Below are 56,291 nucleotides of genomic sequence, written 5' to 3' on the forward strand. Positions count from 1 at the left end.
TCATGGGCGAGCAGGACCCGGCGTTCCGCCGGTTCGAGGGCGCTCAGCATGCCGGCGGTGACCAGGATCCGGCCAGGTGTGCCGGGGATCGCGAAGGCCTGCGGCTCGGGGGAGGCGGCGACGATCAGCTCGGTGTCCGCCGGGTGGCCCTCGCACAGCCGCCGCAGCGCGCGTCGCGTGCGGCGGTCGGCGCTCAGGGCACTGTGGACGGAGACGAGGAGCACGGCGACGGCGACACCGGCCGCGATCCCGATCACCTCGGGCACCGGTTCGGGCAGCCGGTGCCCGTCCTGCCGGGCCTCGGCGACGACCGGCGGAGCGTCACCGACGAGCGTCGCCGTCAGCAGGAACAGGGACCAGCAGGTGGCCGCCGCGGTGACCACGGTGGCGGCCGTCAGCACCCGTGCGGCCAGCGCCGGAGCCACCCGGCTGCCGATCGCCGGGCTGATCACGGCGAGCAGCACCGACAGCGGCAACGGCGTGTACACGTCGAACCTCATCCCGCGCCCCCGGCCAGCAGGTTGCGCAGCGCCTTCTCCTCCTCCGGCCGCAGACCGCTCACGAACTGCTGGAGCGCGGCGATCGGATCCGGGCCCCGGTCCAGCGCCTCGTGCATCGCCTCGGCGGTCAACTCGGCCGCGTTCTTCGCCGGCCGGTACGCCCCGCGCTGCCCGTCCGCGTCGCGCAGGACCAGCCCCTTGTCGTAGAGCCGCTTCAGGATGGTGTGCACGGTGTTGTAGGCGAGCGGGCCGTCGATCTCGGCCTGGATCTCGGCCGGTGTCAGGGGGCGGTCGGTCGCCCAGAGCGCGGCGAGGACCTCGCTCTCCAGTTCACCGGCGCTGCGCCGTTCCGCCCGGGCCCGCGGGTCTGTGCCAGCCATGGGCGTCACCTTACAGCGTGTAGGGCGCGACGCGCCTACCGTTGGCGCTCTGACCAGGCCCTCTGGCCTGGTCGGGCGAACTGGCATCCGGTTCGGGGATCCGCATCGACTCCGTCTTCCACGCCGACCCCCCAAGAAACGTCGGCTCGCTGTACTCTCCGACTGCCGCCTCCATCCGCTAACATAGAATAATTAGATAGATGATTAGCCTAGTGTGGGCGAGGAGTGGCCGTGGATTTCGGGCTGACCGACGAGCAGGACCTGTTGCGCGCGACGGCACGGCAGTTCGTCGCCGACGTGTGCCCGGCCGAGAAGGCCAAACAGTGGGACGAGGAGGGCATCGTGCCGCCCGAGTTGTTCCGCGGCATGGCCGATCTGGGGTGGTTCTCCCTCCCGTTCAGTGAGGAGGAGGGCGGCGACGGCGGTAGCCCGCTCGAACTCATCCTGATCGCCGAGGAGTTGGGGCGGGCCAGTTTCGACGTCGCCATGTGCTACATCGGCGTGCTCATCCCGGGGATCACCGTGTTCCGGTGGGGCGACGAGGCGCAGCGCGATTTCATCCGCGAGCAGGTGATGACGGGGCGCCACCGGCTCGCCGTCGGCCTCAGTGAACCGGACAGCGGGTCCGACGCCGCCGCCCTGCGCACCACTGCCGAGGACCATGGCGACCAGTTCCTCGTCCGCGGCCAGAAGGCGTGGTGCACCGGCGGCGGTCTGCCCGACACGACCATCGCTACCTATGTGCGGACCGGGCCCCGCGAGCCCAAGCACGGCGGCATCAGCCTGCTGCTCGTGGACCCCGCGACGGACGGCGTCGAGGTGCGCCGGACACCGACGCTGGCCCGGCACATCCTCGGCACCAACGAGGTCTTCTTCAACGACGCCCTGGTCCCGAAGGAGAACCTCGTCGGACCGCGCGACGAGGGCTGGAAGGTCATGCTCTCCAACATCGAACTGGAGAAGGTGATCATCACCGGGGGATACCTGGGCGCCGCGCAGGCCACGCTGGACGAAATGCTGGAGTACGCCCGCACCCGGCACGCCTTCGGCCGTCCGATCGGGAACTTCCAGGCCCTCGCCCACGCCATGGCCGACCTGCAGACCGAGATCGACTCCGCCCGGCTGCTCGCGTACCGCGCTGCCTGGCTGCTCGCCCAGGGCAAGCCGTGCACCCGGGAGGGCTCGATGGCCAAGCTGAAGGGGTCGGAGACGTACGTGGCGGCCGCCCGGCTGGGGATGCAGGTGTGTGCCGGGCACGGTTTCTCGACCGAGAGCGTGATGAGCTTCCGCTACCGGGAGTCCATCGTGGCGACGATCTCCGGGGGCACCAGCCAGATCCAACGCAACGGGATCGCCCGGAGCATGGGGCTGCGGTCCTACTGACCCGCGCTTTCGCCCCTGGCCTCCTGGGTGGCCAGCCACTCCTCGTGCCGCGCGAAGTGGCCCTGGTCGCGGGTCACCCAGATCCCGGAGACCCGGGCCAGCACGGCGCGGGTCGGCAGCAGCACCATCTCACCCGCGATGTACCAGCGCCGGCCCTCGCGCCGCTCGACCCACGCCCGGACTTCCAGTGGCCGTTCCACCGGCACCGGCTTCACGAAGCTCACGCTCAACTCCGCCGTCACGCTCAACACCCGGTGCAGCAGAGGGAGATGACCGAGACAGTCGTCCAGTACGGCCGCCGTCCAACCGCCGTGCGCGACATTCGGGCCGCCCTCCTGGTCGCGGGGGCAGGTGAGCTCGAAGACAGCCACGCCGTCCTCGTCGAGCCGCTCGCCCCCGACGCCCAGGCGGCAGGAACCGGCGACGCGGCACGCGCCGCACAGCGCCACGCCGCCGGGGGTACGGGGCGGCTCCTGGAAGTCCGCGCCCGCCCAGGGCCCCGCCGAACTCGTCGCCCCACCAGTCGTACTCGTCACGCCGCTTCTCCTCGGACCAGGCACATGGATCGGACACATGGGTCAGACATTCGGGTCAGATCTTCGGGTCAGACATCGGCGAGCAGCGGGCGCAACTTCCCAGCGATCAACTGGACTTGGCGTGCCACCATCTCCTCGGGCATCCCCGCCAGCGAGGCCCACAGGAACACCCCTTCCACGGGCAACCCCGCCACGTACGCCTTGACGGCGTCGGCGATGTCCTGCGGGGTGCCGTACAGGAACTGGCCTACACCGGTCGCTTGCAGCCCCGTCTCCCGCCACTTCTCAGGGTCGATGGGGCGAGGCGCGGGCTGGTCGGTTCCCTCGACCATGTACCGGCGATAGCTGTCCCACTGGTACGCCAGGTGCTTGCGCACCACCGGCCAGTCGCCGTCGGGGTCCTCGGTGACGAACGTGGTGAACGAACCCTGCATCCGGGCCGCCGACACGTCGTAGCCGCTCTCGGCGAGCCCGTCCCGGTAGGGCGCCAGCAGCGCCGGGTTGAGGGACAGCAGTCCGGTGCCCAGCCGTCCGGCGCGGCGTGCGCCCTGCGGGCCCTGGTAGCCGAGCCAGATCGGCAGCGGGTCCTGGACCGGTCCGGGGGTGACCAGGGACTCGGACCACAGGCCGCGGATCTCCCGCACCCGCTGGTCCGTCGTGGAGTAGCGCCGGGCGAGATCGGCGCCGTAGAGCCGGTACTCGGGTACGCGGTAGCCGGTGCCGAGTCCGAGGTCCAGGCGGCCGTCGCTGATGATGTCGACGATCGCGGCCTGTTCGGCGAGTTCGGGGGCCGCGTGCAGGGGCGCGGGGATGACCGCGGTGCCCAGCCGGATCCTGCTCGTGCGGGCGGCGACCGCGGCGGCCATGGTGAGCGGCTGCGGAAGGTATCCGTCCTCGAAACCGTGGTGTTCGGAGAACCAGACCGAGTCGAGGCCGAGCCGGTCCGCCTCCTCGCACATCTCCAGGGCGAATCCGTAGACGCGTGACCAACTCTGTTGCCAGGGCGGGGGGTTGCGCATGTCGAAGTAGATGCCGACCTTCATGAGGGGCCGCCTTTCCTTGTGTTGTCGGCGAGTTGGATGGTCGCTCGGGCGACCGCGACGCCGTCCCCGGGCGGCAGCAGCCGTACCGGACGCAGTTCCATCGACTCGATCTCGGGCAGGTCCTCGACCATCGCGGAGATTCGCAGGACGGTCTCCTCAAGAGCCGTCAGATCCACCCCCGGGCCGCCCACCCGGCCGTCCAGCAGCGGAGCGGCCCGCAGCGAGCGGATCATCTCGCGGGCGTCGCGGTCGCTGAGCGGGGTGATCCGGTGGGCGACGTCGGCCATGAGGTCGGCGTAGTCCCCGGTGAGACCGAACGCGATCACCGGGCCGAAGACCGGGTCCGCGCGGACGGAGAGGAACGCGTCCGGGCCCGGCGAGTGCGTGTCCCGTACGGAGATGCCGTACGAGTCCAGCAACTCGGCGGCGACCTGCGGCGGTACGGCTCCGGGAGCGCACCCGGCGAGCAGCGAGCGGGCCCGGTCCGTGTCGACTCCCGGGAGGTCCGGTATGACGCCCGCAGGGGTGCTGCGCCAGGCCTGGTACGCCGCCGCGTGGCCGAGCGAGGTCGCCGCGGACTCGGGGAACGCGTAGGTCGGTACGACGAGTTCGCCCCGGTGCAGGAGATCGGCGACGCCCGCGCCGCCCAGGAAACTCGCCACCACAGGCTTCTCGGGCGCGGCCTCGGCCGCGTCCAGGATCGCCGCCGCCACCTCGTCCGGCTTGTCCGCCAGCGGGGGCATGAAGAGGACCACGGCGGCGTCGAAGCCGTCGTCGGCCAGTACGGCGTCCAGTGCGTGCCGGTAGTGCGCGGCGGTGGCCATGGGTGTGAGGTCGATCGGATTGGTGACGTCCGCGCGGGGCGAGAGCGCCGTACGGAGTGTGTGCCGTAGGCGCTCGGCCAGTGCGGGCACGCGCAGGCCGCTCGCCTCGCACGCGCCGACGGTCAGCGCGGCGGGGCCGCCCGCGTTGGTGATCACGGCGACCCGGTTGCCCGGCGGGGGTGGCTGGTGCGCCAACAGCAGTGCCACGTCGAAGAGTTCCTGGAGGCTGCGGGTGCGGATGACGCCGGACTGGGCGAAGAGCGAGTCGACCGCCGCGTCCGCGTGTCCCGGGTGCACCGCGACGATCGGCTTGCGCGGCGCGACCCGGCGCGCGATCCGGGTGAACCGGCGCGGATTGCCGAAGGTCTCGACGTGCAGCAGGACCACCGAGGTCTCGGGGTCCTCCTCCCACCACTGGAGCAGGTCGTTGGTGGAGACGTCCACGGCGTGGCCCACCGACACGAACCCGGAGAAGCCGAGCCGCAGCCGCCGGGCGAAGTCGAGCACCGCGAGCCCGAGCGGCCCGGACTGGCTGGACATCGCCACCCGGCCCGGTGTCGGCAGCGCGGGCGAGAAGGTCGCGGCGAGCCGGGCGGCGGGCGTCGTGTTGACCACGCCCATGCAGTTCGGGCCCACCAGCCGCATCCCGGAGGCGCGGGCGAAGCGGGCCAGCTCCAGTTCGGTCGCCCGGCCTTCGATTCCCGTCTCCCCCAAGCCTGTTGAGACGACGACCACCGCTTTGACGCCGGCCTCCGCGCACTCCCGTACGACATCGGGGACCGCCTCGGCCCGTACGGCGAGCAGCGCCAGGTCCGGCACCTCGGGCAGCTCCCGGACGTTCGGATACGCCCGTGCCCCGGCGATCTGCTCGGCGCGCGGATTGACCGGGAACACGGAGCCGCGGAAACCGCCCCGCAGCAGGTTGGCCACGATTTCGTGGCCGATCGTCAAGGGGCTGCGGTTCGCGCCGATCACCGCGACCGAGCGGGGTTCGAGGAGGGGGCGCAGGGAGCGCCGTACGGCCGTGTGCTCGCGGCGTTCGGCCCGGGCGACAGCCTGGGCCTGCGGGTCGACGGCGATCTCGAAGTGGACGATCTGGCCCGGCGGCCCGGACTCGACCCGGAAGCCGGAGCCGAGGAACACGTTGATCATGCGGGTGTTGTCGGCGAGGACGTCGGCCTCCAGGACCCGGATGCCCCGGGTGCGCGCGGCGGCGGCGATGTGCTCCAGGAGCAGCCTGCCGAACCCCTCGCTCTGGTGGTCGTCGCGGATGGTGAAGGTGACCTCCGCGTGTTCCGGTTCCTCGGGGTCGCGGACATAGCGCACCAGGCCCGCGATCTCGTCGCCGGCCAGCGCGACCAACGCCAGCTCGTTGAGGTAGTCCACGTGGGCGCCGCGTCGTATGACGTCGTCGCGGGCGCGGACCACCGGGCCGAGCGAGCGATAGGCCAGGGTCGCCCGGGACAGCCCGCCGACGAACGCGACCAGGCGGTCGGCGTCCTCCGGCCGCACGGGCCGGACGAAGGTCGACCGGCCGGTGCGCACGAGGCCCGGTCGTTCCAGATCCTCGGGATACGGCGGACTGCTCATCGGGGTGTCGCCGCTCAGACCGCGGCCTCCTGGGGAGTCTGCTCGGGCAGCCGGAACAGCTCGTTGAAGGTGCCGCGGGTGACACGCTCGCGGATGTCCGCGGGCACGCCGTCGAACAGCTCGTGCAGCGTGGACTGGGTGTGGCCGTAAGTGCCTTCCAGGTGGGGGTAGTCGTCGCCCCACATCACGTTGCGGTAGCCCGTCGACTCGACGATCTCCACCGAGCTCTTGTCGTGCTGGAAGGAGGCGTACACCTGCTGCCTGATGATCTCGCTGGGCAGCCGGCTGAGCTTCGGCCGGACGAACATGCCGTGCTGACGGTAGGCCTCGTCCATCCGGTCGCCGATGGCCGGCACCCAGCCGGCGCCGCCCTCCGCGATCAGGATCTTCAGGTCGGGGTGCCGGTCCAGGGCGCCGCCCGCGACCATGTGGGACACCACGCGCATGCCCGGATAGGTCGTCTCCATGTAGTTGACGACCGCGCCGCCGGGCCCGCGGAAGACGACGTTCTCGCCTCCCGTGCCGATGTGGAAGCCCAGCACCAGTCCGGCCCGCTCGGCCGCCGTCCACAGCGGTTCCCAGCGGTCGAGGGCGTACTCCTCGCCGGGCCGTGTCTGGCACGGCAGGAACACCGACTGGAAGCCCATCTCCGCCACCCGCTCGACCTCGGCGACCGCGTCCTCGACGTCGGCGGTCGACACACAGGCGGGGGTGATGATGCGCTTCTGCTTCCCGAGGACCTCGGAGTGCGCCCAGTCGTTCCAGGCCCGCACGGTCTCCCTGGCCAGCTCCCGCTCGGTGATCGACACCAGCCAGAACCCCATGGAGGGGAAGGCCAGTTGACCCCAGACGCCCTCCTGGTCCAGGTCCTTCAGACGTACGTCGAGATCCCGGGCGCCCGGCGGACGCATGGCGTCCATGAAGTCGTTGAGCTGGCGGTCGATGCGCTCGCCGTCGATGTACAGCACCTCGTACTTGTCACCGCGCTCACTGCGCGGCGCCCGGTCGGCGAGGCGCGGCGGCAGCGCCTGGATCCACAGGTCGTCGGGTTCCATCACATGGGAGTCCCCGGAGTTGACCCAGATCTTCGTCATGGCGCTCCTTCGGGTCAATAGATGCAATCAGTTAGCGATTTTAATCGTATCGGCCGCCGAGCGGAAGGCCGGGAGGTGGAGGAGATCAGCTCCGCCGCCGCTCGATCTCCTCCACCAGCTGCGGGAGTACCTGGAAGAGATCCCCTACGACGCCGTAGTCCGCGAGTTCGAAGATCGGGGCGTCCGCGTCCTTGTTCACGGCGACGATGGTCTTGGACGTCTGCATGCCCGCGCGGTGCTGGATCGCCCCGGAGATGCCGGCGGCGACATAGAGCTGTGGGGAGACCTGCGTGCCGGTCTGGCCGACCTGGTGGCTGTGCGGGTACCAGCCCGCGTCGACGGCAGCCCGGGACGCCCCGACGGCCGCGCCCAGGGCGTCGGCGACGCGCTCGATCACGGCGAAGTTCTCGGCGCCGTTCACGCCCCGGCCGCCGGAGACGACGATCTCGGCCTCGCTCAGTTCGGGGCGGTCGCCGCGTTCGCGGGGTGTGCAGGACAGGATCTGCACGGCGGCGGAGGCCGGGCCGAAGACGACGTCCCACTTCTCCAACTCGGGTGTGACAGGGGCCGGTTCGGGTGCGGTCGCGTTCGGCTTCACCGTGATCACCGGAATGCCGTGGCTGACGTGTGCCGTCACCTGGTACGTCGCCGCGAACGCGGACTGCTCGGTGACCGGGCGGCCGTCCGCGCCCGCCGCGATGTCGACGGCGTCCGTGATCAGCCCCGACCCCAGCCGGAACGCGACCCGGGCGGCGGTCTCCTTGCCGTCCGGGCCCGACGGCAGCAGGATCGCCGCCGGGTTGGTGCTCTCGGCGATCTGTGCGAGGGCGTCGACGGCCGGAGTGACGAGGAGTTCCTCGACCTCGGGTGCGTCCACGACGTACACCTTGTGCGCGCCGTACCGGCCGAGGGCCTCGGCCGCGGTGTCCGCGCCCGGGCCGAGGAAGACCGCCGACGGTTCGCCCAACCGGCGTGCCAGGGTGAGGAGTTCGAGGGTCGGCTTGCGGACGACGCCGTCCAGGTGATCGACGAGTACGAGGATCTCGGCCACGGTGCTGGGCTCCTTGGGTCGGTCGGGCGAACGTGTCGGTCAGACGAACTTCTTGGCGGTGAGGAACGCGGCCAGCCCGATGCCGCCCGTCCCGTCGTCGGAGACGAGTTCCCCCTTGGTGCGCGGCGGACGCCGAGTCGCGGTGTCCACCGCCGTCCTCGCGGCCGTACGGCCGACCTGCCCGGCGTCGATCCCGAGATCGGCGAGACCGAGGGTCTCCACGGGCTTCTTCTTCGCGGCCATGATCCCCTTGAAGGAGGGGTAACGGGCGTCGCCGGAACGGTCGGTCACCGACACGACGGCCGGCAGGCCGCCCCGAACCCGCACGGTCGCGGTGTCGCCCTCGCGCCGGCCGGTCAACGCCCCCTCCTCGACGGTCAGTTCCTCGATGTGGGTGACGGCCGGGACGCCGAGCCGCTCCGCGAGCAGCGCCGGTACGACGCCCGCGCCGCCGTCCGTCGAGGCCATCCCGCACAGCACGAGATCGAAGCCGTGCCGTTGGATCGCCCCGGCCAGCACGAGCGAGGTGGCGAACACGTCGCTGCCCTCGATGTCCTCGTCGCTCACGTGGATCGCCGAGTCGCCGCCCATGGCGAGCGCCTTGCGCAGGGCGTCCTTCGCGTCGTCCGGACCGACGGTGAGGTAGCAGACCTCGACGTCCGGGCCCGACTCCGCGATCCGCAGGGCCTGTTCGACGGCGTACTCGTCGAGTTCGGACAGCAGCGAGTCGACCGACGCGCGGTCGGTGGTGCCGTCCTCGGTGAAGGTGCGGTCCGCCGTGGCGTCGGGCACGTGCTTCACGCAGACAACGATCTTCACATCGCCCTCCCGGGGCTCTAATGAGTGCTAATAGTTAACTATATAGATCGAGCGAGCGCGAGAGTTCCCCGAGATTCAGTCGAATTAGTTGACTGATTGCGCTGATAGCTGGAAGATCTGGGCAGCTGAGCCGCGAGGAGGCGTCATGGCCGGGGACAGGGACACCGCTGACAGGTACTTCGAGCCACAGGTGGAGACCATGGCCCGGGACCAGCTGCGGGCACGGCAGGAAGAGCGGGTGGTGGAACTCGTCGAGTACGCCTACGCCAACTCCGCCTTCTACCAGGCACTGTGGGACGAGCACGGAGTGCACCCGCGTGACGTCCGCACCCTGGACGACTTCCGGGCCCGCATCCCGTTCATCACCAAGGACATGGTGCGCGCCTACCGTGCCCGCACCGGTGACCCCTTCGGCGGGCTGCTCTGCGTCCCGACCGAGGAACTGACCTCCGTCTCCTCCAGTTCGGGCACCACCGGCGACCCGGAGTTCTTCGCCGAGATCTGGGAGGGCGCGCCGCCCCTGGTCACCGCGCAGGTGCGTGACCTGTGGGAACTCGGCCTCCGGCCCGGGGACCGGGTGCTGAGCCCGCCCGGCACCTTCCGCAACCTCATGGACGCCGGCTTCCAGGCGCTGGGCGCGGTGGTCATCGAGGTGGACACCTGGATGGGGAACATGCCCGAGGTCGTCGAGGCCCTGCGCACCTACCGCCCGGCCTACCTGCAGATGATGTATCCGCAGATGGTGGAGCTGGAGCACCTGGCCGGCACGACGGATCTCAAGGAGGCGTTCTCCTCCCTCAAGGGCGCCTCCTGCGCCGGACAGCCCCTCAGCCGGAAGATGCGCGAGCGGATCCGCGAGGACTGGGGCATCGACGTCTACGAGTACACCAGCGCCGCCGACACCGGCACCGCCTGGGAGTGCCGCGAGCACGACGGCTTCCACCTCTGGGAGGACACCGTCTTCGCGGAGTGCGTCGAGGTCGACGAGCAGGGCTGGCGCGACGCGGCGGAGGGTGACCTCGGCGAGCTGGTCGCCACCGACCTCGACAACCGGGCCGCGCCACTGATCCGTTACCGCAGCGAGGACCTGGTCCGCCTGTCGAGGGACCGCTGCGGCTGCGGGCGCACCCACGCCCGGATGTGGGTGGCCGGCAGGCGCGGCGACGAGACCCTGGTCCAGGGGCGTTCCGTGGTCCTGCGGGACATCTGGCAGGCGGTCGAGGACCAGCCCGAGACCGTGGCGGGCGTCTTCCAGATCGTCCGCGCCGGACGCGAGGTCGACGAACTGCGCCTGCGCGTGGGCTACGACCCCCGTCTCACCGGCGACGTCGACGCCCTCGCCGGACGCCTGAGCGAAGCCGTGCGGGAGCGGACCGGCGTCAAGCCGGTGCTCGACATGCGCACCGAGGAGGACCTGTTGAAGACCATGACCAGCGTCGCCAAGTTCCCCCGGGTGGTGAAGAGTTGATGGCGCGCGCCGACACCCTGGCCCGGGCCCGCACTCTCGACCGGCCCGAACTCGCCTACCTCGTACGCTTCCCCACCTCCGACGGCATCCGGGACATGGAACTGACCTGGGCGGAACTCGCCCGCGACACCGACTGGGTGACCGCACGGTTCCGGGACCACGGACTCGCCGCCGGACAGCGGGCGTTGCTGACCACCTCCGGCTTCGAGGGCTTCTGGGGCCACGCCGTGATCGGCGCCCTGCGCACCCTGAAGGTGACGTACGGCATCGCCGAGGCGATGGGCTGGGACCACCGCAGGACCGCGGTCTTCCACCGCGAACTCGACCCGCACGCGGTCATCGGCCTGTCGGCCGAGACCCTGGAGGGGCTGGCCGGTGCGGCCGACGTCGGTGAGATGTTCCGGACGACGCCGGTCGTACTGGCCCGGCCCGCCGCCGTACCGCTGCTGCGCGGGGTGGGCGTGTCCGCCGCCCTGATCGCGACCGTGGGACCGGCCCTCGCGCTGGAGTGCCCCGAGCACGGGGGTGCGCACGTCAACGCGGCCGAATGGCGGGTCGGGGCGCGGGACGGACAGCTGTCCGTAGCGGCGGGGGAGGAGCGCACCTCGGAACTTCCCGAGACCCCGCTCGGCATCGCCGGACGCGTACTCACCGGCCGCTGCGCCTGTGGCAGCGAAGACCCACGGGTCCTCTTCGCCGAGGCCAACCAGCCCACATCATCGAGGAGTTGAGGATGTCCGAAGGAGTGGTCGCCGGCCGGGTCGTGATTGTCACGGGCGCCGGCAACGGGATCGGCCGGGCACACGCCCTGGCGTTCGCCGCGCACGGCGCGAAGGTCGTGGTCAACGACCTGGGCGGCGCGCGCGATGGCGGAGGCGCCTCGGCCGGGCCCGCCCAGACCGTGGTCGACGAGATCATCGAGGCCGGCGGCGAGGCGGTGGCCAACACGGACGACATCTCCGCCTGGGCCGGTGCAGGCCGACTCGTCCGACAGGCCGTCGACACCTACGGCGGCCTGGACGTCCTGGTCAACAACGCCGGCATCCTGCGGGACCGGATGATCGTGTCGATGACCGAGCGGGACTGGGACAGCGTGATCGCCGTCCACCTCAAGGGCAGCTTCGCCACCCTGCACCACGCCGCCGCGTACTGGCGCGAGCGCGCCAAGTCCGGTCACGACAACGACGCCCGGGTGATCAACACGACCTCCCCGTCCGGCATCTTCGGGAACCCCGGCCAGTCGAACTACGGCTCGGCCAAGGCCGGCATCGCGAGCCTCACCGTCATCGCCGCGGCCGAACTCGCCCGCTACGGAGTGACGGTGAACGCCATCGCGCCCACTGCGCTCACCCGGCTCACCGAGGACATCGAGATGATGAGACAGGCCGCCGAGGCCCAGGACCTCACCCCCGAAGCCATCTCCCCGCTCGTGGTGTGGCTCGGCTCGGCCGCCTCGCGCGAGGTCACCGGCCGGGTCTTCGGTGTCGTGGGCAACCGCATCACCGTCCTCGAAGGCTGGGTCAACGGCCCCGGCGCGAGCGCGGAATCACGCTGGACGCCGGAGGAACTGACCTCGGTCGTCCCGAACCTGGTGGCCAAGGCGGCTCCGAACGCCGACGCCCTGGGCAACCGGAACGGAGCCTGAAGACATGACGACCACTCAAATACCCGTCGCTGAAGGCCTGTTCACCTGGCCGCCCGACGAGAGCACGCCCCTTCGGCTCATCGGCTCCGAGTGCACGGTCTGCGGACTGATGAGTTTCCCCGCCGCCTCGGACTGCGTCCGGTGCGCGAGCACGGAGTCCAAGGAACGGCTCCTGGCGGAGCGCGGGACGCTCTGGACGTACACCACCCAGGACTTCCGGCCGCCGTCCCCGCCGTACGACGGCCCCGAGGCCTTCGAGCCGTACGCGGTCGGCTACATCGAGCTCCCCGGCGAACTCCTGGTCGAGGCCCGCCTGACCGAACCGGACCCGGACAAGCTGCGGATCGGGCAGGACATGCGGCTGACGCTCGTGCCGTACCGCGTGCAGGACGACGGCACCGAGGTCATGACGTTCGCGTTCGCCCCGGCCGAGGAGGAGACACCGTGACCGAGGCCGTCATCATCGGCGTGGGGCTCCATCCCTTCGGCCGGTTCCCCGGAAAGCCCGCAGTGGACATGGGCGCGGACGCGGTACGACTCGCGCTCGCCGACGCGGGCGTCAACTGGCCGCAGATCCAGGGCGGTTACATCGGCAGCTACGAGGTCGCCAACCCGGACGCGATCGTCGCCCGGCTCGGTCTGACCGGCGTACCCCTGCGTGGGGTGTTCAACGGCTGTGCCACGGCCGGTACTTCGGTGGCGCTGGCCGCCCGCGCGATCGAGACCGGCGAGCACGACCTGACCATCGCGATCGGCCTGGACAAGCACCCGCGCGGGGCGTTCGCCGCCGACCCGTCCGTGGCCGGCATCCCCTCCTGGTACGGACAGACCGGCCTCTTCCTCACCACGCACTTCTTCGGCATGAAGATCAACCGCTATATGCACGACCACGGCATCTCCCACGAGACACTCGCGCGCGTGGCGGCCAAGAACTTCGGCAACGCGGCCCGGAACGAGAAGGCCTGGCGCCGAACTCCCCTGTCGGTGGAGGAGATTCTGGCCTCGCCCGTGCTCAACCACCCCCTCCGCCAGTACATGTACTGCGGCCCGGACGAAGGAGCGGCGGCCCTCGTGCTGTGCCGGGCCGACCAGGCCCACAAGTACACCGGGAAACCCGTACGGATCCGGTCCACCGCCCTGCGCAGCCGTCGGCTCGGCGCCTTCGAGGTGCAGAGCCCGTCGTTCCCGGTCGGGGAGGTCGTCGCGAGCCCGACCGTGGACGCCTCGCGGGAGGCGTACGAACGCGCGGGCATCGGCCCCGAGGACGTCGATGTCGCCCAACTCCAGGACACCGACGCCGGATCGGAGGTCATCCACATGGCCGAGAACGGCCTCTGCAAGGACGGCGAGCAGGAACGCCTCATCGCCGAGGGCGCCACCGAGATCGGCGGCAGACTCCCGGTCAACACCGACGGCGGACTCCTCGGCAACGGCGAACCGATCGGCGCGTCCGGACTGCGCCAGATCCACGAGATCGTCCTCCAACTGCGCGGCACGGCCGGAGACCGACAGATCCCCGGCACACCACACGTCGGCTACACCCACCTGTACGGCGCGCCGGGCGTGTCGGCGGTCACCATCCTGAGCACCTGAGGACAGAGCGGACATGGCAGACGACATGCAGGACTTCGCGGCCGAGGCACGCGCCTTCCTCGACGCCCACGCGCCGAAGGCCCCCGACCGCACCGCCCCCACCTGGGGCGAGGGCGACGACTCGATGGCGTACTTCAGCAGCCTCCCGCCCGAGGCGGAACGGGAGCACGTACAACGGGCGCGCGACTGGCAGCGCGTCCGCCACGAGAACGGCTTCGGCTGGATCACCGGCCCGGTGGAGTACGGCGGCCGGGGCCTGACCCCCGTCCACGACCTGCTCTACGACGCAATCGAGTCCGAGTACGACGTCGCGGACACCGGAGTGCTCAGCGTGATCGGCCTCGGCATGATCGGACCGACGATCCTCTCCCACGCCCAACCCCACATCAAGGAGCGGTGGTTGCCCGCGATGTACCGCGGGGACGCCATCGCCTGCCAGTTGTTCAGCGAACCCGGCGCGGGCTCCGACCTCGCGAGCGTGGCCACCAAGGCGGTACGCGAGGGCGACCACTGGGTGCTGAACGGACAGAAGGTGTGGACCTCGGTCGCACAGCACAGCCAGATCGGCCTCGCCCTCACCCGCACCGACCCGGACGCGCCCAAGCACCGAGGGATCACGGCTTTTCTCGTCCCCATGGACGCCCCCGGCGTCGAGGTCAGGCCGCTGCGTCAGATGACCGGCGGCGCGGACTTCAACGAGGTCTTCCTCACCGACGTCCGCATCCCCGACGACCACCGGCTCGGCGAGGTCGACGGCGGCTGGACGGTCGCCCTGACCACCCTCATGAACGAGCGCGCGACCGTCGGCAGTGAAGGCGTGGGACCGGTGGCCGCCGCGCTCTCCCCGGACCACCTCTCGGCCCTGATGCGCGCCACCTGGACCTGGGACGACCGCGCCCTGCGTGCCCGGCTCGCGGAACTCCTCGTGGACGCCCTCGCCACCCGGTACCTCAACAACCGCGCCCTGCGCACCCTGCGCGCCGGCGGCACACCGGGCCCCGAGATGTCCGTCTCGAAGCTCATGTACGGCCAGAACCTCACCCGCGCCGCACACTTCGTGTCCGACGCGCTCGGACCCCGGATCATCGCCGACACCGGACAGTGGGGCACCTATGCCTGGTCCGAACTCCTCCTCGCCACACCGGCGTTGCGCATTCTCGGCGGCACCGAGGAGATCATGAAGAACATCCTCGCCGAACGCGTACTCGGACTGCCCAAGGAGGTGCGGTCATGACCGCCGACGAGACCGGACTGCGCGAACTGCGGTCCTCCGTACGGGAGTTCCTGGAGGCCAAGTCTCCCGAGGAAGCCGTCCGCAAGCTCATGGAGAGCGAGCCGCGCTTCGACCCTGCGGTGTGGGCACAGGCCGCCGACCAACTGCGGCTGCCGGGCCTGGTGATCCCGGAGGAGTACGGCGGCGACGGCTTCGGCCTGGTCGAACTCGGTGTCGTACTGGAGGAGACTGGCCGCGCCCTGCTGTGCGCCCCCTTCTTCGCGACGGTCGTGCTCGCGACCCAGGCCCTGCTCGCCTCCGGTGACCAGGAGGCCTGCGCACGTCACCTCCCCGGCATCGCGGCCGGCGGGACGACGGCCGCCCTCGCGGTGGCCGAGGACAGCGGATCCTGGGACCCCGCCCTGATCTCCGCGCGTGCGGTGCCGGACGGGGACGGCGGTTGGAAACTGACCGGCCGCAAGGCTTTCGTCATCGACGGTACGACCGCCGATCTGCTCCTTGTCGTCGCCCGCACCGTCGCCGGCCCCTCGCTCTTCGCCGTGGACCGGGACGCCACGGGACTGTCGGCCGTATCGATGGAGACCCTGGACGCGACCCGGGCGATGGCCCGGCTGACGTTCGACGCGGTACCCGCGACGCTCATCGGCGCGGACGGGGCGGCCGGGCGCACCATGGCGAAGGTGCTGGACGTCGCGTCGGTCGGGCTCGCCGCCGAGCAGTCGGGCGGGGCACGGAGGTGTCTGGAGGCGAGCGCTGAATACGCCCGCACCCGGCACCAGTTCGGGCGGCCGATCGGCTCCTTCCAGGCGGTCAAGCACAAGTGCGCGGACATGCTCGTCCAGGTGGAACTGGCCGAGGCCGCCTCCCGGGAGGCGGCGCGACTGGCCGACGAGGGCTCCGAGGAGTTCCCCGTCGCGGCGGCCGTGGCGCACGCGTGCTGCTCACGGGCGTACATGTTCGCGGCCATGGAGAACATCCAGGTCCACGGCGGCATCGGCTTCACCTGGGAGCACCCGGCGCATCTGTACTTCCGGCGGGCGAAGTCCTCGCAACTGCTCTTCGGCGGGCCTGCGGTGTACCACGAGCGGCTGTTGGACCGGCTCGGGATCTGAGGAGACCACGAAGACGAGGGCCCCGGGGCAGCCCCGGGGCCCTCGTCTTCGTGCATAGGTCAGCCGCGGGCCGCCTCGCCCAGCAGGGCCTTGGCGATGATGACCTGCTGGATCTGGCTCGTGCCCTCGTAGATGCGGAAGAGGCGTGCGTCGCGGTAGAAGCGTTCGACGGCGACTCCGCGCATATAGCCCGCCCCGCCGTGCACCTGGACCGCGCGGTCGGCGACCCGCCACACCATCTCGCTGGCGAAGTACTTGGTGCAGGACGGGCCGATCTTGGTGTCCGTACCGGCGTCGAACGCGCGGGCGGCCTCCAGGACCGTGGCGCGGCCGGCGTAGTAGTCGGTCATGGAGTCGGCGATCAGACCCTGTACGAGCTGGAAGGAGCCGATGAGCTTCCCGGACTGGCGGCGGGTGCGGGCGTACTCGACGGACTCGTCGACCAGCCGCTCGGCCATGCCCACGCACAGGGACGAGATGTGCACCCGCCCGTGCGCGATGCAGCCCATCGCCGTGCCGAAGCCCCGGTTCAGCCCGGCCTCGCCGCCGACGAGGGCGGACGCCGGTACGCGGACGTCGTCGAAGTACACGTCCGCGGTCCAGGCGCCGAACTGGCCCATCTTGTGGTCCTTGGGAGCCACGGTGAGGCCCGGAGTGCCCGCAGGGACCAGGAACGTGGAGATGCCGCGGGTGCGCGGGGCATCGGGGTCGGTGCGGGCGAAGACCATGAAGACGTCGGCGAGCGGGGCGTTGGTGATGTACCGCTTGGCACCGTTGATCACCCAGTCCTCGCCGTCCAGGTGCGCCCTCGTGGTGAGGGTCGAGGGATCGGAACCCGCCTCCGCCTCGGTGAGCGCGAACGACGCCAGGACCTCGCCCGAGGCGATCCTCGGCAGCCAGTCCGCCTTCTGCTCCTCGGTGCCCCCGACCATCAGGACGTGCCCGGCGATGCCGTTGTTCGTCCCGAACATCGAGCGCAGGGACGGGGTGGTATACCCCAGCTCGAACATCAACTGGGCCTCCTCGTACATCGACAGCCCCAGCCCGCCGTACTCCTCGGGCAGCGCGAAGCCGAACAGGCCCATCTTCTTGGCCGCCTCGCGGATCTCCGCGGGCATCTCGTCCTTCTCGTCGATCTCCGCCTCAAGCGGTACGACGCGCTCGCGCACGAAGCGCCGGACCTCGGACAGCACCGCGCTGAAGTCAGCCGCGTCCATGTCGACTCCCTTATTGCCCTAAGTGGCTTCAGTTATCTGCTTCTGCTTCGTCCGGCTTCCGCGTCGGCCGGTAGCACACGGCCAGCAGTGCGGCGGCGCTGGCCGTACCGACTCCCAGGGCCAGCAACGCGGGCCCCGCGCCCGCGCGTTGGCGGCGCAGCACCCCGTCCAGCGAGTACCTGCCGGAGCCCAGTGCCGCCAGGGCGACGGCCGCTCCGCCCACGACACCGACGTACTCCCAGCCGCCCTTGAAGACGAAGAAACCCTTGCCCCGATGGTCGGTCCGGGCCGCCACGGTCATCAGACCGACGGCTGCCGCCGCCGGGAGCGGGTTGGCCGCGCCGAGCGCGATCCCCACGCCGGCCGCCATCTCCGTTCCGGCGGCCATACGGGCGTGCATCTCGGCGGGCCGCAGTCCGAGCGACTCGAACCAGCCCGTCGTGCCCTTGAGCCCGCCCGGCCCGGCGACCTTGTTCCAGCCGTGCGCGAAGAGCATCGGGCCGATCGTCGCGCGCAGGACGAGCGCGGCGACGTCATGGCCCGGCGCCCTCACTGGCCGACTCCGGTGGCCCGTCCCGCGGGGGCGACACCGTACAACTGCGGTACGGCGTCCACGAGTTCGTCGTAGGTGAGCGCCTGTCCCGAGGCGCTGGGGTGGACGCCGGCGACGGTCCAGCCCTGGAGCCGGTTCAGCCGGTTGCCCTCTATGCGGAGGACCTGGCCGGTCAGCCAGGCCGCGCTGTCGGAGGCCAGGTAGACGACGACGCCCGAGGCGTTGGCGGGATCGCGCGGATCGAAGCCGTCGACGGCTTCCAGCGATGCGCCGACGGCCAGGCCGTCCGTCATCCGTGTGGCCGCGATCGGTGAGATGGCGTTGGCGGTGACGCCGTACTTGCGCATCTCCAGGGCGGTGAGGACGGTGAGCCCGGCGATGCCGGCCTTCGCGGCACCGTAGTTGGACTGCCCCTGGTTGCCGAACAGACCTGTCCCCGACGTCGTGTTGATGACGCGGCCGGTGACGTGCTCACCCCGCTTCGACGCCTCGCGCCAGTACGCGCACGCGTGCCGGGTGAGCGCGAAGGTGCCCTTGAGATGGACCGCGATCACGGCGTCGAACTCGGCCTCGGTCATCGAGAACAGCATGCGGTCGCGCACGATCCCCGCGTTGTTCACGACGATGTCCAGGCGCCCGAACTCCGCGACCGTGTCCGCGACCATGGTCTCGGTCGCCGCCCAGTCCGTCACCGACGCGTGGTTGGCGACCGCCTGCCCACCGAGCTTGGTGATCTCGGCGACGACCTCGTCGGCGGGGGAGTCGCCGGTGCTCTCTCCGTGCACGCCGGAGCCGAGGTCGTTCACCACCACGGTCGCGCCGGCCTCGGCCAGCGCCAGGCAGTGCGCCCGGCCAAGCCCCCGTCCACCGCCGGTCACGACGGCGACCTTGTCGTCAAGGATGCCCACCTGCTACCTCCCGGGTATGTCGAGTTCGCGGAGCACTTCGTCGGTGTGCTCGCCGAGTGTCGGCGCGCCGCCGCGCGGTTTGTCGTCAACGCCCCAGAAACTGACGGGTGTTGCCACGGTCCGCAGCGGTGGCGCGTCACCCATTCCGGGCTGCTCGACGAACGCCCCCACGGCTTCGGCCTGCGGATCGGCCGCGACCTCCGCGAGTGTCTGCACCGGCGCCCACCACACGCCCTCGGCGTCGAACCGCTGCGCCCACTCGTCGAGTGGTCGCCTCGCGAACTCCGTGTCGAACTCGGCGATCAGTTCGCGTACATGGCCACGCCGTGCCTTGCCGGTCGCGAACCGCTCGTCCGTCTCCAGGTCCGGGCGGTCTAGCGCCTTGACGACACCGGGCCAGTGCCGGTTGCCCTCCAGGCCGACCAGCCAGAACCAGCGGTCGTCGGCGGCCCGGTAGGAGTTGTAGAGCGGGGACTCGTGCTCGGTGCGGTGCCGGGTACGGCCGCGCCGTCCGAAGAAGTTCTGCAGGGCCAGGTCATTGCCGTTGGCGTACGTGCCGGACCGCAGCAGCGATACGTCCACCACGCCGCCCTCGCCGGTGCGTTCGCGGCGCAGCAGCGCGGCCAGCACACCGGCGACCAGGTTGGCCGCGGCCGTACGGTCACCAAGTCCCGGGCGGATGCCGGGCGGAGGCTCACCGGCCGGGTTGAGCATGGCGGCGATGCCGGGCCGCGCCCAGAAGGCGGAGACGTCGTAACCGGCGCGGTCGCGCTCCGCGCCCGTCCAGCCGTAGCCCGTCAACGTGCCGACGACCAGGCGGGGATGGCGCGCGCGCAACTCGTCCGGAGCGAGGCCCAGGCGTTCAAGCGCGCCGGGGCGGAGGTTGGTGACGAAGACGTCGGCGCGCTCCAACAGCCGCTCCAGTACTCCCTTGCCGTCGTCGGAGCGCAGGTCGAGGACGATCCCGCGCTTGCCGCGGTTGTCGGTCTCGAACGGGGGCGCGCTGTCGATGTCCTGGCCGACGTGCCGGAGCGTGTAGCGGTTGGGATCGCCGGTCGGCGCCTCCACCTTCACCACGTCCGCGCCCCAGTCCGCGAGCATGGTGGCCGCGGCCGGAGCCGCCACCCACATGCCCAGCTCGACGACCGAAATGCCCTCCAGTGGCCGCACAACCCACCTCCCTGTCTGTCGGTACGCCTGCTAGATGCCGCGGAAGTCGCCGGGGCGGCGGTCCCGGAAGGCCTTCAGTCCCTCGACCCGGTCCTCGGTGGTGAAGAGCACCGAGACGGTCTCGCGCTCGTACGAGATCGCCGCCTCCAGGTCCATCCCGAGGCCGTAGTCGATCAGCCGCTTTCCTGCCGCCAGAGCCAGCGGGGCCCCGGCCGTCAGCCCGGCGGCGAGTGCCTCGGCGACGCCCAACGCCTCACCGGGCTCGGCGAGTTCGTTGACCAGCCCGAGCGCGTGGGCCCGCTGTGCGTCGATCGGTTCGCCGGTGAGGATCATCTGTTTGGCGATAGCGGGCGGGATCAGACGCGGCAGGCGCTGTGTGCCGCCCGCGCCCGGCAGTACGCCGAGCTTCATCTCGGGCAGGCCGAGCCGCGCGCCCCGCTCCGCGACCCGCAGGTCGCAGGCGAGCGCGAGTTCGAGACCGCCGCCGAAGGCGAACCCGTGGACGGCCGCGACCGAGGGCTTGGGGAAGTCCTCCAACAGCGCGTACGCGTCGGTGAGTCGCTGGACGAAGGAATGGAACTGCCGGGGTGCCGTGAACGACTCGATCTCACCGATGTCGGCCCCGGCCGAGAAGGCCCGGCCCGCTCCGGCCACGACGAGGGCGCGTACGTCGTCGTTGTCGCGCAGCTCGTTCAGCGCCCGGGTGAGCCGGTCCACGGTCCCGGAGCCGATCGCGTTGAGCTGCCCCGGCCGGTCGAGGGTCAACACGGCGATTCTGTCCCGGAGTTCGACACGCAGCACGGTGTCCACCTCAGACCATCGTGAGTCCGCCGCTGACCGAGAGCGTCTGCCCGGTCATGTAGGCGGCGTCGTCGGACGCGAGGAAGGCCACCACACCGGCGATGTCGGCGGGCTGGGCGACGCGGCGCAGCGGGATCGCCCGCACGGTCGCGTCGTACATCTTCTGGCTGTACTCGGCGACCTGCCCCAGCAGCGCGGTGTCGGTGGGCCCCGGGCAGACGCTGTTCACGGTGATGCCGTGCCGGGCCACCTCGCGGGCGAGGGCCTTGCCGAAGGCGATGACGCCGCCCTTCGTCGCGGAGTACACGACCTCGCCGGAGGAGCCGACCCGGCCGGCGTCCGAGGCGATGTGGACGATCCGGCCGCCGCCCCGCTCGATCATCGGGTCGAGGACGGCCCGGGTCATCGTGATCGTCCCGCGCAGATTGACGGCGATGATCCGGTCCCAGACCTCCTCGGCGCTGTCCACGAACCGGCCGATCACATCGACGGCCGCGTTGTTCACCAGGACGTCCACCGGGCCGAGTTCGACCGTCACGCGGTCCAGGGCCGTACGTACGGCCGAGCTGTCGGAGATGTCCGCGCCGACTCCCGTCGCGCGCACGCCGTACCGCTCCGCGAGCAGGCCCGCGACCTTGCCGGCCGCCTCCGCGTCGAGATCGCAGACGGCGACCGCGGCTCCCTGAGCGGCGAGCCGGTCGGCGATCGCTTCGCCGATACCGCGGCCCGCTCCGGTGACGAGTGCCACCTTGTCCCGTACGCTCACGCGCCCTCCCTCGCCCGGCTGCCGATACAGCGCTATCGTATAACTACTTCAGCTAAATAAGCGAGATGCCTGAGCGGAGTAGAGCATGCGCCGAACGATCTTCACCGAGGAGCACGAGCTGTTCCGGGAGACCGCCCGCTCCTACTACCTGCGGGAATGCGCTCCGTACGCCGAGCAGTGGGAGCGGGACGGCCAGGTGAGCCGGGCCGCGTGGGTGGCGGCGGGCAAGGCCGGACTCATCGGCTGGCAGTTCCCGGAGGAGTACGGCGGCCAGGGGATCCGGGACTTCCGGTACAACGCCATCATGGCCGAGGAGATGGCGGCCACCAGCTCGGTCGGCATCGGGCTCGGGCTGCAGAACGACGTCATCCCGCCCTATCTGGCACATCTCACCACCCCTGAGCAGAGGGCCCGTTGGCTGCCCGGAGTGATCAGTGGCGAGACGATCTGCGCGCTCGCGCTGTCCGAGCCGGCCGCCGGCTCCGACCTCAAGGCCATCCGTACCACCGCCCGCCGCGACGGCGACGAGTGGGTGATCGACGGCTCCAAGACCTTCATCACCAACGGCATCCTGGCCGACCTGGTAGTCGTCGCCTGCAAGACCGATCCCGGCGCCGGGCACAGGGGCATCAGCCTGATCGTCGTCGAGCGGGATGCGGAGGGCTTCGAGCGCGGGCGCAAGCTCGACAAGGTCGGGATGAAGGCGCAGGACACCGCCGAACTCTTCTTCCGCGAGGTCCGCGTCCCCGCCGAGAACCTCATCGGGCAGGAGAACCGCGGTTTCTACCACATGATGGGCAACCTCCCCACCGAGCGCCTCGCCATCGCCGTCTCCTCACTGGCGGCGGCCGAGCGGGCGTACGAACTGGCGCTGGACTACGCCAAGACCCGTACGGCATTCGGGCAGCCGATCGGGGAGTTCCAGGCGAACCGGTTCGCCCTCGCCGACATCAAGGCCAAGCTGGGCGCCGCCCGCGTCTATGTCGACGGCTGCATCATGGCGCTGTTCCAGGGCGAGTTGACGGCCGAGGAGGCCGCGGCGGCCAAGTACTGGACCTCGGAGACCGGCTGGCAGGTCATCGACCGCTGTATGCAGCTGTTCGGCGGCTACGGCTACGTCAACGAGTACGAGATCGCCCGGATCTGGCGCGACAGCCGCGTGCAGCGGGTGTTCGGCGGGACCTCGGAGATCATGCTGGAGATCATCGGGCGCTCGCTGGGGCTGTGACATCGGGTGCACTCATTGACTACCTTGGATAAATAGGTTAGCTATTTAACCTGGATGAGTGCACCGCCGCTTCCGACTTCCGACCCCTTCCGAATGCCCTTGGAGTCAAGAGCATGCATTCCGCCCGCCGCCTGACGTTCGGCGACATCATCCGTGAGCACCGCAGGTCCTTCCCCGACGGCATCGCCCTTGTCGACGGCGAAGTCCGGCTGACCTGGCCGGAGTTGGACGAGCGCACCAACCGCCTCGCCAACGCACTCACCGTCGCCGGTGTCGGCTCCGGCGACCGTGTCCTCTGGCTGGGACAGAACTCCTTCCGCATCTGGGAACTGCTCGGCGCCGCCGCGAAGATCGGCGCCATGGTCTGTCCCGGCTACTGGCGCTGGGCCGCCCCCGAAATGGCCTTCGCCGTCGAGGACTTCGACCCCCGGGTGGTGATCTGGCAGGACGAGGAGATCGGCGACACGGTCGGCAAGGCGCGGGCCGAACTGGGCAGCGGCCACCGGGCGTTGTGGCTGCGCCACGACACCGACGGTCCAGGCTCCTACGAGTCGTTCCTGGCCTCCGGTTCGGCAGAGGACCCGGCCGTCGACGTCGACCCGGACTCCGCGCTCCTGGTCATCTACACCGCGGCGATCTCCGGACGCCAGTCCGGCTCGATGCTCTCGCACCGCAACCTCCTCGCCATGGGCGCGAGCGCCGCCTGGATGGGGGACATCGGCACGGAGACCGCCTTCCTCGGCGCAGGACCGATGTTCCACATCGGCAACTACCAGTTCTGGGGCGTTCCGGCCTTCGTGCACGGTGGCAAGAACGTCGTCGTCCGCCGGGTCGTCGCCGAGGAACTGCTCCCGCTGCTGGCGGCGGAGCGGTGCACGCACGCGTACCTCATGCCCCCGACGATCGCCCAACTCGTCGCCCTCAACCGGGAAGCGGGCCACGACCTCTCGCACCTCCGGGCCAGCGTCGCCGCCCCCCTCTGGCAGGGCACGGTCCCCACCGACACCAGCCGCTTCACGCGCAACGGCGGCGGCGAGGGCCGCGGCTACGGCCAGACCGAGGTGACCGGCTTCGCCGTGACCGGCGCCTACGGCGGCACCGGGACCGGCAACGCGGGACGCCCCGGCCCCTTCACCGCCGTACGCGTCCTGGACGGCACCGGCAAGGAGTGCGAGGTCGGCCGGGCCGGCGAGATCTGCGTCCGCGGCGACCTCGTGCACCTCGGGTACTGGAACCGGCCCGAGATCAACGAGGAGCGTTTCCGCTTCGGTTGGTGGCACACCACCGACCTCGGCCGGCGCGAGGCCGACGGCACGATCAGCTTCCTCGGCACCACGACCCGCATGCTGAAGTCGGCGGCCGAGAACATCTTCCCGGCCGAGGTCGAGAACTGCATCGAATCCCACCCGGCGGTGAAGGAGGCGGCCGTGATCGGCGTCCCGAACGAGCGGTGGGCGCAGGACGTCAAAGCCGTCGTCGTCCTCCACCCGGACGCCGAACCGGTCACGGCGGCGGACGTCATCGAGCACTGCCGGGCGCGGATCGCCTCGTACAAGAAGCCGAAGACGGTGGAGTTCGTCGAGGCGCTGCCGCGGACCAAGGACTTCGCCAAGGACTACGAGGCGCTCGACGAGCGCTTCGGCGGGGGCGGCTATCCCGGCGGCGACACGCTCGGCGCGGGGAGGTGACCCGGTGAACGACCGCCAACCCGTAGTCGTCGGCGTGCACGCCACCGAGCAGGCCCTGTCCCTCCCGCACCGCGACGCGATGGGCCTCGCCCTCGAAGCGGTGCGCGGCGCGATCGAGGACGCCGGGCTGACCCCGGCGGACGTCGACGGCGCCCAGGTCGACTGGCCCGGCCCGGGCGGTGTACCCGGCGAGGGCAGCTCCTGGGCGCGGATGCTCGGCCGGGACCTGCGCTGGACCAGCGACTCGATGCTCGACAACGCGGGCTCGCGGGGCCTGCTGAAAGCGGCGGCGGCCGTACGGGCGGGGTTCGCCGACACCGTCGTGGTCGGCGGCTGCAAGCTGGTCTCGCGCGGCGCGGGGCCTGTCGGCGCCGGAGTCCCGCTGGAGTTCGCCGACGTCTGGGGCAGCTATGTCGTCGCCCAGTTCGCGCTGGTGGCGGCCCGGCACATGCACCAGTACGGGACGACCGCCCGCCAGCTCGCGGAGGTCGCCGCCACCGTCCGCAACAACGGCTCCACCAACCCGGAGGCGATGATGTACAGCCGTGGCCCGTACACCGCCGACGACGTGCTCGCCTCCCGCATGGTGGCCACCCCCTTCCACCTGCTGGACTGCTGCATCGTCGGCGAGGGCGGCGCCGCCCTCGTGGTGACCACCGCCGAGCGGGCCCGGGACCTGCCCCACCCGCCCGTCGCCGTGCTCGGCGGCGGCATGGAGTACCACCAGGCCGCGTACGCCAACCCCGCCCTGTACCGCGAGGTCGGACAGCTCGGCAAGGACGCGGCCGACCGCGCCTACGCCATGGCCGGCGTGAGCCCGCACGACGTGGACGTCTTCTCCCTCTACGACCCCAACTCCTTCGAGATCATCCGGCAGTTGGAGATCCTCGGACTGTGCGGCGAGGGCGAGGGAGGCCCCCTGGCCGCCAGCGGCGCCATCGCCGTCGGCGGCAAGCACCCCGTCAATCCCGACGGCGGCTGCCTGGCGTACGCGTGGAACGGAACCCAGCAGATGACCCTCAAAGTCGTCGAGGCCGTACGGCAGTTGCGCGGCACCGCCGTCCACCAGGTCGAGGGCGCGGAGCTGGCGGTCGTCGGCAACGCCGGCTCCGGCGCGCAGCACTACGAGATGAGCGTGCTGGGGAGGACACGATGAGCCGCCCCGTGCCCGTCCCCACGCCGCTGTCCCAGCCGTTCTGGGACGCGGCCCGGCGCGGTGACCTGGTCGTCCCGCACTGTCCGGCCTGCGGGCTGCGCTTCTTCGTGCCCGAACCCGCCTGTCCCGGCTGCATGTCGGCCGACTGGCGGTACGTGCCCAGCGCCGGCCGGGGCACCGTCTACTCCGTGACCGTGGTCCACCGCGCACCCGGCCCCGGCTTCGGGACACCGTTCGCGCTGGCCGTGATCGACCTGGACGAGGGCGGCACCCTGCTGTCCCACGTCGACGCGGGCGACCCGGACGACGTGACCATCGGCATGCGGGTGCGCGTGGACTTCCGGCCTCTCACCGACGAGATCACCCTGCCGTACTTCGTGCCGGTCCCAGGCGACTGAAGGAGATGGATGCCGTGGCGAACACGCCGGTGAGGGTCCCCAAGATGGCTGAGCTGGTGGCGGCACAGCTGCGCCGCAAGATCGTGCGCGGGGAACTGGCCGAGGGGGAGGCGCTGCCCGCGGAGACGGCCCTGATGGCGGAGTTCGCCGTCTCCCGGCCGACCCTGCGCGAGGCGTTCCGGGTACTGGAGTCGGAGTCGCTGATCAGCGTGCGCCGAGGCGCCCGGGGCGGGGCACGGGTGCAGGTCCCGGAGGGCACCGTCGCGGCTCGCTATGCGGGGGTGGTTCTCGAGTACCGCGGCACGACCCTCAAGGACGTCTACGACGCCCGTACGGTCATCGAGGCGCCCTGCGCCGGACTGCTGGCCCAGCGCCGCACCGACCGGGACCTGGAGCGGCTGCGGGCCTCCGTCGCCGAGGCCGAGGGACTCATGGACGACCCCTCGGCCTTCATCCGCGCCCACATGGAGTTCCACGCCCTCGTCGTCGAACTCGCCGGCAACGAGACGCTGAGCGTCCTCAACGGCATGGTCCGGCACATCATCGACCAGGCGAACTGGTCCCACGTCGACCTCGACGCCGGCAGCCCCGAGAACATCCGGGCCAACCGCCGGGGCTTCCGTGCCCACGGCGCCCTCGTCGAACTGGTCGCCGGACGCCGGACCGAGACCGCGGAGGAGCTGTGGCGCCTCCATCTCCAGGAGGCCGAGGACTATCTGCTGCAGAGCAGGTCCATGACGACGGTCCTGGACCTGCTCGGCTGACGTACCGTCAACTCCCGTGCAGCTCCTGCACGATTGGCTCCCACACCTCCGCGTCGATCTCGTACGCGGTGTAGAAGGACACCCGGTCGACCAGACTCCCGTACCGGCGCCCGATCTCGCCCGCCACCCGCTCCGGCTCCGCGACGACCGCGAAGGTGTTCAGCACCTCGTCGTCGACGAGCCCGCCCATCGCCTCCCACTTGTCCTCGCGGGACGACTTCGACAACGTGTTCAGCTCGTCGCCGAGTTCGCCCCAGCCGTGCAGTTCCAGGACTCCGCGATAGGCGGGTGTGCTGCCGTAGAAGGCGATCTGGCGGCGGGTGCCGTCGATCGCGCGGGCCAGTTCCTCCTCGGTGCGGCCGGTGGCGGTGAGTAGGAGATGGGAGACGGAGAAGTCGTCGCGTGAGCGGCCGGACCGTTCGAGGCCCGACTCGACGGTCGGGAGGGTGACTTCCCGCAGGTACCGCTCGGTGGTGAAGCCGTGCGCCAGGAGCCCGTCGGCGACCTCGCCCGCCACCCGGGTCATCGCCTCCCCGACCGCCGCTACGAAGACCTTGGGGGCGCCGCCGGGAGCGGGCGGGGGAGAGAAGAAGGGGGACATGAGCGTGTGGGTGTAGAAGTCGCCGTGGAAGTCGAGTTTCTCGCCCTCGTTCCAGGCGGCCCAGATGGCGCGCAGCGCGCTCACGTACTCCCGCATACGGGCGGCGGGACGGCTCCACGGCATCGCGAAGCGCCGTTCGATGTGAGGTTTGATCTGGCTGCCGAGTCCGAGGGAGAAGCGCCCGCCGGAGTAGGCCTGCAAGTCGTGTGCGGTGTAGGCGAGTTGCATGGGGGAGCGGGCGAACGCCACCGCGATCGCCGTGCCCACCTCCAATCGGTCGGTGTGCTCGGCCGCGAGCAGCAGCGGCAGGAACGGGTCGTGTTTCGACTCCGAGGCCCACAGGCCGTCGTAGCCCGCCTTCTCGTGGTGCAGGGCCTCCGCCACGACCTCCGCGGTACCCCACACGCTGAGCTTTCCGTCGACCTTCATGCCGTTCCCTCCGCTGTGACCGCGTCCAGCCCGATGCGCCGCGCGAGCAGTTCGCGGTGGAACGCCGGGTCCCCGAACAGGAGTTGTGATGTCTTGGCCCGCTTCAGATACAGGTGGGCCGGGTGCTCCCACGTGAAGCCGATGCCGCCGTGGACCTGGATGTTCTGCTCCGTCGCCTGCAGACAGGCGTCGGAGCAGAACGCCTTGGCCAGGCTCGCCACCGCGGGCAGGTCCGGGTCCTCGTCCGCTGCCGCGAGCAGCGCGAAGTGCGCGGCGGCACGCGCCGATTCCACTTCGAGCAGCACGTCGGCGAGCAGGTGCTTCACGGCCTGGAAGGAGCCGATGGGCCGTCCGAACTGGTGCCGTACCTTGGCGTACTCCACCGCCATGTCCAGCGCGCGGGAGGCCACCCCGACCTGCTCGGCGGCGAGCGCCACCGCGGCCCGGTCGAGCACCTGTGAGACGAGGTCCCAGCCGTCGCCTAGCGCACGCAGCCTGGTCGCCGGTACGTCGTCGTAGTCGAGGCGGGCCTGCCGACGGGTGGGGTCCATCGTGGGGAGGGGAGTGCGGGTCAGTCCGGTCGCGTCGCCTTCCACCCAGAAGACGTCGATGCCGTCGTCGGTCCGGGCGACGGTGAGGACGACGTCGGCGGTGGCACCGTCCAGGACGAACATCTTGTGTCCGGTCAGCAGCCAACGCCCGTCCGATTCGCGGGCGTTGAGCTGAATCCCCGTTGCGTCCCAGCGGGCCGAGTCCTCGGTCAGGGCCAGTGTCCCGACCAGTTCACCGGAGGCGAGCCCCGGCAGCAGACGCTTGCGGGCGTCCTCGTCGTCGCAACGCGTCAGGGTGGTCGTCGCCAGCACGGCCGAGGAGAGGAAGGGCGTGCACACCAGCGCCCGGCCCAACTCCTCCATCACCACGCCCACTTCGACCGGTCCGCACCCGGCACCGCCGTACTCCTCGGGGACGGCCAGCCCCTGCAGGCCGAGTTCCGTCCCCATCCGGCGCCACAGCGCACGGTCGAAGCCCTCCGGCGTCTCCATCAGCCGCCGCGTCTCGGTCTCGGGCGAGGTGTCCGCGAGGAACGCCCGTACGGTGCGCCGCAGTTCGTCCTGCTCGTCACTGAAGGCGAAGTCCATGCCGCTCAGCGCTCCGCACCGGCTCGGCGTCGCCCGCGTGAGGCGATGATCTGCTCCACCGCGGCAATGTGGTCCGGGTCGTGCATGCTGTCCCGTTCGGCGAGCAGTGCCGGCTCCAGTACGGCGGCCATGGCCTGTTCCAGATGCAGGTTCACCGCCCGCTTGGTACCGCGCAGCGCCTGAGCGGGCAGGGCGGCCAGCCGCCCCGCCAGGTCCATGGCCTCGTCCAGGAGCTTGTCCTTCGGTACGACGCGGTTGGCGACGCCGAGCCGGACCGCCTCCTCGGCGCTCATCCGCTCGCCCAGGAACAGGAGTTCCTTCGCGCGGGTCAGACCGACGAGCAGGGGCAGGACGAGCGCACCGCCGTCGCCCGCGACGAGACCGACCTGGACGTGCGGGTCGGCCACATAGGCGTCGTCCGCGATCAGAACGAGATCGCTCAGCAGGGCCAGGCTGCAACCGAGGCCCACGGCAGGGCCGTTGACCGCCGCGATGACCGGCAGTGGGCAGCGGACCAGGCCGGTGATGATCCGCCGGGCCTCGTCGACGTTCTGCTGCCGGAAGGCGGGGTCGCGCTGGACCCGGGTCATGATGTCGAAGTTGCCGCCCGCGCTGAACGCCCTTCCCCGGCCGGTGAGCACGACCACCCGCGCCTCGGGGTCGTCGGCGACGGTGTCCCAGACCGACGCGAGGCCGGAGTGCAACTCCTCGCTCATCGCGTTGAGTTGGTCCGGCCGGTTCAGCTCGATCAGCCGGACCGGCCCGAGGGCCGTCACCACCAGATCCGTCATCTCCACCGCCACCATCCAGGAACAGTTCAGTAGAGTTGAATGCTATAACTAATTGAGCTTAATGAGAACCAGGTCGCGGAGTGACGAGCCCGACGGAGGAGACGCATGCCGGAGCAGGAGTACGAGACCGTGCGGACCGAGGTGGCGGACCGGATCCTCACCGTCACGCTCAACCGGCCCGAGAGGTTGAACGCCTTCAACCCGCAGATGATGGGCGACCTCCTCGACGTCCTCGACGCGGCCGACGCCGACGACGACGTACGAGTGATCGTGGTGACCGGGGCCGGGCGCGGCTTCTGCGCGGGCGCGGACGTCAGCTCCGGCGGCTCGTCCTTCGACCATCGCCGGGCGGGTGCCTGGCACCGGGACACCGGTGGCCGGGTCGCGCTGCGGATCTTCTCCAGCACCAAGCCGGTCATCGCGGCGGTCAACGGTCCCGCGGCCGGCGTCGGGGCCAGTATGACCCTGCCCATGGACATCCGGCTGGCCTCGACCTCGGCGAAGTTCGGCTTCGTGTTCGCGCGCCGGGGCATCGTGCCGGAGTCCGCGGCGAGCTGGTTCCTGCCCCGGGCCGTGGGGATGCAACGGGCCATGGAATGGGTGGCCACCGGCCGTGTCTTCGGCCCCGACGAGGCCCTGTCGGCCGGGCTGGTCCGCTCCGTCCACCCGCCGGAGGAGCTGCTGCCCGCGGCATACGAACTCGCCCGTGAGATCGCCGAGAACACCTCGGCGATCTCGGTCGCCCTCTCCCGCCAGATGATGTGGCGGATGCTCGGCGAGCCCCACCCGATGACCGCGCACCGCCTCGACTCGCGGATCATGAGCCAGATCGGCGGCGGCCCCGACCCGGTGGAGGGCGTCGAGTCGTTCCTCGCCAAGCGACCGCCCGAGTTCCCGGGCCGGGTAAGCAAGGACATGCCGGCGGTCTACCCCTGGTGGCTGGAGGAGGAGTTCCGGCCCATGGTGGAGTAGGAGTCCGGCATGCCCTGCCGGGAGCCGAGTGGCCGGTGCCCGCTGCGGACCGCTTGTCACCCGGGCCCTCGATGTACGACCGCGGACCGGATCATGGCCGAAACGCCACTCGGCCCCGCCCTCCACGACGACCAGGAGACCATCGGCGCGGGCCTCGCACACGGTCACCGTAATGGTCACGCCCTCGGCGGCCTGCGGATCGTCGACTGTTGACGGACCGATGAGATCTGTCCGAAACATTGTCGTCGTATCCCTGAAGTGTTAGCGTCCGGACGGCGGGCATTCAGTTGAATGCGTTAGCTATTCCGCCCCGGGACGGTGACCATGAGCGATGGTTTCCTGCACAAGTCTTTCCACGGTGTCGACTGGGGAGTCGCCACCGCGGACGCCATCGCGGCCCCGCCGCCGCCCGTGCCGGAGCGCACAGGGCACTTCCGGCAGTGGACCGACGACATCCGGCAGCTGGTCGGCGTCACGCCCGACACGCATCGGATGGTCGCCGGATGGCCGCTCCTCCAGCCCGACGGCCCCGGCAGCTGGGACCACGCGGCCCTGGACCGCTGCGACCGCGAACTCGACTCCCTGCTCGCCCTCGGCCTGCGCCCCTGTCTCACCCTGTTCGACCGGTCGCTGCCGCCCTGGCTGGAGGACTCCGGGGGCTGGCTGGAGCGCGACACCGCCGAGCACTTCGCCGCCTACGCCGCCGAGCTGGGCCGCCGCTACGGCGACCGTGTCACCCGCTGGATCACCTCGACCGACCTGGCCGGCCCCACTCTCGCCGACCACGTGGCCGGGATGTACACACCGGGCCGGGGCATCGGCCGCGCGGGCCTGCCCGCCGTCCACCACATCCTGCTCGCCAACGGACTCGCCACCCGCGCGCTCCGTGCCGCCGGTGTGAGCGGCCGGATCGGGACCACGGTCACCCTCGTCGGTGGTTACCCGGCCACCGAGGACCCCTTCGACAGGCTCGCCCTGGACCGCCTGCTGAGCTGGACCAACCGCCTCTTCCTCGACCCCGTGCTGCTCGGCGAGCACATGGTGACCGAGGACGACGTCTCACCGATCGAGGACACCGACTGCGTACGCCTCGGGGACCTGGACGTCATCGCCACCCCGCAGGACCTGCTCGGACTGTCCTGGCACACCCCGTTCCGCGTCACCGCACCCGAGAACCTCGCCCGCGCGCTGCCGGCCGACAAGTGCCAGAGCAGGCTCAACGAGGTCAACCGCCTCCTCGTCGGCCTGGGCTTCGCGGTCGTCCCCTTCGACGACGTGGAGACGACGGCGTACGGCTGGCCCGTCCTCCCCGAGGGCCTGGCCGACGCCGTCGCGGACCTTCACGACCTCTACGGCGACCTGCTGCCGCCGCTGTCCGTCGTCGACAACGGCATGGGCGACCTGGACCTCGTCGACGAGACCGGCCACAGCGACGAAGCCCGCCGCCGGTCCCTGCTGCGCGCCAGGCTGTCCTGGCTGGGCCGGGTCATCGAGCGCGGCGTGGACGTGTGCGGCTACGAGTACTGGTCGGTGCTCGACAACCTGGAGGCGAAGTTCCGCTACACCCGCCTCTATGCCATGGCCGTCCCCGACCACGAGCCGCCGCCGCGCCCGCCGATGCCGTCGGACTGGCTGCGGGCCGGAGCCTTCGCCGGCCCTGAGACACCAGGTCCGGCGGCCGGGCTGACCCTGGTTCCGCCCGGCCCCCGGGATCAGCGCGTCGGAGCCCCGTAGTCCCTGCCACGGATCAGCCGCACCGGCGTGTAGACGAGCACGTCCTCGTCCCGCTGGTTGCGTACGGTGATCCGGCTCGTCACCACGCCCCGGCCGGGCTTGCTCGACGGCCGGCAGCCGGTGGTCTCCACGACGGCGTACAGCGTGTCGCCGACGTACACCGGGCCCTGCACGGTCAGTTCCATGTGCAGAAAGGCAAGGCCCGTGCCGTGCAGCACGTTCGTCTGCAGGACGAGTCCCTCGGCGATGCAGTACGTCAGCGCGCCCGGGACCAGCCGCCCGGTGTAGCCGCCGTCGGCCGCGTGCGAGGCGTCCCAGAAGAGCGGCTCGTTGAAGCCGCCCCAGGTGACGAAGTTGATGAGATCGGTCTCGGTGACCGTGCGGCGGGCGGTACGGAACACCTGCCCGACCGGCATCTCCTCGTAGGTCAACCCCCTTACCAGCGGGGGGATTTCGGTGGCGGTGGTGGGCTCTGCCGTCATCGCGTGCTCCTCGTGCGTCCGTGGGTCACAGGTCGATCGGGTGCTTGCCGCCCACGCCCTCGAAGTCCGGGGCGCGCTTCTCGCGGTGCGCGGCGAGTCCCTCGACGACCTCGTGCCCGCCGAACCCGAAGAACTCCAGCCCCAGCGAGGCCTCGAAGAGCGGCTGGGCCGTGCGGTACCAGTGGTTGAGGGACCGCTTGGTCCAGCTCAGCGCGCTGGCGGGCCCGGCGGCCAGCAGGGTCGCGACCCGCAGCCCCTCGGCGTGCACGTCCTCGTCGTCCACGCACTTCGACACCAGGCCGATCCGCTCGGCCTCCTCGCCGGTCAGCGCCTCGCAGGTCAGCAGGTAGTACTTGGCCTTGGCCATCCCGCACAGCAGCGGCCAGCAGATCGCCGCGTGATCACCGGCCGCCACCCCGAGCCGGGTGTGCCCGTCGACGATCTTCGCCCGGCGTCCGGCGATCGAGATGTCCGCCAGCATGCCGACGACCAGCCCCGCGCCGACCGCCGGGCCGTGGATCGCGGAGACCACGGGCTTCGAGCAGTTGATCACCCCGTAGACCATGTCGCGCGCCTCCCGCATCGTCCGGGCGCGCACGGCGTAGTCCTCGGTCATGGCCTCGATGGAGTCGAAGGTCCCACCGGCCGAGAACGCCTTGCCGGCCCCCTGGACCAGCACCGCGCGGGTCTCCTCGTCCCGGTCGATGACGGGCCAGACGTCGGCCAGTTCCCCGTGCATGCGCGGATCCACGGCGTTGAGGTTCGGCGCGTCGAGCACGATGCGCAGCACACCGGGCGCGGGCCGCTCGAAGGTCAGGCTCGTGAACGGGGCGTAGGGATCGGTCACGTCGCGCTCCTGGTGCAATCGGTGCGGATACTATAATTATCTAACTGTATCGAGAGGCAGGCGGCAAGCGTCCGGTACACGGCCGCACCGAGGACGGGAAGCTCGGCATGGATCTCACCTTCAGCGAGGAACAGGACGAACTGCGCACGGTCGTACGATCGTTCCTCACCCGGCACGCCACGGAGGCCGACGTGCGCCGCCTGGCCGCCGACCCGCACGGACACGACCCGTGGATCTGGCGGCGGATGGCCACGGAGATCGGACTGCAGGGACTCGCCGTACCGGAGGCGTACGGCGGCTCCGGCTTCGGCTACGTCGATCTCGGCGTCGTCTTCGAGGAGGCGGGCCGCGCCCTGCTGTGCGCCCCGTACTTCGCCACCGTGGCCCTGGCCGCCGAGGCGCTGCTGCGCTGCGACGACGAGGCCGCCCGCGCCGAACTCCTCCCGGGCATCGCCTCCGGCGAGACGGTGGCCACGCTCGCCCTCACGGAGGACGACGGACGCTGGGACGAGCCGGGCATCCACCTCAACGCCCGCGCCGGAGCGAGCGGTTGGCGGCTCACGGGCGTGAAGACCTACGTCCCCGACGGACACCTCGCCGACCTGCTCCTGGTCGCCGCGCGCACCCCCGCCGGCGTCAGCCTCTTCGCGGTCACGACCGCCGACGCCCCGGGCCTCACCCGCACCCCCCTCCCCACCCTCGACCAGACCCGCAAACAGGCCCGCATCGCCTTCACGGACACCCCCGCCCGTCTGCTGGGCACCGACGGCACGGCCTGGCCAGTGATCGAACGCACCCTCGCCACGGCCGCCGTCCTCCTGGCCGCCGAACAGGTCGGGGGAGCCGCCGCCGCCCTGGACGCGGCGGTTGGCTACGCCAAGATCCGCGAGCAGTACGGCCGTCCCATCGGCTCGTTTCAGGGCATCAAGCACAAGTGCGCCGACATGCTCGTGGAGATCGAGTCCGCCCGCTCGGCCGCGTACGCCGGACTGTGGGCCCTGGACGCCGGTGACGAGACGGAGATCGCCGTCGCGGCGGCCCTCGCCCAGGCCTTCTGCTCCGAGGCGTTCACCAAGGTGGCCGGAGACACCGTCCAGGTCCACGGCGGCATCGGCTTCACCTGGGAACACCCCGCGCACCTCTACCTCAAGCGGGCCAAGAGCTCCGAGGTGCTGCTCGGCACACCCGCGTACCACCGGGAGCTGCTCGCCGCCCGGCTCGGCATCTGACACCCCAGGAGAAACTGACATGGAAGTGGATTTCGGGCCCGCCGTACGCGACTTCCGCGACGAACTGCGGGACTGGTTCGCGGACCACCTCGTCGGGGAGTTCGCCGAGCACCGGGGCGTGGGCGGCCCCACCGACGGCGCGGCCTGGGACGTACGCCTCGCCTGGGACCGCGAACTGTCGGCCGGGAACTGGCTGGGCGTTGGCTGGCCGAAGGAGTACGGCGGACGCGGCCTCGGCCTCCTTGAGGAGATCGTCTTCGAGTACGAGTACGCCCGCGCGAACGCCCCCTACCGCGCCACCGTCAACGCCCTCGACCTGCTCGGCCCGATGCTCCTCGCGATGGGCGACGAGGCCCAGAAGAAGCGCTTCCTGCCACCGATCCTCGCCGTCGAGGAACTGTGGGGACAGGGCTTCAGCGAACCCGGCGCGGGCTCCGACCTGGCCTCCGTCCGCACCCGGGCCGAGCGCGACGGCGACCAGTGGGTGGTCAACGGACAGAAGGTGTGGACCTCGTTCGGCATCCACGCCGACTGGCTCTACGTCCTCACCCGCACCGACCCCGACTCCCGCCGCCACAAAGGCCTGACCCTGCTGCTCCTGCCCACCGACCAGCCCGGCGTGGAGATCCGGCCCATCCGCAACCTCGCCGGCCAGGACGAGTTCGCCGAGGTCTTCCTCTCCGACGCGCGCACCGGCGCGGACATGGCCGTCGGCGAGGTCGGTCAGGGCTGGCGCACCGCGATGGCCACCCTCGGCATCGAACGCGGCACCACCCTGCTGCCCCAGCAACTCGGCTTCGAGCGGGAGGCCGAGGCACTGATCGACCTGGCCCGCGAACGCGGCGCGCTCGACGACCCCATGCTGCGCCGCCGGATCCTGGACGCCTGGATCTCCGTACGCATCATGCGCACCACCAACCTGCGCACCCTCGCCGAACTGACCGCGGGCCGCACACCGGGCGCCCAGGCCACCACCGCGAAGCTCTACGCCTCGACCCGCCACCAGCAACTCGGCCACCTGGCCATGGAGTTGGCCGGACCCGCAGGACAGATCGTCGGCGAGGACTACGAACTCGACACCCGGCAGCGCTCGTTCCTGCTCTCCCTCGCGGAGACGATCTACGGCGGTTCCAGCGAGATCCAGCGCAACATCATCGGGGAGCAGGTCCTCGGTCTGCCCAAGGAGCCGCGGCCATGACCTCGATCGAGGACCGCCTCGACCGCATCGAGTCGCACCTGGCCATCCAGCAACTGCCCATCCGCTACGCCCTGGCCGTCGACTCCCGCGACCTCGACGCCTGGGTCGGCTGCTTCCGCCCCGACGTCGACATGGGGCGCCATGGCAGGGGACGGCAGGTCCTGCGGCAGCACATCGAGCCCCTTGTGCGCGGCTTCCACCGCTCGGTGCACCAACTCTGCGGCCACCGCATCGAGTTCACCGGCGGTGACACCGCGACCGGCGCGGTCTACTGCCGTGCCGAGCACGAGGTGGGGGACCGGTGGATCGTGATGGCGATCTGCTACTTCGACGACTACGCGCGCGTGGACGGCGACTGGTACTTCTCCCGGCGCCGCGAACAGCACTGGTACGCGGCCGACGTGACCGACCGCCCCCAGGCGGTCGGCTTCAACGGCTGGGAGGGCGCGGGAGATCCGGCACTGCCCGATGCCTTCCCCACCTGGACGGCCTTCTGGAAGGAGACGTGATGGCACGGTTGTCGGGCAGGACTGCATTGGTCACCGGCGGAGGACAGGGCGTGGGTCGGGGCATCGCCCTGGCGCTCGCGGCCGAGGGCGCGGCGGTTGTCATCACCGGCCGTACCGAGACGAAGCTGAAGGACACCGCGGGGGAGATCGCCGAGCGCGGCGGGCGGGCGTACACCGTCGTCGGGGACGTGGGCGAGCGGGACGACGTCGACCGGATGGTGGCCGAGACGGTACGGGAGTTCGGCGGCCTCGACGTGCTCGTCAACAACGCCCAGTCCTCGGTGCAGCGACGGCTGGAGAAGACGTCGTACGACGATGTCGAACTCACCTACCGCAGCGGGCCGTTGGCCGTCTTCCACGCGATGCAGGCCGCCCTGCCCCATCTGCGGGAGAGCCGGGGCAGTGTCGTCAACCTCGGTTCCTCGGCGGCGGTGCAGGGCGAGGCGACCTTCGCGGCGTACGCCATGGCCAAGGAGGCGATCCGCGGCTTGAGCCGGGTCGCCGCGCGGGAGTGGGGGCCGTACGGGATCCGCGTGAACGTCGTCTGCCCGGCCGCGCTCAGCCCGGCGGCGGAGGACTATCTGGCCGCGCATCCGGGCAAGGCGGAGGAACTGGCAAGGGAGATTCCGTTGGGGCGGCTCGGGGCCCCGGAGGCGGACATCGGCCGGGCGGTGGCCGCGCTGGTGAGCGACGACATGGCCTATCTGACCGGTGCGACGCTGATGTTGGAGGGCGGCCGGACTCTCATCGGGTGAAGCCGCTAGACGATGCCTCGCGCGCGCAGTCCCGCGAGCTGATCCTCCGTCACCCCGGCGAGCCCGCACAGGACTTCGGCCGTGTGCTCGCCCAGCGCGGGCGGCGGGGCGTAGCCCTCGACCGGGGTCGCCGTGAGCCGTATCGGGTTGGCGAGCAGCGGCAGTCGGCCCGACACCGGATCGTCGACCTCGACCAGCATCCCCCGGTGCTGGATCTGGGGGTCGGCGAAGACCTCGGGCATTTCGTTGAACGGGCCCGCCGGAACGTCGTGTTCGTCCAGGAGCGCCAGCCAGTCGTCCCGGGTCCGGGTCCGCATGATGGCTTCGAGGACCGGCAGGATCTCCTCCCGGTGGGTGATCCGGGCGGAGGTCGTGGCGAACCGCGGGTCCTGGAGCAGGTCGGTGCGGTCGGCCGCCGCGCAGAACGCGGCGAACTGCTTGTCGTTGCCCGCGACGAGGAACAGCGGCTTGTCCGCACAGTGGAAGGCCTGGGAGGGGATTCCGCCGTAGCCGCCGTTGCCGCGCCGGCGCGGAACCTCCCCGGAGACGAGGTAGTTCATCGCGAAGTGCGACAGCGAGGCCAGCCCGCAGTCCAGCAGGGAGAGGTCGACGAACTGGCCCTCGCCGGTGGCGTCCCGGTGCCGCAGCGCCGCCAGGACGGCTGTCGAGGCGTACAGGCCGGTGAGGATGTCGACCATGCTGACGCCGACCTTCATCGGCTCGTCGGGGTGACCGGAGACGCTCATCATCCCGGACATGGCCTGGAAGATGCCGTCGTAACCGGGGCGCCCGGCATAGGGGCCGGTCTGGCCGAAGCCGGTGACGGACAGATAGACCAGGCGCGGGTTGAGCGCCAGCAGACTCTCGTGGTCGAGGCCGTACTTCGCCAGTGTCCCCGCGCGGAAGTTCTCCACCAGGACGTCCGAGCGGGCGGCGAGCGAGCGGATCAACTCCTGTCCCTCGGCGGTGGCGTGATTGACCGTCACGGACCGCTTGTTGCGGTTGCAGGAGAGGTAGAAGGCCGCGGTGTTCGTCCCGGGGGCGAACGGCGGACCGTACGTCCGAGAGTCGTCGCCGGTGCCCGGCCGTTCGACCTTGATGACCTCCGCGCCGAGGTCGGCCAGCATCTGGGTGGCCAGCGGTGCCGCGAGGATGCGGGACAGATCGAGGACACGGATCCCGGCCAGGGCGGTCGACGGCATCTGGGTCTCCCTCTGTTCAAAGGCGTTGAATGAGTTATATAAATAATACATCTGGCGCCCTGGGTGCGTACCGGATGATTGCTTCAACTATCCAATTCATGTAACTATATGGATCGGCTGACCGGCCGAGACCGGAGGGCGTGCGGATGACCGTCGCAGCGAGGACCCTCACCGACCAGGAACAGCGCGAACGCCGCGAGTGGTTCCGGTCCCGCTGGGAGCGCGGCGTCGCGTTCAACCGCCTCTGTCGTCTGCGCATGGTCCGCTGGGACCCCGACGGCGTGGAGGTCCTCCTTCCCTACGTCGAGGCCCTCTCCGCCCATGAAGGCGTCTTCCACGGCGGAGTGATCTCCGCGCTCATCGACACCGCGGGCGCGGGAGCCGTGATCGCCGGGCACGACTTCCAGAAAGGGAGTCTGCTCAGCACCGTCTCGATGTCCGTGCAGTACCTCGCGCCCGCGCGGGGCCCGGAGGCCGTCGCCTACGCGCGCTGCGTCCGACGGGGCCGCAGGCTGCACTTCGCCGACGTCGACGTGATGACCGACGGGATCGTCTGCGCCCGGGGACAGGTGGTGGTGACCATCTCCGGCGAGCGACCGGGCGTCGGCGAACCCATCCATCCCATCGACGCCATCGAACCGCTGACCGAGGAGTGACGCGATGCCCGACGGACCCGACCGGGATCTGGTGCTGTACGAGGTCGACGAGGACGGTGTCGCCACCGTCACCCTCAACCGGCCCGAGCGCAAGAACGCCTGGAGCCTCCCCATGGAGCGCCGCTTCTTCGCCCTCCTGGACGAGGCCGCCGCCGACCCCGCCGTCCGCGTCGTGATCGTCACGGGCGCCGGCCGGGCGTTCTGCCCCGGCATGGACGTCCAGCGGCTGGAGCAGAACGCCCAGCCGGGCCAGTCCCTCAACCTCCAGGCCCGCGTGCCCATGTACAGCAGGCGCAACATGCCCAAGCCGCTCATCGCGGCCGTCAACGGCGCCTGCGCGGGCATCGGCCTGGTCCAGGCGTTGATCTGCGACGTACGCTTCGCCGCCCGAGGCGCGCGCTTCACCACCGCCTTCACCCGCCGCGGCCTCGCCGGCGAGTACAACCTCCCCTACGTGCTGCCGCGCGTCGTCGGCCTGGAGAACGCCCTCGACCTCCTCCTGTCCGGCCGCGTCTTCGATGCCGACGAGGCGAAGCAACTCGGCCTCGTCAGCCGGGTCGTGGAGCCGGAGGACCTGCTCGACGCGGCCCGCGCCTACGCCCGCGACATCGCCCGCAACTGCTCACCGCGCGCCATGGCCGTCGTACGCCACCAGGTCTACGGCGACCTCGACCGGCCCTTCACCGACGCGCTCGCCCGCTCCTACTCCGCCATGGAGTTCTTCGCGGGCTCGCCGGACTTCCGCGAAGGGGTGGCCAGCTTCGTGGAGAAACGGGAGCCCAAGTTCGAGGCCCTGCCCCCGGACTTCGACCCGGACGAGGCCACCCGCGACGCGTTCCTGCCGTACTGACCGAGGAGAAGGAAGATGACAGGGCAGCCGTTCCCCGTCGAGGCCGGGCACATTCTGATGTTCGCCCGGGCCATCGGCGACGAGAACCCCGCATATCTCGGCGAGGCCGCGCTCGCGCCGCCCACCTTCACCATGGCGAGCGCCCACCACGACCCCGACTACCGGCTGCGGCCCAAGCCGGGGGAGGAGTGGTTCGGGTCCGGCGCCGGGCCGGGCGTGATGCCCGAGGGCGGTGGCGGCCTGCACGCCGAGCAGCACTTCGAGTACCACCGGCCGGTACGCGCGGGGGAGACCCTGTACGCCACCACCGTCACCGGCCGCAGCTGGGAGAAGCAGGGACGTACCGGCCTGCTGCTGTTCAGCGAGCGCATCACCGAGTACCGGGACGCCGACGGCGAACCGGTCGTCAGCGCCCGCACCGTGGCCGTCGTGCCCGAGGGCCCCGCCACCCGGAAGGACGTCCGATGAACCTGAGCGTCGATGACGTGAAGGTCGGCGAGACCCGCGAGAGCGTGCTGGTCGACGACCTCAAGCGCACCCGGATCGTCCAATACGCGGGCGCCTCCGGCGACTTCAACCCGCTGCACACCGACGAGAAGTTCGCGACAGATGTCGCGGGCTACCCCGGCGTCTTCGCCCACGGCATGCTGACGATGGGCATGACGGGACGCGTCCTGACCGACTGGGTCGGCGTCGAGGCGCTGCTGACCTTCGGGGTGCGCTTCAAGGCCCAGGTGTGGCCCGGCGACACCCTGACCGCCACGGCGACCGTCGAGTCGGTCGAGGACACGCCGGACGGCCCGGTAGCCCACTTCTCGCTGCGAACCGTCACCCAGGACGGCGCCGAGGTGGTCACCGGCACCGCTTCGGCCCTGCTGGAGCCCTGAACCGGTGAGCGGCGAGGCGGAGTTCACCTGGACGGCGACGGTGGCCGCCGCCTACGACCACTCCCGTCCCGCCGTCCGGTTCGGTGACCTCACCTGGACCGGACACGAACTCCTCGACCGGGCGTCCGGCGCCGCCGACTGGCTCGACACCCTCGGCCTCGAACCCGGCGCCCCGGTACCCGCCCTGGCTGCCACCTCCGCCGACGCCCTCGCGCTGGTTATCGGCGGCGCAGGGTCCGCCCACCCGCTCGCCCCGCTCGGCGTCCGTATGACGCCGTACGAGATCGCGGCCGTGGTCGAGGCGTCCGGGGCCCAACTCCTCCTCGCACAGCCGGAGTTCGCCGAACTCGGCGAACAGGTCGCCGAGCTGTCCGGCCGCCGTGCCGTCGTCGTCCCCGAACTCCGCCCGAGCGCAAGGCCGTTGACCGCCGAGCCGGACGACCTCGCCGTCGTCCTGCACACCTCCGGCACGACAGGCCTCCCCAAACCCGTCCCCATGACCCAACGCCGCCTGGCCGCCCGCGCCCGGGTCAACGGCCGTCTCTGCGCGCTCGATCCGCAGAGTTTCTACGGGGGCAGCGCCCCCTTCCACCACATCGCCGGCCTCGGCAACATCGCCGTCGCCCTGGCCACGGGCGCGCTGATCACCGGCCTGCCCCGCTTCACCGTCGAGGGCTGGGCCCTGCTGCGCGCACTCGGCGTCACCCACACCAGCATGGTCCCGGCGATGCTGGAGACCCTGCTGACGGCAGGCCAGGCGCACCACGAGACGCTGCGGGTCCTCCAGTACGGCGGCGCGCCGGTCCGCCCCGGCACCCTGCGGCGGACGTACGAGGCGATGCCGGGCGTCCGGATGCTCAACATGTTCGGGCAGACCGAGGGCTCGCCCATCAGTGTGCTCACCCCCGAGGACCACCGGGAGGCGGTCGCCGGGCGCACCGAACTGCTGCGGTCCGTGGGACGACCCGCTCCCGGCGTCGAGCTGCGGGTGCGGGACACCGGACCGGACGGCGTCGGCGAGATCCACGCCCGCGCCGACCACTTCTTCAGGATCGACGCCGAAGGCTGGCTGCACAGCGGCGACTTGGGCCGAGTGGCCGAGGACGGTTACCTCTACCTGTACGGCCGTGGCACCGACATGATCATCCGGGGTGGTGAGAACGTCCACCCGCTGGAGGTCGAGACCGTCTTGGCCGCGCACCCGGGCGTCGCGGACGTGGCCGTCACAGGCGCCCCCGACGAACGGCTCGGCCAGACCGTCGTCGCCTTCGTCGTGGCGTCCGACCCCGACGCCCCGCCCGAACCCGCCTCGCTCAGGGCACACGCCCGCACCCGGCTGTCCGGATTCAAGGTCCCCGTCCGCTGGTGGTTCGTGGACCACCTGCCGCGCAACGCCAACGGCAAGGTCGTACGGCAGCGGTTGCGCGAGCCCGGCCAAGGAGAAACACGTGACTGATCACTCCGTCGTCGCCCCGGAGAGCGTGGGGGTGGACCCGTACCGGCTGGACGTCCTGCTGCGTCGGATCCGGCTGGAGGTCGAGCACGGACCGCTGCCGTCCGCGCAGGTCGCCGTCGCCCGGGGCGGTCGCCTGGTGGCGTTCGAGACCTGGGGGGACGCCGGCCCGGACACGCGATACGTCCTGCAGTCCGTCGGGCGGTCCATCGTTGCCGGTGTCGTGTGGAAGCTGCTCGGTGAGGGACTTCTGCACCTGGACGAGCAAGTCGCCGCGATCATCCTGGAGTTCGCGCCGAACGGGAAGGATACGGTGACCGTCGAGCAGGTGCTCACGCACACCGCCGGCTTCCCCTTCGCACCCCTCGGCTACCCGAAGATGCTGGACCGCGAGCAACGGCTCGCCGCCTTCGGGCGCTGGCGGCTCGACACCCCGCCGGGCACCCGCCTCCAGTTCCATCTCACCGCCGCCGCATGGCTGATCGCCGAGATCGTGGAGCGGCGCACGGGGCTGCCCTTCGCCGACTACCTCCACGAGCGCATCACCAGGCCGCTGGGCCTCACCTCGATCGAACTCGGCGTACCGGTCGAGCGGCAACCCGGCTCCGTCGCCCCGATGACCGCCACCGACCGCACCGACGACACCCAGGAACCCGACCCCTGGGGACCCTGGTACCTCGCCGACCCCCGCGTTCTGGCGGCCGGCGAACCCAGCCACGCCCTCGTCGCCACCGCCGCCGATGTCGCCCTGTACTTCCAGGCGTTGGAGCACTCGGGCCTGTGGAAGCCGGAGGCGGTGGCGGAGGGCACCCGGATCCGGCTGACCCAACTCCCGGCCGGGGAGCAGCTCTACGGGGGCGGCGGCACCCGGCGTACCAGCATGGGCCTGTTCGTGACGGTGGCCGGTCCGGACGCAGGCAGCCAACTCCCGTCCACCGGCTCGCCGTCGCTCTTCGGCAGCGCGGGCGCCGCGTACCAACTCGGCTTCATGGACCCGGAGTCCGGCCTGTCCTTCGCCTGTCTGAGCAACGGCTACCCGCTCGCCGGCTACGACCACACGCGGCGGGGCGCGGCGCTGCTCACCAACATCGCGAACCTGGCGGCGGACCTGGTCTTCTGACCTGGTCCGCCGCCAGGCGGGGGCGTGCGGGGCTCAGCGGCTGATCAGCTGCTGAGCGTTGTTGTACATGATGTCGTCCTGGACCGACTCGTCGAGTTCCGCGAGGAGCTTGCGGTAGTCGGCCGGGTTGGCGATGCCCTCCGCGTGCGGGAAGTCCGAGCCCATCACGATCGACTCGTGGTAGCCGAGCCGCTTGACCAGGCTCGGGATGTCGTCCTCCGGGTAAGGCACCACACGGATGTGCTTGCGGAACACCTGACTGGGCCGCTCCGCCAACTGGCCGCCGATCCAGGGGCCGTTGCGGCCCATGCCCCGGCTCTTGTCCATGTGCCGGACGAAGTGGGGCACCCACTCGGCGCCGAACTCGGAGACCAGGACGTTGATGTCGGGGAAGCGCCCGAAGAGGTTGTCGAAGATCAGCGCGGACAGCGTCTCCTCGATCGGACGCTGGCCGTACGTGTTCATCCACTGCCACGCGGACATCCGGAAATGGATCGGGCTCGCGTCGTGACCCCAGGCCGGGGCGACATGCGAGTTGTAGTAGAACTCGCTGATGTGGTAACAGACGCTGGCCTTGGCCTCGTTGACCAGTTTCCAGAACGGGTCGAAGTACGGGTCGCCCGGTGAGCGGCCGTACTGCGGCCCGGTCGGCAGCATGATGAAGCGGGCGCCCTTGTCCAGGACGTACTCCAGCTCCTTGACCGCGTGGTCCAGGTCGCGCAGGGACAGCAGCGCGGGGGAGTAGATGCGGTCCTGGTGGTTGAAGCCCCACACCTCGTTCATGTAGCGGTTGAACGAGTGGTAGTTGGCGTAGAGCGGTTCGACGCCCTGCACGTACTCCTCGGCGACCAGTGCCCAGCCGCCCGGGTAGATGATCGTCTGGTCCAGGCCCTGCTCGTCCATGACGCGCAGCCGGGCCTCGCGGTTCTGGTACGACTCGTGCATCGGCTCGAACTGGTAGGTCTCGTCGGGGTTGCCCGAGGCCATGGCCTTGAGCATCTCCTTGAGCGAGCCGGGCCGGTAGACCTGCCCGAACTCCGGCTCCAGACAGACCACGATGCGGTCCCCGGCGAGGATGACCTCGCGGCCGTCCGGGAGCGTCACCGGGGCTACTGCCTGGCCGAGGAACTCCTTCGGGAGGTAGCGGGTGAAGGAGTCCCGTTCCTCGTACATGTGCTGGTCGCAGTCGAAGATTCGCTTGCGCTGTTCGGCCATGGCCGTCGCCTCCGGACCCCAGATCTATTCAGTACGCCTCCTATAATTATCTAACTGTTTCGGAGACGCAAGGGGTGAGGGTGGGATCGGCTCGGTGATCCTCGATCCGTGCGGTCGGTCGACGAGGGTGGGCCCGGTCAGTCGATGAGTTCGAGCACCGTCTTGGGGCCGGCCCCGTTCACCACGTCGTCGGCGCCGCTGATGTGGCGCTGCCACAGCTTCTCGGCCTCGTCCGCCTTGCCGGACTCGATCAGGCCGACCAGCCGCACATGGGCCCGGTGTCCCTTGAGGGCCTGCGCCTTCTGGGTCTCGGCGTCGGTGGCCGCCGCGGTGTACGAGGCGTTGGCCCGGTCGATGATGTTGCGCAGCATGCCGCACAGGAGGATCAGCGTCTGGTTGCCGGTCAGTTCGATCAGCAGGGCGTGGAAGGTGTCCTGTGCCTCGACCAGGCCCAGCGGGTCGTCCAGGACGGTCTTCTCGGTCGCCACCGCGTCGCGCAGTCGCTTGATGTCGTCCGCCGTGTGCTTGGCGGCCAACTGGCGCACGCACGGGGGCTCGATGACGGCCGCCGCGCGGTAGACGTCGCCCAGGGTGGCGCCGCGGTATTCGAGGATCAGGCCGGCGAAGCGGGCCGCGACATCGGAGTCCGGGGCGCTCACCCGGGCGCCGCCGTGCGCACCGCGGCGTACCGTGATCAGCGACTCCGACTCCAGGACGCGGAACGCCTCGCGCAGCGTCGGCCGAGAGATGCCGAACTGCTCCATCAGCCCGGACTCCGGCGGCAGGGCGTCGCCCGGCTTCAGCTCGCCCCGCACGATCTGGCGGCGCAGCTCAGCGGCGACCAGCTCGGCGGTCTTCGGTACACGGACCTGACGTCCGACGCGGCCTCGCGCGGGGACGGGCACGGTGGGCGTTTCTGCGCGGGCTGCCTCGGCCACGGCGGGCTCCTCCATATAGCAAAATGAATCGTCTTAGTGCATCGAGGGTACCAGGTCAAGGTCTGGATGATCTTGCCTTGGGGAGACCTCATCTGGTGCCCGGGCCATGGTTGGGTATATAGATGATTCATCTAGCTATAAAGCCAACGGGCTCTGGGAGTGACCTCGATGAACGAGCATGCGGCCCCGGTGATCCTCAGCGAGCTGACCGGCGACGGAGTCATGTTGCTCACTCTCAACCGGCCCGAGCGGCACAACGCCTGGACGCTGGAGATGGAGCTGCTCTACAACGAGCTGTTCGACCGCGCCGAGGCGGACCCGGCGGTACGGGCCGTCGTCCTCACTGGCGCGGGACGCAGCTTCTGCCCGGGCATGGACATGAGCGTACTGGACGGTGCGTCCTCCGGTGCGCGCCCGTGGCCGACCGACCGGCTGCCGCCGCGCACCCGGCCCATGTCGTTCCCCAAGCCCCTGGTGGCCGCCGTCAACGGCGCCTGCGCCGGCATCGGCTTCAACCAGGCGCTCATGTGCGACGTGCGGTTCGCCGTGCCCGGCGCCAAGTTCGCCGCCGCGTTCAGCGCGCGCGGACTGGTGGCGGAGGACGGCGTCTCGTGGCTCCTGCCCCGGCTCGTCGGCTACGGGAACGCGAGCGACCTGTTGCTGTCCTCGCGCCGGATCACCGGAACGGAGGCGGAGGCGATGGGCCTGGTCAACCGTCTCGTCGAGCCGGAGGACCTGCTCCCGGCGGCCCTCGCCTACGCCACGGAACTGGCCCGCACCGCCAGCCCGTACGCGATGTCCCTCATCAAGCGGCAGCTCGCCGACGACCAGGCGAGAAGCTTCACCGAGAGCCGCGACACCGCCGCCGCGCTGCTGGCCACGGCGAAACGCGCCCCGGACTACCGCGAGGGCGTGCGCAGCTTCATCGAACGCCGGCCGCCGGAGTTCGCCGGGCTGGGGGAGAACACGCCGGAGCCTGCGGAGGCCTCGTCGTGAGCCGCGCCGAACTCCCGCTGCACCGCCGCACCATCACCGTCACCGCCCACCAGGAGCCCGGCGGCGAGGAGATCTCGGTCGAGGCGGAGTTGCGGGACGAGCGGCCGTGGGCCGAGCCGGCGGTCGCCGACATCCACCGGATGGTGCTGGTGGTGCGGGTCCGCCTCGCGGACATGACCATTGTGGCCGCCAACGCGGACATGCTGACGTTTCCGCACGCCGAGTGCCCGTTCATCACCCCGGTCTTCGACAGCCTGATCGGCCTGGGCGTCGCCGCCGGATACAACCGGGCGATCCAGGAGCGGTTCCGCGGCGTCCTGGGCTGCTCCCACCTCTACGAACTGGCCCGGGTGCTCGGCCCCGCCGTGGTGCAGGCGGCCATGTCGGCCAACGGGCGCCGCCGTGACGCGGGCGAGCCCGCGAACGGCCCGCGCGCGACGGCCGGGGTGCTGAACAGCTGCCACATCTGGGCACCGGACGGCGTGGGCCTGCGCAAACTCGACGCGGGCTGGCGCCCGGGGACCGGACCGCGTCCGGTGCCCGGACTCGACACCTTCGAGCGGCCTACGGGTTCGTGAGCCTCGGCTCGCGCGGCAGCCCCAGCACCTTCTCCGCGAGGATGTTCCGCTGCACCTGCGAGGTGCCCGCGTAGATCGTCCCGGAGCGGGCGATCAGGTACGTCGTCGACCAGGACGCCGACGAGTTCGCGGCGCCGGGGTCGTCCGTGCGGTAGGTGCGCAACGGCGGTCGGCCCACCGGCACTTGGGCGTGCAGGCCCATGATGTCCATCGCGAGATCGGTGACCTTCGTGTGGTACTCGCTCCAGTACAGCTTGGCGATCGACGACTCGGGGCCCGGTTCCGCGCCCTTGAGCCAGCCGGTCAGGATCCGGTAGCCGAGATAGCGCATGATCTCGACCTTGGACCAGCACCAGGCGATCCGCTGCCGAATGACCGGGTCCTGGTCCTTGCCGTACAGGCGGGCCAGTTCCACCAGGCGTTCCACCTCGGCCCGGAACAGGATCGGGTTGGTGGCCGCCTCCTCCCCGCGCTCCACGCCCAACAGGCTCTGCGCGACCGTCCAGCCGTTGTCGACGCCGCCCACGACCAGGTCGGCGCGCGTGCGGGCGCCGTTGAAGAAGACCTCGTTGAAATGGAGTTGGCCGCTCATCATGCGGAACGGCCTTACCTCGACGCCGGGTTGGTCCAGCGGGACGAGGAGGAAGGAGATACCGCGGTGCTTGGGCGCGGCGCGGTCCGTGCGGGCCAGGACGAAGATCCAGTCGCTGTGGTGGGCGCCGGACGTCCACACCTTCTGGCCGTCGATCACCCATTCGTCGCCGTCGCGGACCGCACGTGTCGTCAACGAGGCCAGGTCCGAGCCCGCGTCGGGCTCCGAGTAGCCCTGGCACCAGGTGTCCTCGCCGCTGAGGATGCGCGGCAGGAAATGGCTCCGCTGCTCGTCCGTGCCCCAGCGCAGCAGCGTGTTCGCCAGCATCTTCACGCCGAAGGTGTCCTGCGGCAGCCCGAACGGCACACCGGCCAGGGCCAGTTCCTCCATCAGGACCACCTGGTGGAGCTTGGACAGGCCACAGCCGCCGTACTGCTCGGGCCAGGTGAGGGAGAGGTAGCGGTGCTCGGCGAGCAGGCGCCGCCAGTCCCGGGCGAAGGCCCAGGCGGCCTCCTCGTCGAGCGCGCCGATGCCCTTCCAGTCCGGCGGCAGCGCCTCGGCGAGGAACCCTTTGACCTCGGTGCGGAACGTCTCGGTCTCCGCGGGATAGCTGATGTCCACCCGTGTGCTCTCCTCGCCCGGCCTCGCTCGCCCAGCCGATCGCTGTATTGATTGTTTCAGCATAATAGGTTATCTATTTAAGTGGAATAGCGTCGAGCCAGGGGCGGGCTGACATGGGATTGCTGGACGGTCGCAACGCGGTGATCACCGGCGGCGCACAGGGCATCGGCTTCGAGATCGCCGGAGTCCTCGGCGCCGCGGGCGCGTCCGTCGTCCTCGGCGACATCAATGAGGAGGCCGCGGCGGAAGCCGCCGAACGCCTCGCCAAGAACGGCGTCGCCGCCGCCTCGCTGCGCTGCGACGTCACCGACGAGGACGAGGTCGCCGCCCTGGTCGCCCACTGCGCCGACACCTTCGGCCCCGTGGGCGTCATGGTCAACAACGCTGGAATCACCCGCGACGCGACCCTGCGCAAGATGGCCGTGTCCGACTTCCGCGCGGTCGTCGACGTCCATCTGACCGGCGCCTGGAACGGCACCCGATACGCCGCCGAGGCGATGCGCGCGCACGGACGCGGCGGCAGTATCGTCAACATCTCCTCGATCGCCGGCAAGGTCGGCAACTTCGGCCAGACGAACTACAGCGCGGCCAAGGCCGGACTCGTCGGCCTCACCAAGGCCTCCGCCAAAGAACTCGCCAAGGCGGGCATCCGCGTCAACGCCGTACAGCCCGGCCTGATCCGCACCGCCATGACCGAGGCGATGCCGCCGGCCGCCTGGGACGCGAAGCTCGCCGAGATTCCCCTGGGCCGTGCGGGCGAGCCCGCCGAGGTCGCCCAGGTCGTCCTCTTCCTCGCCTCCGACATGGCGAGCTACGTCACCGGAGCCGTGGTCGAGGTGACCGGCGGCCGGTACATGTGACCCCTCATGAAAGGTCTGGCCGATGCCCGCCCTCCTGCGTGACGCGGTGATCTGTGAACCCGTGCGTACCCCCGTCGGTGGCTACGGAGGCGTCTTCCGCGACGTGCCGGCGACCGAGCTGGCCGCCGCCGTCGTACGCGCCGTACTGGACCGCACCGGTATCCCGCCCGCCGCCGTCGACGACGTGCTGCTGGGCCAGTGCTACCCCAACGGCGAGGCCCCGGCCATCGGCCGCGTGGCCGCCCTCGACGCCGGTCTGCCGGTGGAGGTGCCGGGACTGCAGATCGACCGCCGCTGCGGCTCCGGACTGCAGGCCGTCATCACGGCGGCCATGCAGGTGCAGACCGGCGCGAGCGACCTCGTGCTGGCCGGGGGAGTGGAGTCCATGAGTCAGGCCGAGTTCTACACCACCGGCGTCCGCTTCGGCGTACGCGGCGCGGGCACCACCCTGCACGACCGGCTGGCCCGCGGCCGGGTCACCTCCGGAGGCGTCAACCACCCTGTCCCCGGCGGCATGTTGGAGACCGCCGAGAACCTGCGGCGCGAGTACGCCCTTCCCCGCGAGGAGCAGGACCGACTCGCCCTGCGCTCCCACGAGAAGGCGGTCGCCGCCCAGCGCGAGGGCCGCTTCACCGACGAGATCGTGCCGGTCACCGTACGGACCAGGAAGGGCGAGACAGTCGTCGACACCGACGAACACCCGCGCCCCGACTCGACGTTGGAGAAACTCGCGAGCCTGCGTCCCGTACTCGGACGGCAGGACCCCGAGGCGACCGTCACCGCGGGCAACGCCAGCGGACAGAACGACGGCGCCGCCCTGTGCATAGTCACCCACCCCGAGCGCGCCGCCGAACTCGGCCTGCGCCCCCTGGCCCGCCTGGTCTCCTGGGCCGTGGTGGGCGTGCCCCCGGAGACGATGGGCATCGGCCCGGTACCCGCCACGGCCAGGGCACTTGAACGCGCGGGGCTGAAACTCGCCGACATCGACCTGATCGAACTCAACGAGGCCTTCGCCGCCCAGGTGCTCGCCTGCACGCGCGAATGGGCCCTGACCGAGGCCGACTTCGAGCGGTTCAACGTCAACGGCTCCGGCATCTCGCTGGGCCACCCCGTCGGCGCCACCGGCGGCCGCATCCTCGCCACCCTGCTGCGCGAACTCGACCGCCGCCAGGCCCGCTACGGCCTGGAGACCATGTGCCTCGGCGGCGGCCAGGGCCTGGCCGCGGTCTTCGAACGGCCCACACACACCACCGACGCCAAGGGAGGACGCTGATGCCCGGACTGATCGCATACGGCGCCTACGTGCCGTACCACCGCCTCGCCCGTGCCGACATCGCCGCCACCCTCGGGACGACCCCGTCCCGGGGCACGCGCGCGGTCGCGGGCTACGACGAGGACACCACCTCGATGGCCGTCGAGGCGGCCCGGTCCACCCTCGCCAGGGACGGACTGCGCACCCGCATCGGCCAGTTGTTCCTCGCCACCGCCGCGCCCGCCTATCTCGACAAGACGAACGCGACCGCCGTCCACGCGGCGCTCGGCCTCGACCCGCACGTCCTCGCCGTCGACATGGCCGGCTCCGTCCGCTCCGGCCTCGGCGCGCTGGTCACCGCCGCCCGCTCCCCGGTGCCGACCCTGGCGGTCCTGTCCGATCTGCGCACCGGCCTGCCCGGCGGCGGCGAGGAGAGCGCGGGCGGCGACGGCGCGGCGGCGTTCGCCTTCGGCGGCCACCGCAACGGAGCCCCCGTGCTTGCGGAGTTGCTCGCCCACGACACGGTCAGCGACGAGATCCTCGACCGCTGGCGGCTGCCCGGCGCACCCGCCTCCCGCGTCTGGGAGGAGCGCTTCGCCGAGGAGATCTACGTGTCCCTGGCGGACAAGGCACTGAGCGCCGCCCTCGATCAGGCGGGCCTGGACCGCGGCGCCGTAGACCACCTCATCGTCTCCGGCCTGCACGCACGCGCGTGCGCGACGGTGCGTCGTACCGCAGGTGTACGGCCCGAGGCGGCCACCGCCGACCTCACAGCGGAGATCGGCAACGCCGGCACCGCCCAGCCCGGCCTGCTTCTCGCCGATGTCCTTGACCGCGCCGAACCGGGCCGGATCATCGCGCTCGTCGTCCTCGGCGACGGCGCAGGAGTCCTGCTCCTGCGCACCACCGACGCGCTCCCGGCGCACCGCGCCGCCCGTCCGGTCGCCGCGCAGATCGCCGCGGGCAGCGCCCCCATGCCGTACGCGACCTACCTCTCCTGGCGCGGCCTCCTCGACCGCGAACCACCCCGCCGCCCGGACCCCGAGCCGCCCTACGCCCCGCCCGCGCACCGCCGCAACAGCTGGAAGTACGGCTTCGTCGCCTCCCGTTGCGAGAAGTGCGGGACCCGGCATCTGCCGCCGGACCGGGTGTGCGTGTCCTGCCGGAGCATCGACGCCATGACCGACGAGCCGATGGAACACGTGCCCGGCACCGTCGCCACCTTCACCGTGGACCGGCTCGCCCACACCCCGAGCCCGCCGATGCTCGTCGTGGTCGTCGACTACGACGGCGGTGGCCGCTTCCGCTGCCAGCTCACCGACGCCACCGAGGCCGACGCCGTCATCGGCGCCCGGGTCGAGATGACCTTCCGGCGCACGGTCACGGCCGCAGGCGTCCACAACTACTTCTGGAAGGCCCGGCCGCTGCGCACGGGCGAGACCGAGGGGACAGGCGTATGAGCTCGCACGGAATCCGGGACCGGGTCGCGATCGTCGGCATGGGCTGCACGCCCTTCGGCGAACACTGGACCCGCTCGGCGGACGACCTGCTGGTCGACGCCGTCGGCGAGGCCGTCACCTCGGCCGGCATCACGCTCGACGACATCGACGCGTTCTGGCTCGGCACCCAGGCCTCCGGAGTCTCCGGACTGACCCTCAGCCGCCCGCTGCACCTGCCGTACAAGCCGGTCACCCGCCTGGAGAACATGTGCGCGACCGGCTCCGAGGCGCTGCGCAACGCCTGTTACGCGGTCGCCTCCGGCGCCTACGACGTGGCGATGGCCGTCGGCGTGGAGAAGTTGAAGGACTCCGGCATGTCCGGGCTCTCCGGCACCACGATGCCGGGCGCGGGCGACGACAGTCGCGGCGAGATCACCGCCCCGGCGAACTTCTCCCTCCTCGCCCCCGCCTACGCCGCCAAGTACGGCCTCGCGGAAGAGGAGTTGAAGGACGTCATCACCCGCATCGCCTGGAAGAACCACGTCAACGGCGCCCGCAACCCCCGCGCCCAGTTCCGCAAGGAGGTGCCCATGGAGCGCATCCGGTCGGCGCCGATCGTCGCGGGCATGCTCGGCGTGTTCGACTGCTCGGGGGTCTCGGACGGTTCGGCGGCGGCGATCGTCGTACGCGCAGAGGACGCCTACCGCTACACCGACAAGCCGATCTTCGTGAAGGCGCTGTCCTTCGTCGCAGGACCCGCGGACGGACTCCTCGACCCCGACTACGACTTCACCACCTTCCCCGAGGTCGTCGTCTCGGCCCAGGAGGCCTACCGGCAGGCGGGCATCACCGACCCGCGCGCCGAACTCGCCCTCGCCGAGGTCCACGACTGCTTCACACCAACGGAGTTGGTGTTGATGGAGGACCTGGGCTTCTCCGCGCGCGGACAGGCCTGGAAGGACGTCGCCAGCGGCGCCTTCGACCTCGACGGCTCACTGCCGGTCAACCCGGACGGCGGACTGAAGGCCTTCGGCCACCCCATCGGCGCCTCCGGACTGCGCATGATGTTCGAGGCCTGGCTCCAACTGCGCGGCGAGGCACCGCCCGAGCGGACGGTCCGCACCCTGGCCGAAGGCCGCTCGCTCGCCCTCACCCACAACCTCGGCGGCGGCCCCGGCGAATGCGTCTCCTTCGTCTCCGTCGTCGGCAGCGAACTCACTGACTGAGAAAGGTGGTTGAGTCATGGGACGACTCGACGACAGGATCGCGATCGTGACCGGGGCCGCGTCCGGCATCGGTGCCGCCACCGCCCGCCGCCTCGCGGCCGAGGGTGCCCACACGGTCGTAGCGGATCTGAACCTCGACGGCGCCAAGGCGGTCACGGAGGAGATCCGGGCCGCCGGCGGGTCCGCCACGGCCGTCCCGGTCGACCTGGGCGACATCGACTCCGTACGGGCCATGGTGGCCACGGCAGTCGAGACCTACGGCGGCCTCGACGTCCTGCACAACAACGCGGCGGCCACCCACCTCGCGGCCCGCCAGGACCTCGCCGTCCTGGAGGCCGACCCGGCGGTCTGGGACGACACCATGCGGATCAACCTGCGCGGCACCATGGTCGCGATCCAGGCCGCCGTCCCGCACATGATCGCCCGCGGCGCCGGCTCGATCATCAACACCTCGTCCGGCGCCGGTCTCGCGGGCGACCTGCGCAACCCCGCCTACGGCGCCTCGAAGGCCGCCCTCATCAACCTCACGCAGTACGTCGCCACCCAGTACGGCAAGCAGGGCGTGCGCTGCAACGCCATCGCCCCGGGGTTCATCGTCACGCAGGCGAGTGCCGATTCGGCGCACGGGGCGATCCGGGAGAAGATGCTCCGCCATCACCTCACCCCGCGCCTCGGCCGACCCGAGGACGTCGCGTCGGCCGTCGTCTTCCTCGCCTCCGACGAGTCCGCCTTCGTCACCGGGCACACCCTGCGCGTCGACGGCGGACTGCTCTCCCACCAGCCGTACGTGGCGGACCTGCGCGAGGCGTGACGTGGTCCCGTCGGGGCGGACCTCCGAGAGGCGGCGTGCGAACGCGCTCTGTCAACCAGGCGTCGGCGGCGGCCAGTTCGTCGACCGGAACGCGTTCGACCGGCCCGCCGCGCGAGACGGATGCTGTTGGAGAATCCGGTGCGGCCGGGGCACCCTTCCGAAAAAGCGTGACACGTGTCGCAAAAGTGTCACGCTTTCTCGGCTGTGCAGGGTCACCCAGGCCCGCTGACCGGATTGGCCAACAGCGTCCGCGAGACGCCGCGGGCCGGTCGTGTCGTGGCGTCGGACTGCCCGCGCCCGAGTGGCGGGGGACGTCCGGCCCGACCGGGACGGACGTCATCGCCCCGGCCTCGGCGCCGTCCGCTCTCAAGCCGTCGTCTCCGGCTCCAGGTCGCCCAGGTAGGCCGCCCGGACCGCCGGATCGCGGCGCACCTCGTCCGGGGTGCCGGCGCAGATCCGGCGGCCGAAGTCGAGCACCACGACCTGGTCGCAGACGCTCATCACCATGTCGACGTCGTGCTCGACGAGCAGCACCCCCATGCCCCAGTCCTCGGCCAGCCGCCGCACCAGCTGGGCCAACTCCTGTGTCTCGTCGTCGGACAGTCCCGCCGCCGGTTCGTCCAGGAGCAGCACGGACGGCGAGGTCGCCACCGCCCGCGCGATCGCCAGCAACCGCCGCTCGCCGTACGACAGATCACCCACCGGCCGGTCCAGACTGTCCTGGAGCCCGAACTCCCGTACGGCGACGAGCACTTGGGCGGGCAGCGGGCGACTGCCGGGACGGACCAGGTCGGTGAGCCAGGTCCACCGGCCCGGTCGCTCGCAGGCGGCGTAGAGGTTGTCCAGGACCGTCATGTCCTCGAACAGCTCCAGCGACTGGAAGGACCGGCTCAGCCCGGCCCCGGCCCGCCGGTGCACCGGCACCCGGGTCACGTCCCGCTCGCCGAGGCGGACGCTGCCCGACGCGGTCCGGGTGAAGCCGGTGACGGCGTCGATGGCGGAGGTCTTGCCGGCGCCGTTGGGGCCGATCAGACCCACCACCCGGCCCGGTTCGACGTCCAGTGAGAGTCCATCGACGGCGACGACCCCGCCGTAGCGGACGGTGAGGCCGCGGACATGCAGCGAGAGGGGTGCGGCGCGGGGTACGTCCGGCAGGGTTTCGGCCAGTTCCTCGGATACGGACGTGGCGCGCTTGCGGGACAGCTTCCGTTGGAGGCCCGTGGCCTGCCTGCCGAGTTCCTTGCCGATTCCGTCCTGGTTGCCGACCAGGGTCAGCACCAGGATGATCCCGCCGATCAGCGGCATCCACTCGCTCAGCCCGGGCAGCACCAGGTCCCCGAACCGGGCGCCGACCGTGCCCGCGGCGAACGTGGCGCCGAACAGCGGGCCTACGAGGAAGCCGACACCGCCGATGACGGCGAGCCCGAGCGCGGTGACGGAGTCGAAGCTCGCGAAGTCGGAGAACACCACCGACGTCGAGCGGAAGCCGGTCAGTACTCCGGCGAGCGCGGCGATGGCCGAGGACAGGCCGAAGGCGTAGAGCTTGGCCGCGCGGACGTCGATGCCGAGGGCGGCGGCGGCCCGCTCGTTGGCCCGTACGGCGACGAGACGGCGGCCGGTGCGGCTGCGCCGGACGTTGGCGACCACGAGCGTGGCGGCGACGAACAGGACCAGCACCACGGCGGCGTAGCGCTGCGGATGGTCGACGCCGGAGATGCTGATGCCGAAGAGCGTCTGGTTGCCGACCGCGATGCCGTCGCTGCCGGGCGTCGTCGACAGGTCGGTGTTCTGGAAGACCATCGCCTCCAGGGTGGTGCCGAGCCCGAGCGTGATGATCGCGAGATTGACCCCGCGCGTGCGCACGGCAGGCAGGGCGAAGAGGAGGCCGATCGGTACGGTCCCCAACACGCCTGCGAGCAGGGCGAGTTCGAAGGGCCAGCCCCAGTCCGCCGCCGCGTGCCCGGCGATGAAGGCGCCGGTGCCGGCGA

56 protein-coding genes (2 of these 56 cut by a window edge) are annotated in these 56,291 nt (G+C 71.0%); 32 read left to right on the forward strand and 24 right to left on the reverse strand.

Annotation, left to right across the window (positions count from 1 at the left end; all coding sequences use genetic code 11):
- Both OC490_RS16525 and OC490_RS16530 read right to left on the reverse strand, forming a co-directional pair.
- Positions 1-500: the 5' portion of a M56 family metallopeptidase gene (locus OC490_RS16525; protein WP_262058698.1), read on the reverse strand. Its footprint begins 394 nt before the window's first position; the window shows 500 of its 894 coding nt (coding positions 1-500); the start codon lies at positions 498-500; its stop codon lies beyond the left edge, outside the window.
- On the reverse strand, positions 497-880 hold the full coding sequence (locus OC490_RS16530; RefSeq protein WP_262058699.1) for a BlaI/MecI/CopY family transcriptional regulator: 384 nt from the start codon (positions 878-880) through the stop codon (positions 497-499). The genes OC490_RS16525 and OC490_RS16530 overlap by 4 nt, the downstream gene beginning before the upstream one ends.
- Before the next feature lie 231 nt (positions 881-1,111).
- Here OC490_RS16530 and OC490_RS16535 point away from each other — a divergent pair, with 231 nt between their 5' ends.
- Positions 1,112-2,263 carry an acyl-CoA dehydrogenase family protein gene (locus tag OC490_RS16535; protein WP_262058700.1) on the forward strand — a complete coding sequence of 384 codons (1,152 nt, stop codon included), beginning with the start codon at positions 1,112-1,114 and terminating at the stop codon, positions 2,261-2,263.
- Here OC490_RS16535 and OC490_RS16540 read toward each other — a convergent pair.
- The 6 genes from OC490_RS16540 to OC490_RS16565 all read right to left on the reverse strand — a co-directional run bounded on the left by OC490_RS16540 (position 2,257) and on the right by OC490_RS16565 (position 9,202).
- Positions 2,257-2,799, reverse strand: coding sequence for a PaaI family thioesterase (locus tag OC490_RS16540; protein ID WP_262058701.1), 543 nt, complete (start codon positions 2,797-2,799; stop codon positions 2,257-2,259). The two genes, OC490_RS16535 and OC490_RS16540, sit on opposite strands and share 7 nt — an antisense overlap.
- 68 nt (positions 2,800-2,867) lie before the next feature.
- Positions 2,868-3,842: an LLM class flavin-dependent oxidoreductase gene (locus OC490_RS16545; RefSeq protein WP_262058702.1), complete on the reverse strand. Its 975-nt coding sequence runs from the start codon at positions 3,840-3,842 to the stop codon at positions 2,868-2,870.
- Positions 3,839-6,256, reverse strand: a complete 2,418-nt coding sequence (locus OC490_RS16550) for a GNAT family N-acetyltransferase (RefSeq protein WP_262058703.1) — start codon at positions 6,254-6,256, stop codon at positions 3,839-3,841. The genes OC490_RS16545 and OC490_RS16550 overlap by 4 nt, the downstream gene beginning before the upstream one ends.
- Positions 6,257-6,270: 14 nt before the next feature.
- Positions 6,271-7,350, reverse strand: a complete 1,080-nt coding sequence (locus OC490_RS16555; RefSeq protein ID WP_262058704.1) for an amidohydrolase family protein — start codon at positions 7,348-7,350, stop codon at positions 6,271-6,273.
- An 85-nt stretch (positions 7,351-7,435) separates the two neighbouring features.
- Positions 7,436-8,401 (reverse strand): electron transfer flavoprotein subunit alpha/FixB family protein, encoded by a 966-nt coding sequence (locus tag OC490_RS16560; protein ID WP_262058705.1) that lies wholly within the window; start codon positions 8,399-8,401, stop codon positions 7,436-7,438.
- A 39-nt stretch (positions 8,402-8,440) separates the two neighbouring features.
- Positions 8,441-9,202: an electron transfer flavoprotein subunit beta/FixA family protein gene (locus OC490_RS16565; protein WP_262058706.1), complete on the reverse strand. Its 762-nt coding sequence runs from the start codon at positions 9,200-9,202 to the stop codon at positions 8,441-8,443.
- Between the two features lie 163 nt (positions 9,203-9,365).
- Here OC490_RS16565 and OC490_RS16570 point away from each other — a divergent pair, with 163 nt between their 5' ends.
- From OC490_RS16570 to OC490_RS16600, 7 genes are read left to right on the forward strand one after another with little or no spacing between them, the layout of a single operon-like run.
- Entirely contained in the window at positions 9,366-10,688 is a 1,323-nt protein-coding gene (locus tag OC490_RS16570; protein ID WP_262058707.1) for a phenylacetate--CoA ligase family protein, read from the forward strand.
- The gene (locus tag OC490_RS16575; RefSeq protein ID WP_262058708.1) at positions 10,688-11,419 is read left to right on the forward strand and encodes a hypothetical protein; all 732 of its coding nucleotides are present in this window, start codon (positions 10,688-10,690) and stop codon (positions 11,417-11,419) included. The genes OC490_RS16570 and OC490_RS16575 overlap by 1 nt, the downstream gene beginning before the upstream one ends.
- A 2-nt stretch (positions 11,420-11,421) precedes the next feature.
- Positions 11,422-12,333: an SDR family oxidoreductase gene (locus OC490_RS16580; protein ID WP_262058709.1), complete on the forward strand. Its 912-nt coding sequence runs from the start codon at positions 11,422-11,424 to the stop codon at positions 12,331-12,333.
- A gap of 4 nt (positions 12,334-12,337) precedes the next feature.
- Positions 12,338-12,781: a Zn-ribbon domain-containing OB-fold protein gene (locus OC490_RS16585; protein WP_262058710.1), complete on the forward strand. Its 444-nt coding sequence runs from the start codon at positions 12,338-12,340 to the stop codon at positions 12,779-12,781.
- Positions 12,778-13,926, forward strand: coding sequence for a thiolase family protein (locus OC490_RS16590; RefSeq protein WP_262058711.1), 1,149 nt, complete (start codon positions 12,778-12,780; stop codon positions 13,924-13,926). Before OC490_RS16585 ends, OC490_RS16590 begins: the two co-directional genes overlap by 4 nt.
- A gap of 13 nt (positions 13,927-13,939) precedes the next feature.
- A complete protein-coding gene (locus OC490_RS16595) occupies positions 13,940-15,160 on the forward strand; it encodes an acyl-CoA dehydrogenase family protein (protein WP_262058712.1) in 1,221 nt (406 codons plus the stop codon).
- The gene (locus OC490_RS16600) at positions 15,157-16,272 is read left to right on the forward strand and encodes an acyl-CoA dehydrogenase family protein (RefSeq protein ID WP_262058713.1); all 1,116 of its coding nucleotides are present in this window, start codon (positions 15,157-15,159) and stop codon (positions 16,270-16,272) included. Before OC490_RS16595 ends, OC490_RS16600 begins: the two co-directional genes overlap by 4 nt.
- A 59-nt stretch (positions 16,273-16,331) precedes the next feature.
- On the opposite strand, the gene OC490_RS16605 is transcribed toward OC490_RS16600, so the two are convergent.
- From OC490_RS16605 to OC490_RS16630, 6 genes are read right to left on the reverse strand one after another with little or no spacing between them, the layout of a single operon-like run.
- Positions 16,332-17,489, reverse strand: coding sequence for an acyl-CoA dehydrogenase family protein (locus OC490_RS16605; protein ID WP_262058714.1), 1,158 nt, complete (start codon positions 17,487-17,489; stop codon positions 16,332-16,334).
- 28 nt (positions 17,490-17,517) lie between these two features.
- Positions 17,518-18,042, reverse strand: coding sequence for a DoxX family protein (locus tag OC490_RS16610; RefSeq protein WP_262058715.1), 525 nt, complete (start codon positions 18,040-18,042; stop codon positions 17,518-17,520).
- Entirely contained in the window at positions 18,039-18,950 is a 912-nt protein-coding gene (locus OC490_RS16615; protein ID WP_262058716.1) for an SDR family NAD(P)-dependent oxidoreductase, read from the reverse strand. The genes OC490_RS16610 and OC490_RS16615 overlap by 4 nt, the downstream gene beginning before the upstream one ends.
- A gap of 3 nt (positions 18,951-18,953) precedes the next feature.
- Positions 18,954-20,120 (reverse strand): CaiB/BaiF CoA transferase family protein, encoded by a 1,167-nt coding sequence (locus tag OC490_RS16620; protein WP_262058717.1) that lies wholly within the window; start codon positions 20,118-20,120, stop codon positions 18,954-18,956.
- 30 nt (positions 20,121-20,150) lie between these two features.
- Positions 20,151-20,930: an enoyl-CoA hydratase/isomerase family protein gene (locus tag OC490_RS16625; protein ID WP_262058718.1), complete on the reverse strand. Its 780-nt coding sequence runs from the start codon at positions 20,928-20,930 to the stop codon at positions 20,151-20,153.
- Position 20,931: 1 nt separating this feature from the next.
- Positions 20,932-21,687 (reverse strand): SDR family NAD(P)-dependent oxidoreductase, encoded by a 756-nt coding sequence (locus OC490_RS16630; protein WP_262058719.1) that lies wholly within the window; start codon positions 21,685-21,687, stop codon positions 20,932-20,934.
- Positions 21,688-21,772: 85 nt separating this feature from the next.
- Here OC490_RS16630 and OC490_RS16635 point away from each other — a divergent pair, with 85 nt between their 5' ends.
- From OC490_RS16635 to OC490_RS16655, 5 genes are all read left to right on the forward strand, one after another.
- A complete protein-coding gene (locus tag OC490_RS16635; RefSeq protein WP_262058720.1) occupies positions 21,773-22,915 on the forward strand; it encodes an acyl-CoA dehydrogenase family protein in 1,143 nt (380 codons plus the stop codon).
- A gap of 113 nt (positions 22,916-23,028) precedes the next feature.
- Positions 23,029-24,603, forward strand: coding sequence for an AMP-binding protein (locus OC490_RS16640; RefSeq protein ID WP_262058721.1), 1,575 nt, complete (start codon positions 23,029-23,031; stop codon positions 24,601-24,603).
- Positions 24,604-24,607: 4 nt separating this feature from the next.
- The gene (locus OC490_RS16645) at positions 24,608-25,759 is read left to right on the forward strand and encodes a thiolase family protein (protein WP_262058722.1); all 1,152 of its coding nucleotides are present in this window, start codon (positions 24,608-24,610) and stop codon (positions 25,757-25,759) included.
- Entirely contained in the window at positions 25,756-26,157 is a 402-nt protein-coding gene (locus OC490_RS16650; RefSeq protein ID WP_262058723.1) for a Zn-ribbon domain-containing OB-fold protein, read from the forward strand. Before OC490_RS16645 ends, OC490_RS16650 begins: the two co-directional genes overlap by 4 nt.
- A gap of 5 nt (positions 26,158-26,162) precedes the next feature.
- Positions 26,163-26,921 (forward strand): FadR/GntR family transcriptional regulator, encoded by a 759-nt coding sequence (locus OC490_RS16655; RefSeq protein WP_262058724.1) that lies wholly within the window; start codon positions 26,163-26,165, stop codon positions 26,919-26,921.
- A 7-nt stretch (positions 26,922-26,928) separates the two neighbouring features.
- Here the strand turns inward: OC490_RS16655 and OC490_RS16660 are convergent, their stop codons facing one another.
- From OC490_RS16660 to OC490_RS16670, 3 genes are read right to left on the reverse strand one after another with little or no spacing between them, the layout of a single operon-like run.
- On the reverse strand, positions 26,929-27,951 hold the full coding sequence (locus OC490_RS16660; protein WP_262058725.1) for an LLM class F420-dependent oxidoreductase: 1,023 nt from the start codon (positions 27,949-27,951) through the stop codon (positions 26,929-26,931).
- The gene (locus OC490_RS16665) at positions 27,948-29,090 is read right to left on the reverse strand and encodes an acyl-CoA dehydrogenase family protein (protein WP_262058726.1); all 1,143 of its coding nucleotides are present in this window, start codon (positions 29,088-29,090) and stop codon (positions 27,948-27,950) included. The genes OC490_RS16660 and OC490_RS16665 overlap by 4 nt, the downstream gene beginning before the upstream one ends.
- 5 nt (positions 29,091-29,095) lie before the next feature.
- Positions 29,096-29,896 carry an enoyl-CoA hydratase/isomerase family protein gene (locus OC490_RS16670; RefSeq protein WP_262058727.1) on the reverse strand — a complete coding sequence of 267 codons (801 nt, stop codon included), beginning with the start codon at positions 29,894-29,896 and terminating at the stop codon, positions 29,096-29,098.
- A 90-nt stretch (positions 29,897-29,986) separates the two neighbouring features.
- On the opposite strand from OC490_RS16670, the gene OC490_RS16675 reads away from it, so the two are divergent.
- Positions 29,987-30,853: a crotonase/enoyl-CoA hydratase family protein gene (locus tag OC490_RS16675; protein WP_262058728.1), complete on the forward strand. Its 867-nt coding sequence runs from the start codon at positions 29,987-29,989 to the stop codon at positions 30,851-30,853.
- A gap of 324 nt (positions 30,854-31,177) precedes the next feature.
- Positions 31,178-32,587, forward strand: a complete 1,410-nt coding sequence (locus OC490_RS16680; protein ID WP_262058729.1) for a glycoside hydrolase family 1 protein — start codon at positions 31,178-31,180, stop codon at positions 32,585-32,587.
- Here the strand turns inward: OC490_RS16680 and OC490_RS16685 are convergent.
- Together OC490_RS16685 and OC490_RS16690 are read right to left on the reverse strand one after the other, a co-directional pair.
- Positions 32,566-33,069 (reverse strand): MaoC family dehydratase, encoded by a 504-nt coding sequence (locus OC490_RS16685; protein ID WP_262058730.1) that lies wholly within the window; start codon positions 33,067-33,069, stop codon positions 32,566-32,568. The genes OC490_RS16680 and OC490_RS16685 overlap by 22 nt on opposite strands.
- A 25-nt stretch (positions 33,070-33,094) precedes the next feature.
- Positions 33,095-33,916 carry an enoyl-CoA hydratase/isomerase family protein gene (locus tag OC490_RS16690; protein ID WP_033278467.1) on the reverse strand — a complete coding sequence of 274 codons (822 nt, stop codon included), beginning with the start codon at positions 33,914-33,916 and terminating at the stop codon, positions 33,095-33,097.
- 107 nt (positions 33,917-34,023) lie between these two features.
- Here OC490_RS16690 and OC490_RS16695 point away from each other — a divergent pair, with 107 nt between their 5' ends.
- The 4 genes from OC490_RS16695 to OC490_RS16710 are packed head-to-tail and all read left to right on the forward strand — an operon-like array spanning position 34,024 to position 37,607.
- Positions 34,024-35,145 carry an acyl-CoA dehydrogenase family protein gene (locus tag OC490_RS16695; protein ID WP_262058731.1) on the forward strand — a complete coding sequence of 374 codons (1,122 nt, stop codon included), beginning with the start codon at positions 34,024-34,026 and terminating at the stop codon, positions 35,143-35,145.
- Positions 35,146-35,164: 19 nt separating this feature from the next.
- Positions 35,165-36,343 (forward strand): acyl-CoA dehydrogenase family protein, encoded by a 1,179-nt coding sequence (locus OC490_RS16700; RefSeq protein ID WP_262058732.1) that lies wholly within the window; start codon positions 35,165-35,167, stop codon positions 36,341-36,343.
- Positions 36,340-36,852, forward strand: a complete 513-nt coding sequence (locus OC490_RS16705) for a nuclear transport factor 2 family protein (protein WP_262058733.1) — start codon at positions 36,340-36,342, stop codon at positions 36,850-36,852. The genes OC490_RS16700 and OC490_RS16705 overlap by 4 nt, the downstream gene beginning before the upstream one ends.
- Entirely contained in the window at positions 36,852-37,607 is a 756-nt protein-coding gene (locus OC490_RS16710; RefSeq protein ID WP_262058734.1) for an SDR family NAD(P)-dependent oxidoreductase, read from the forward strand. Before OC490_RS16705 ends, OC490_RS16710 begins: the two co-directional genes overlap by 1 nt.
- Before the next feature lie 5 nt (positions 37,608-37,612).
- Here the strand turns inward: OC490_RS16710 and OC490_RS16715 are convergent, their stop codons facing one another.
- Positions 37,613-38,809, reverse strand: coding sequence for a CaiB/BaiF CoA transferase family protein (locus OC490_RS16715; RefSeq protein WP_262058735.1), 1,197 nt, complete (start codon positions 38,807-38,809; stop codon positions 37,613-37,615).
- 146 nt (positions 38,810-38,955) lie between these two features.
- On the opposite strand from OC490_RS16715, the gene OC490_RS16720 reads away from it, so the two are divergent.
- From OC490_RS16720 to OC490_RS16745, 6 genes are read left to right on the forward strand one after another with little or no spacing between them, the layout of a single operon-like run.
- Positions 38,956-39,465, forward strand: a complete 510-nt coding sequence (locus OC490_RS16720; RefSeq protein ID WP_262058736.1) for a PaaI family thioesterase — start codon at positions 38,956-38,958, stop codon at positions 39,463-39,465.
- A gap of 4 nt (positions 39,466-39,469) precedes the next feature.
- Positions 39,470-40,315, forward strand: coding sequence for an enoyl-CoA hydratase-related protein (locus OC490_RS16725; protein WP_262058737.1), 846 nt, complete (start codon positions 39,470-39,472; stop codon positions 40,313-40,315).
- A 15-nt stretch (positions 40,316-40,330) separates the two neighbouring features.
- Positions 40,331-40,783, forward strand: coding sequence for a MaoC family dehydratase N-terminal domain-containing protein (locus tag OC490_RS16730; protein ID WP_262058738.1), 453 nt, complete (start codon positions 40,331-40,333; stop codon positions 40,781-40,783).
- On the forward strand, positions 40,780-41,202 hold the full coding sequence (locus tag OC490_RS16735) for a MaoC/PaaZ C-terminal domain-containing protein (RefSeq protein WP_262058739.1): 423 nt from the start codon (positions 40,780-40,782) through the stop codon (positions 41,200-41,202). Before OC490_RS16730 ends, OC490_RS16735 begins: the two co-directional genes overlap by 4 nt.
- Positions 41,203-41,206: 4 nt before the next feature.
- Positions 41,207-42,658 (forward strand): class I adenylate-forming enzyme family protein, encoded by a 1,452-nt coding sequence (locus tag OC490_RS16740; RefSeq protein ID WP_262058740.1) that lies wholly within the window; start codon positions 41,207-41,209, stop codon positions 42,656-42,658.
- Positions 42,651-43,775: a serine hydrolase domain-containing protein gene (locus OC490_RS16745; RefSeq protein WP_262058741.1), complete on the forward strand. Its 1,125-nt coding sequence runs from the start codon at positions 42,651-42,653 to the stop codon at positions 43,773-43,775. Before OC490_RS16740 ends, OC490_RS16745 begins: the two co-directional genes overlap by 8 nt.
- Before the next feature lie 33 nt (positions 43,776-43,808).
- On the opposite strand, the gene OC490_RS16750 is transcribed toward OC490_RS16745, so the two are convergent.
- Both OC490_RS16750 and OC490_RS16755 read right to left on the reverse strand, forming a co-directional pair.
- Positions 43,809-44,990: an amidohydrolase family protein gene (locus OC490_RS16750; RefSeq protein WP_019071890.1), complete on the reverse strand. Its 1,182-nt coding sequence runs from the start codon at positions 44,988-44,990 to the stop codon at positions 43,809-43,811.
- Between the two features lie 137 nt (positions 44,991-45,127).
- Positions 45,128-45,928, reverse strand: coding sequence for a FadR/GntR family transcriptional regulator (locus OC490_RS16755; protein WP_262058742.1), 801 nt, complete (start codon positions 45,926-45,928; stop codon positions 45,128-45,130).
- A gap of 168 nt (positions 45,929-46,096) precedes the next feature.
- Between OC490_RS16755 and OC490_RS16760 the strand changes: the two genes are divergently transcribed.
- Positions 46,097-46,924: an enoyl-CoA hydratase-related protein gene (locus OC490_RS16760; protein WP_262058743.1), complete on the forward strand. Its 828-nt coding sequence runs from the start codon at positions 46,097-46,099 to the stop codon at positions 46,922-46,924.
- The gene (locus tag OC490_RS16765; RefSeq protein ID WP_262058744.1) at positions 46,921-47,502 is read left to right on the forward strand and encodes a DUF2889 domain-containing protein; all 582 of its coding nucleotides are present in this window, start codon (positions 46,921-46,923) and stop codon (positions 47,500-47,502) included. The genes OC490_RS16760 and OC490_RS16765 overlap by 4 nt, the downstream gene beginning before the upstream one ends.
- Here OC490_RS16765 and OC490_RS16770 read toward each other — a convergent pair.
- Positions 47,489-48,715 carry an acyl-CoA dehydrogenase family protein gene (locus OC490_RS16770; protein ID WP_262058745.1) on the reverse strand — a complete coding sequence of 409 codons (1,227 nt, stop codon included), beginning with the start codon at positions 48,713-48,715 and terminating at the stop codon, positions 47,489-47,491. The two genes, OC490_RS16765 and OC490_RS16770, sit on opposite strands and share 14 nt — an antisense overlap.
- 113 nt (positions 48,716-48,828) lie before the next feature.
- Here OC490_RS16770 and fabG point away from each other — a divergent pair, with 113 nt between their 5' ends.
- From fabG to OC490_RS16795, 5 genes are read left to right on the forward strand one after another with little or no spacing between them, the layout of a single operon-like run.
- The gene (fabG, locus tag OC490_RS16775; RefSeq protein ID WP_262058746.1) at positions 48,829-49,575 is read left to right on the forward strand and encodes a 3-oxoacyl-ACP reductase FabG; all 747 of its coding nucleotides are present in this window, start codon (positions 48,829-48,831) and stop codon (positions 49,573-49,575) included.
- Positions 49,576-49,597: 22 nt separating this feature from the next.
- A complete protein-coding gene (locus tag OC490_RS16780) occupies positions 49,598-50,848 on the forward strand; it encodes an acetyl-CoA C-acetyltransferase (protein WP_262058747.1) in 1,251 nt (416 codons plus the stop codon).
- Positions 50,848-52,287 (forward strand): OB-fold domain-containing protein, encoded by a 1,440-nt coding sequence (locus OC490_RS16785; RefSeq protein ID WP_262058748.1) that lies wholly within the window; start codon positions 50,848-50,850, stop codon positions 52,285-52,287. Before OC490_RS16780 ends, OC490_RS16785 begins: the two co-directional genes overlap by 1 nt.
- Positions 52,284-53,492 (forward strand): acetyl-CoA acetyltransferase, encoded by a 1,209-nt coding sequence (locus OC490_RS16790; protein WP_262058749.1) that lies wholly within the window; start codon positions 52,284-52,286, stop codon positions 53,490-53,492. The genes OC490_RS16785 and OC490_RS16790 overlap by 4 nt, the downstream gene beginning before the upstream one ends.
- 16 nt (positions 53,493-53,508) lie before the next feature.
- Positions 53,509-54,303, forward strand: coding sequence for an SDR family NAD(P)-dependent oxidoreductase (locus OC490_RS16795; RefSeq protein WP_262058750.1), 795 nt, complete (start codon positions 53,509-53,511; stop codon positions 54,301-54,303).
- A gap of 366 nt (positions 54,304-54,669) precedes the next feature.
- Here the strand turns inward: OC490_RS16795 and OC490_RS16800 are convergent, their stop codons facing one another.
- Positions 54,670-56,291: the 3' portion of an ABC transporter permease subunit gene (locus OC490_RS16800; protein ID WP_262058751.1), read on the reverse strand. It continues 1,075 nt past the right edge of the window; the window shows 1,622 of its 2,697 coding nt (coding positions 1,076-2,697); the start codon falls outside the window, past its right edge; the stop codon is at positions 54,670-54,672.

Source organism: Streptomyces sp. STR69 (assembly GCF_024519455.1).
Classification (GTDB): Bacteria; Actinomycetota; Actinomycetes; order Streptomycetales; family Streptomycetaceae; genus Streptomyces.

Coding starts and splice junctions, on each gene's coding strand:
- OC490_RS16665 (WP_262058726.1), bottom strand. CDS start 29,090: ATGGACTTCGCCTTCAGTGACGAGCAGGACGAACTGCGGCGCACCGTA.
- OC490_RS16735 (WP_262058739.1), top strand. CDS start 40,780: ATGAACCTGAGCGTCGATGACGTGAAGGTCGGCGAGACCCGCGAGAGC.
- OC490_RS16790 (WP_262058749.1), top strand. CDS start 52,284: ATGAGCTCGCACGGAATCCGGGACCGGGTCGCGATCGTCGGCATGGGC.
- OC490_RS16710 (WP_262058734.1), top strand. CDS start 36,852: ATGGCACGGTTGTCGGGCAGGACTGCATTGGTCACCGGCGGAGGACAG.
- OC490_RS16595 (WP_262058712.1), top strand. CDS start 13,940: ATGGCAGACGACATGCAGGACTTCGCGGCCGAGGCACGCGCCTTCCTC.
- OC490_RS16720 (WP_262058736.1), top strand. CDS start 38,956: ATGACCGTCGCAGCGAGGACCCTCACCGACCAGGAACAGCGCGAACGC.
- OC490_RS16795 (WP_262058750.1), top strand. CDS start 53,509: ATGGGACGACTCGACGACAGGATCGCGATCGTGACCGGGGCCGCGTCC.
- OC490_RS16700 (WP_262058732.1), top strand. CDS start 35,165: ATGGAAGTGGATTTCGGGCCCGCCGTACGCGACTTCCGCGACGAACTG.
- OC490_RS16545 (WP_262058702.1), bottom strand. CDS start 3,842: ATGAAGGTCGGCATCTACTTCGACATGCGCAACCCCCCGCCCTGGCAA.
- OC490_RS16725 (WP_262058737.1), top strand. CDS start 39,470: ATGCCCGACGGACCCGACCGGGATCTGGTGCTGTACGAGGTCGACGAG.
- OC490_RS16530 (WP_262058699.1), bottom strand. CDS start 880: ATGGCTGGCACAGACCCGCGGGCCCGGGCGGAACGGCGCAGCGCCGGT.
- OC490_RS16640 (WP_262058721.1), top strand. CDS start 23,029: ATGCATTCCGCCCGCCGCCTGACGTTCGGCGACATCATCCGTGAGCAC.
- OC490_RS16650 (WP_262058723.1), top strand. CDS start 25,756: ATGAGCCGCCCCGTGCCCGTCCCCACGCCGCTGTCCCAGCCGTTCTGG.
- OC490_RS16635 (WP_262058720.1), top strand. CDS start 21,773: ATGCGCCGAACGATCTTCACCGAGGAGCACGAGCTGTTCCGGGAGACC.
- OC490_RS16660 (WP_262058725.1), bottom strand. CDS start 27,951: ATGAAGGTCGACGGAAAGCTCAGCGTGTGGGGTACCGCGGAGGTCGTG.
- OC490_RS16570 (WP_262058707.1), top strand. CDS start 9,366: ATGGCCGGGGACAGGGACACCGCTGACAGGTACTTCGAGCCACAGGTG.
- OC490_RS16730 (WP_262058738.1), top strand. CDS start 40,331: ATGACAGGGCAGCCGTTCCCCGTCGAGGCCGGGCACATTCTGATGTTC.
- fabG (WP_262058746.1), top strand. CDS start 48,829: ATGGGATTGCTGGACGGTCGCAACGCGGTGATCACCGGCGGCGCACAG.
- OC490_RS16600 (WP_262058713.1), top strand. CDS start 15,157: ATGACCGCCGACGAGACCGGACTGCGCGAACTGCGGTCCTCCGTACGG.
- OC490_RS16715 (WP_262058735.1), bottom strand. CDS start 38,809: ATGCCGTCGACCGCCCTGGCCGGGATCCGTGTCCTCGATCTGTCCCGC.
- OC490_RS16675 (WP_262058728.1), top strand. CDS start 29,987: ATGCCGGAGCAGGAGTACGAGACCGTGCGGACCGAGGTGGCGGACCGG.
- OC490_RS16555 (WP_262058704.1), bottom strand. CDS start 7,350: ATGACGAAGATCTGGGTCAACTCCGGGGACTCCCATGTGATGGAACCC.
- OC490_RS16585 (WP_262058710.1), top strand. CDS start 12,338: ATGACGACCACTCAAATACCCGTCGCTGAAGGCCTGTTCACCTGGCCG.
- OC490_RS16575 (WP_262058708.1), top strand. CDS start 10,688: ATGGCGCGCGCCGACACCCTGGCCCGGGCCCGCACTCTCGACCGGCCC.
- OC490_RS16685 (WP_262058730.1), bottom strand. CDS start 33,069: ATGACGGCAGAGCCCACCACCGCCACCGAAATCCCCCCGCTGGTAAGG.
- OC490_RS16670 (WP_262058727.1), bottom strand. CDS start 29,896: ATGGTGGCGGTGGAGATGACGGATCTGGTGGTGACGGCCCTCGGGCCG.
- OC490_RS16655 (WP_262058724.1), top strand. CDS start 26,163: ATGGATGCCGTGGCGAACACGCCGGTGAGGGTCCCCAAGATGGCTGAG.
- OC490_RS16785 (WP_262058748.1), top strand. CDS start 50,848: ATGCCCGGACTGATCGCATACGGCGCCTACGTGCCGTACCACCGCCTC.
- OC490_RS16580 (WP_262058709.1), top strand. CDS start 11,422: ATGTCCGAAGGAGTGGTCGCCGGCCGGGTCGTGATTGTCACGGGCGCC.
- OC490_RS16680 (WP_262058729.1), top strand. CDS start 31,178: ATGAGCGATGGTTTCCTGCACAAGTCTTTCCACGGTGTCGACTGGGGA.
- OC490_RS16550 (WP_262058703.1), bottom strand. CDS start 6,256: ATGAGCAGTCCGCCGTATCCCGAGGATCTGGAACGACCGGGCCTCGTG.
- OC490_RS16705 (WP_262058733.1), top strand. CDS start 36,340: ATGACCTCGATCGAGGACCGCCTCGACCGCATCGAGTCGCACCTGGCC.
- OC490_RS16780 (WP_262058747.1), top strand. CDS start 49,598: ATGCCCGCCCTCCTGCGTGACGCGGTGATCTGTGAACCCGTGCGTACC.
- OC490_RS16760 (WP_262058743.1), top strand. CDS start 46,097: ATGAACGAGCATGCGGCCCCGGTGATCCTCAGCGAGCTGACCGGCGAC.
- OC490_RS16750 (WP_019071890.1), bottom strand. CDS start 44,990: ATGGCCGAACAGCGCAAGCGAATCTTCGACTGCGACCAGCACATGTAC.
- OC490_RS16695 (WP_262058731.1), top strand. CDS start 34,024: ATGGATCTCACCTTCAGCGAGGAACAGGACGAACTGCGCACGGTCGTA.
- OC490_RS16605 (WP_262058714.1), bottom strand. CDS start 17,489: ATGGACGCGGCTGACTTCAGCGCGGTGCTGTCCGAGGTCCGGCGCTTC.